This window comes from Serratia sp. Sp408, from assembly GCF_057180665.1.
The window spans coordinates 1,369,821-1,427,491 of record NZ_JBXUFT010000001.1; the positions used below are offsets into that span (position 1 = coordinate 1,369,821).

Here is a 57,671-nt window from a genome sequence, read left to right on the forward strand (position 1 = left end):
CAGGATGTCCGCCAACAGCAGCAGCACCAGATAGCAGACGGCAAACAGCATCACACACAGCTGTACCAGCGGCAGATCGCGGTTGCTGACCGCATCCACCAACTGGCTGGCCAGCCCCGGATAGCTGAAGATGCTTTCGATGATGATCACCCCGCCAAACAGATAGGACAGGCTCAGCGAGATGGCGTTGGCGATCGGCCCGACCGCGTTGGGCAACGCGTGACGCAGCATGGCGCGCAGCGGTGATACCCCCTTGAGGCGGGTCATTTCAAGATACGGACTGTCCATCTGATTGATCAGCGCCGAGCGGGTCATGCGCGCCATCTGCGCCACCAATACGCAACACAGCGTCAGCACCGGCAAGGCGTAGGCTTTCAGATAACTGACCAGATCTGGCGCCGGCGCGCCCAGCGACATGGCCGGCACCCAGTGCAGCTTCACCGCAAAGACGATCACCGCCACGGTAGCCACCAGAAACTCCGGCACGGCAACCACCGCCATGGTGGTCATCATCAGTCCGCGATCGAACAGCGAACCGCGTTTCATCGCCGCCGCCAGCCCAATCACCAGCGCCAGCGGTACCGACACCAGGGTGGTGATCCCCGCCAATTCGAAGGTGGCCGGAATACGCTGGGCAACCAGCTGGGATACTGGCAGATGACTGGCAAACGAGGTGCCGAAGTCGCCGCGCAGCATGCCGCTCAGCCAGTCCAGATAGCGAATCATCAGCGGCTGATCAAGCCCGAGCTGCTGGCGCAGCGCCGCCACCGTTTCCGGCGTGGCACTCTGGCCAAGCATCATCTGCGCCGCATCACCCGGCAGCATGCTGGTCACGAAAAACACCACCGCCGAGACAATCAGCAGAGTCAGGATGCCGGCACCGCAGCGCCGGGCAATCAGGAGGAGCATGTAGCGGTTCATCGCCGTTCTCCTTATCAAATATCAGGATGCCAACCAGGCAAATTCATGAAAGCGGTAGCCCATCATCATGCCGGACGGCCAGGCCTCCACCCCTTTCACCTTGTTGCTGTGCCCGTCCAGCGAGCTGATAAAGGTGGGGATTATGGTGCCGCAGTGGTCATGGATCAGCTGCTGCATATCGCCATACATCTGCTTGCGTCTGGCCTGGTCGCGCTCCCCGCGTGCCGCAGCCACCAGTTGGTCGAACTGGGGATTTTTCCAGCCGGACTCGTTGTTGGGCGCGTCGGACAGATAGAACTGCGAAAACAGCAGATCGAGGGTCGGCCGTGGGTTGATCGAACCGTAGCCCAGTGGATCCTTGGTCCAATGGGTTGACCAGTAGCCGTCATACGGCACGCGCCGCACCTGGAATTTGATACCCGCCGCACGACCGAACTGCTGGATCAACTGGCCACCTTCCACCGAGCCCTCAATATTCTGGGTCGTGATGATCTCCACGCTGGCGCCCGCCATACCGGCTTTTTTAAAGTGGTATCCGGCTTTTTCCACGTCCAGCGGCCGCTGCGGAATGTCCTGATTGAACATCGGATGCCACGGCGGTACCGGGGTATCGTTGGCCACCTGGCCAAAGCCCTGCATCACCGTTTTCACCATGATCTCGCGGGGTTGCAGATACTTCATGCCCAACACGAAATCCTCGTTGCTGCCGGGTTTCATGTCGGTGCGCAGGATCAGGTTGGTGTACATGCCGGATTTGCTTTCCAGCACGCCAAACTGCCCGGATTGACGCAGGCGCTTGACGTCGTTGGAGGTCAGCGTGGCCACCATATGCAGGTCGCCGGACATCAACGCATTGACGCGGGCGGCCTGATCGGTGACCCCCATCAGCTCGACCCGATCCAGATGCGGCAGACCCGGTTTCCAGTAGTTGGGGTTCTTTACGCCGACGGTGCTGACGCCGGGAGTAAACGACGTGCAGACGTACGGGCCGGTGCCGACGGCTTTACTGAAGTCTTTGGTGCCGTCCTGCAGGATCAGGAATGGGCTGGTCGCCAGCACGGTGGGAATGTCGAAGTTGGGTTGGGTCAGCACCAGCGTGACTTGCGTCGGGCTGGCGGCGGTGATGCTGGCGAACTGCTTCGCCTGTGAAATGGCGGTCGAGGCGACGGCCGGATCCTGATGACGGCTGAGTGAGAACACCACGTCCTGTGCGGTCAATGACTTGCCGTCGTGGAAAACCACTCCCGGACGCAGTTTGATGTGCCAGGTGATGCCGTCGCTGCTGTCGAGTGATTCCGCCAACGCCGGATGTGGCAGCAGTTTGCCGTCCAGTTCGGTCAGGCCGTTGTAAAACATAAACTGGCGCGTATAGTCGCCGCTGTTATTGCCCTTGGCCGGATCCAGCGTATCGGTGGCTGAGGCATTGGCCACGGCAGCGCGCAGCTTGCCGCCTTTGACCGGCGTTTCTGCCGCCATGCCAAGCGACGGGAAACCCACCAGACCGGTGCTCATCAGCGCGCCGGCCGACAGCAGCTTCATCATGCTGCGGCGTGATATCGCCACGTCGGCGATCGCCTGGGTTAACGATGGGGGAACACGGCTAAATTCTTTACGAAATTTACTCATCTGTACACCCTCAAAATGAAACGTTAGATAGTCAGGAGAGCCGGTCCTTAGCCTTGTAATACCAGCCCGCTACGGGCAAAAACCACGGTTTGCCAAAATAGCCGGGCAGCGCCGGCCAGCCGTCACGCAACCACGGGTTATCAGCCGGTTTTTCCGCCAGCAGGTCGGCCATCACGCGTCCCATCCACACCGACATCTGCGTACCGTGTCCGCTGTAGCCCAGCGAGTAGAACACCCCGTCCTGTTCGCCGGCGTGCGGCAGGCGATCGGCGGTCATATCCACCAGACCGCCCCAGCAGTAATCGATCTTCGCCGTGGCCAGTTGCGGGAACAGCCTGCTCATTCCCGCCTGCAACACGCTGCCGCTGCGGGCGTCCGAGGTCGGGTTGCTGATGGCAAAGCGTGCCCGCCCGCCAAACACCAGGCGGTGGTCGGCGGTAGTACGGAAATAGTTGCCAACGTTCAACGAGGTCACGCAGGTACGGTTGTTGGGTAGCAGCGACGCCAGTCGTTCCGCCGGCAGCGGTGCGGTAACGACGATAAAACTGCCTACCGGTACGATGCGTCGCTGGAACCAGCGAAATGGCCCCCTATTGGAGCAGCCGGTAGCCATCAGCACCTTTTCGGCGACAATCTCGCCCTGCGGCGTCGCTACGCGGTGGCGATAGCCCGTAAGGCGCGTCAGGCCGGTCACCGGGGTGTCTTGGTAAATCGCCGCCCCACTGCTGGCTGCCGCCTGCGCCAGACCGACGCCAAACTTGCCCATGTGCATCTGACCGCCGCGACGCTGGATCAGCCCACCGTGAAAGGCGGCAGAGTCAACTTCGTGGCGGATCCGATCGGCGCCCACCAGTTCTACCTCGCGATCGACGCTACTGCGCAGCGCCTGATACGTCGCTTGCAGTGCCGGAAAGTGAGACGCCTTGCTGGCCAGCTTGATCTTGCCGGTGCGCAGGAAGTCACAATCAATGTTTTCCTGTTGCACCAGTTGTTCCACATAGTCCACCGCATCGGCGAACGCCCGGTAGTAGCGACTGGCCTGCTCCATTCCACGGCTGGCGACCAGCGAGGCAAAATCCTGCGCTACGCCGGTATTGCAGTGCCCGCCGTTGCGCGCCGAAGCCTGACTCATCACCTTGGCGGCTTCCAGCACCACCACCTTCAGCCCGCTGCGAGCCAGATTCAGCGCCGCCGAGATGCCGGTAAACCCAGCGCCGATCACCACCACGTCGGCGGTAGCGGGCAGCTCACCTTGCGCCGCACCGGTAAACGCCGGTGCCGTTGCCTGCCAGAAAGATTCCAGTTTCATCACCCTGCTCCTGTGCGGGTTACAGACCCACCACGGCCGCAAGACCGCCAATGTCGCGGATTTCGCTATAGCCGTAGTACGGCGTGCCCGGTTCGTGACCACGGTTGACGAATACCTTGTGGACGATGCCCAGATCGTGCGCGGTCATCAGGTCGTAGCGCAGGCTGGATGAGACGTGCAGGATCTCGTCCGGGCCGCAGTTGAGCTTGTCCAGCATGTATTCGAAGCCCTTCATCTGCGGTTTATAGGCGCCGACCTCTTCGGCGGTGATGGTCATATGGATTGGCGCGCCGAGCCGTGGCACGTGATGGGCGATCAACCGGTCGGTGGAATTGGTCAGCAGTACCAGCGGGAACTCGCCGGCCACCCTGGCCAGGCCCGCCGGCACGTCCGGATGTGGTCCCCAGCTGGCGCAGGCGGTCATGATGGCCGCGCTATCTTCAGCGGTACAGGTCACGCGCCATTTGTCACAGGTGCGCTGCAATGCATTGCTCACCACCTGCGGGTAAAGCTTGAAGGCTCCCAGCACTTCATCCAGGCGGTAGCGGGCAAAGTCGGTGGTAAACGCGTGCAGGTTTTCCGCGCTGATGCGATCGGCAAACACGCTGGCCGCCGCACCGGCCATATCGAAGTTGATCAGGGTGCCGTAACAGTCAAAGGTGATAAATTTCGGTTTAAACACAGCCATGACGTTTCCTCTTCGGATGAGTTAAAAATCGATCAGGACACTCTTGTAACGCCGGCAGGCCTCGAACGCCTGGCGGCCCAGATCCTTGCCAATGCCGGAGCCGTGGAAGCCGCCGGTAGGAATGATAAAGTCGCCGGAACGGCCGTAGCGGTTGATCCACACCGTGCCCGCCGCGATGCCGCGCATGGCGCGTAACGCGCGCTCCAGACTCAGGGTGTGCACGCCGGCGCACAGCCCGTAGGTAGGATGAGCGGCCAGCGCCAGTCCTTCGGCTTCGTCATCGAAAATCTGTACGGTCAGCACCGGTCCGAAAATCTCTTCCTGTAGCGCCGGGCTGTCGGTGGTGACGTTGGCGATCAGCGTCGGCTGCCAAAAATAACCGTCGCCAGTAGCATCAAAGCGTTGACCACCGACCAGGATCTCCCCACCTTGCTGACGTGCGGCATTGACGATCTGCTGTACCTTGTCAGCCTGACGGGCGTCGATCATCGGCGCATAACGGCTGTTTTGATCCCAGGTCACGCCGGGGCGGAAACCCTGACACAGCGCTACCAGGCGGGCAATCAGCGCGTCGGCGATGCCACGCTGCACAATCAGCCGGGTGCCGGCGACACAGGCCTGGCCGCCATTGGCGGTAAATCCACGCACTATGCGTTCGGCGACGCGGTTCACCTCTCCGGCATCGTCAAACACCAATTGCGGGCTTTTACCGCCCAGCTCCAGCGTCACCGGTTTCATGCCGTTGAACGCCGCGTCGCTCATGATGCGCGCGCCGGTTTGCGTCGAGCCGGTAAACGACACTTTGCGCACCAGCGGATGTGCCACCAGGGCGCTGCCGGTCAGCGCGCCGCTGCCTTGTACAATGTTGAGCACTCCCGCGGGCAACCCAGCCTGCACCGCCAGTTCTGCCAGCCGAACGGTGGAATAAGGCGTCAGTTCGGACGGCTTGAGCACCACCGCATTGCCGGCAGCCAGCGCCGGGCCGCATTTCCAAGAGGCCATCGACAGTGGGAAGTTCCACGGCGTAATGGCACCAATCACGCCATAGGGCTCGGGAACCAGCATGCCAAGACTGGCATCTTGCGTGGGGAACACGTCACCGCTGTATTTGTCCGCGCACTCGGCATAAAAGCGGATGGCGTCGGCGGTAAACGGAATTTCGTGGTTGACCACGTCGTGGATCGGTCGGGTCGAACCCAAGGCTTCCAACTGCGCCAAGCGTTGGTCACGCTGGATCAGTTCGGCCCAGCGCATCAGTACCGCCGCGCGCTGGCGCGGTGAGCAATGCGACCAGCCGCTCTCCGTTACCGCCCGATCGGCGACGTTGACCGCTTCATCGACCAGTGCGGCATCCGCCTGCGCCAGTTCACCGGCCAGGCGTCCGTCGGAAGGACGCTTTACCGCCAAGCCGCTTCCTTTGCCGCTCAGTTGCCGGCCGTTAATGTAGTGGCCAGCGGGAAGATCAACGCTATCGGGATCGAAACTTAACATCGTTAAATCCTTAAATTTATCGGCTGGTGGAATAATCGTGTACGGCACTGGGGTAAATATCCGCCCTGACATTTTCACGCGCTTATTCACTTAATGCAGAAAGTATGCCAGCCAGTGAAAAAATAAAAATGCGTAAAAAGGGGCTGAAAAAAATTTTATGCCGTAATCCAGGGTGAAATTTCATCGATAAACCGCAATGGTAAATAGATGATTTACATCACAATATAAGCGCACCATCGCAGGGCAGAGTTGTTATAATGCTGCACCAAATAAGTCAGCGCGGCTGCCAACCGCCGGCGGTAGTAAATAGCATCACGCCCGTGGGAATTAATCCGCACGGGCGTGTTAAATGAATGACTGCGATTAATTTCAGCACAGACTGCCAAAATGAAACGCTTTAATTTCAAGATATTCATCAATGCCGTAATGGGAGCCTTCTCGCCCGACGCCAGACATTTTTATGCCACCAAAGGGCGCGACTTCCAACGAGATGGCGCCGGTGTTGTAACCCACCATGCCAAACTCCAGCGCTTCGCCAACCCGCCACGCGCGGCGCAGGTCTTCGGTAAAGAAATAGGCGCCCAGACCATAAGGCGTATCATTGGCCATGGCGATCGCCTGCTGTTCGTTGTCAAACACGAATAACGGCGCTACCGGGCCGAACGTCTCCTCGTGGGCAATGCGCATCGCGGCGGTAACTTCACCCAACACCGTGGGCGCCACAAAATTGCCCTCTCCCTGCATGATACCGCCGGCCAACAGCGTCGCCCCGTGGCTGAGCGCATCATCAATATGCCCATTGACCTTGGCCACTGCCGCCGCGTTGATCAGCGGGCCGAGGGTGCTGTCTGCACTGAAACCATCGCCAACGGTCAGTTTCGCTACGTCAGCCAGCAGCCGCTCGACAAAACGCGGATAGATGCCGCGCTGAACCAGAATGCGGTTGGCACACACGCAGGTTTGACCGGCATTGCGGAATTTGCTGGTCATCACGCCGGCAACGGCGATCTCCAGATCGGCATCGTCAAAGACAATCAGCGGCGCATTGCCGCCCAATTCCAGGCTGAGGCGTTTGATGCTGTCGGCACTTTGCTGCATCAGCAGTTGCCCCACGCGGGTGGAGCCGGTAAAGGAGATTTTGCGTACCGTGCGACTGGCGGTCAGGGTGGCGCCAATCTCCTGCGGCAGACCGGTGAGGATTTGCAGTACCCCGGGCGGGAAACCGGCGCGGGTGGCCAGTTCCATCAGTGCCAGCGCGCAGAGCGGCGTCAGCTCCGACGGTTTCACCACGATTGGGCAGCCGGCCGCTAGCGCCGGTGCTACTTTACGGGTGATCATCGCAATGGGGAAATTCCACGGCGTAATCGCCGCAGCCACTCCTACCGGCTGTTTCAGCACCATAATGCGCCGATCGCCACTCGGGGCGGGGATGGTTTCGCCATAGATGCGGCGTGCCTCTTCCGCAAACCATTTAACGAAGCCGGCGCCGTACAGCACTTCACCCTTGGCCTCGGCCAGTGGTTTGCCCTGCTCGGCGGTCATCAGCGTGGCCAGATCGTCGGCGTTGGCGAGGATCAGTTGATGCCAGTTCTCCAACAGCTGCGCGCGCTGGGCATTGCTGGTTTGCCCCCAGTGATGGCGGGCGGCTTCGGCAAAGGCAATGGCGCGGGTGGTTTCGGCGGCGCCGAGTGCCGGCACCGTGGCCAGTATCTCGCCGTTGGCAGGATTGGTTACCGACAGCGTTTCCCCACCGTCGGCGCTGGACCAGCTACCGGCAAAGAAAGCCTGTTGGCGCAGCAGTTGTCGATCGTTCAAGCGTTGAGCAAGCATAGTGTCCCCCTTTTTCAGCGTAGTTTTTACTCTAGCGAAGTACGGGTAACGATGACTGCGTAATGCCGGCTCGCGGTGAAATCGTGCAGCGGTTTTTCAGTAAGTAACAACATTTTATGCCGAGGACCACCGCAATGCCGGTCAGGCCGGTGCCAGGCTCGGGTCATTTTGATCGCGCTACGTAAAATCTGTTGGCGGTGACGTGGCATGATCCGCCAGATTTATTGCAGCGGCATCATCATTATGTCCAGTTGAATGTCATTTATTACATTTATGTTTCATGGTGACGCCGTCACCCCCACCAGACGCATGGCCAGCGGTTAAAACCTCCGCGAAAAGGGCAATTTTCAAACCAAATAACCCGTTGATTAACATGGGGAAAACAATTAATAAATCTAAATACAATTAATTATTGAGTACAACCTTAAAAAGCCATATATTGGCCGCGCTTTATGCATGGCCCATTTACTTTTTAACCTGTTTATTCAACTGCGGCGTGCTGATAACCCCGGTTGTAGGAGAGATATGATGACGGATAAAGTCCGTATTGATACTTTAGGTGCGAATACATTAAACGGAAACAACGAAACCTATTTGGCGCGACAAGCTGAATTTGAGTCGAACGTTAGGAGTTATCCACGTAAGTTGCCGTTGGCGATTGCCAAAGCACAAGGCGTTTGGATTACTGATGTTGAAAACAACCAATATCTTGATTGTCTGGCAGGTGCCGGTACGCTGGCGCTGGGTCATAACCACCCTGATGTTCTGCAAAGCATCCAAAATGTCATTACTAGCGGCTTGCCGTTACATACCCTCGATCTGACTACGCCGTTGAAAGACCAGTTCTCAGATTATCTGTTGTCTTTATTGCCGGGCGCTGGCGAAGAGTATTGCCTGCAATTCTGCGGCCCTTCCGGCGCTGACGCCGTTGAAGCCGCACTGAAGCTGGCCAAGAAGCATACCGGCCGTAGCGGCGTGATCAGCTTCTCCGGCGGCTATCACGGCATGACCCATGGCGCGCTGGCGGTAACCGGCAACCTGTCGCCGAAGGCGGCGATCAACGGCATGATGCCGGAAGTCCAGTTTATGCCTTACCCGCACCAGTACCGCTGCCCGCTGGGTATCGGCGGTGAAGCCGGTGAGAAAGCGCTGACCTATTACTTCGAAAACCTGATCAACGACGTTGAAAGCGGCGTGCGCAAACCGGCAGCGGTGATCCTGGAAGCGGTGCAAGGCGAAGGCGGCGTTAACCCGGCGCCGGTCGAATGGTTGCAACGCATTCGCAAGGTGACGCAGGAGCACGGCATTCTGCTGATCATCGATGAAGTTCAGGCTGGTTTCGCCCGTACCGGCAAGCTGTTTGCCTTTGAGCATGCTGGCATCGAGCCAGACATCATCGTCATGTCGAAAGCGGTTGGCGGCGGTCTGCCGTTGGCCGTGCTGGGTATCAAAAAGCAGTTCGACGCCTGGGAGCCTGGCCATCACACCGGTACCTTCCGCGGCAACCAGTTGGCGATGGCGACCGGTCTGACTACCCTGAAGTTCCTGAAGGAAAACCAGGTGGCGGCCAAAGTGGCCGAGCAAGGCGAGTGGCTGAAAGGCCAACTGGCCGAGCTGCAAAAACGTTATCCGGTGATTGGCCACGTACGCGGCCTGGGCCTGATGATCGGTATCGAGATCGTCAAGCCGGAGCAGCCGCAGGATCATATGGGGTGCTACCCTGCCGATGGCGAGCTGTCTGCCCTGTTGCAGAAAAAATGCTTCGAAGCCGGTCTGATCCTGGAGCGCGGCGGTCGCAACGGTTGCGTGCTGCGTCTGCTGCCTTCGCTGTTGATCACTAACGATGAACTGAACATTTTCCTGGACAAGTTCGAGAACGCCCTGCTGTCCGCTGGCGTCCGACCGGTTTGAGTGGAGTAAATTGGTAATGTCCGAGTCAAACCCGATTCTGGCGGCGTCTGCGCACAGCACCGAAGCCTACCAGCAAGCGATCGCGCAGACCAGCCAGGCGGTAGTGCAATGGCTGCAACAGCCCGAGATGTATCAGGGCAAAACCGTTGCCGAACTGCGCGAGCGTATCCGGCTTGATTTTAACCCTCAAGGCCTGGGTAACCAGGCCGCGATTGAGCGTGCGATTGAGTACTTTCTAAAAGACAGTCTGTCGGTGCATCACCCGCAGTGCGTTGCGCACCTGCACTGCCCGAGCCTGGTGGTCAGCCAGGCCGCCGAAGTGCTGATCAACGCCACCAACCAGAGCATGGACTCCTGGGATCAAAGCCCGTCGGCCACCATCATCGAGATGAAGCTGATCGAATGGCTGCGCACCCAGGTAGGTTATCAGGCTGGCGATGCCGGGGTGTTCACCAGCGGCGGTACCCAGAGCAATCTGATGGGGTTGATGCTGGCGCGTGACGCGTTCTTTGCGCGTCAGGGACATTCTGTCCAGCAAGATGGCCTGATCGGCGACCTGCGCAAGATTAAGGTATTCTGCTCGGAAAACGCCCATTTCTCGGTGCAGAAGAACATGGCGTTGCTCGGACTGGGCTATCAATCCGTTACGCTGGTTAAAACCGATCGCTTTGCCCGTATGGACGTCAACGATCTGGCCGACAAACTGGCGCAGGCGCAGGCCAACGGTGAGCAGGTGCTGGCGATTGTTGCCACCGCCGGTACCACCGACGCTGGCGCCATCGATCCGCTGCGGGCGATTGCCGGCTTGGCGGCCGAGCATCAGATCTGGCTGCACGTTGATGCGGCCTGGGGCGGCGCGCTGTTGCTGTCGGAAAAGTATCGCGACTATCTGGACGGTATTGAACTGGTGGATTCCATTACCCTGGATTTCCACAAGCAGTTCTTCCAGACCATCAGCTGTGGCGCCTTCCTGTTAAAAGAGGCGCGCCATTATGAACTGATGCGCTATCAGGCGGCCTATCTGAACTCCGAGTTTGACGAGGCTCAGGGCGTACCTAATCTGGTATCCAAGTCGTTGCAAACCACCCGCCGCTTTGATGCCTTGAAGCTGTGGATGGGACTGGAAGCGCTGGGGCAGAAGCAATACGCGGCGATCATCGATCACGGCGTGACCCTGGCACAACAGGTTGCACAGTATGTCAGCGAGCAGCCGGCGCTGGAACTGGTGATGCAGCCGCAGTTGGCCAGCGTGCTGTTCCGTTATCGCCCTGCCCAGCTGGCGGCGGCCGGCGATGCGGCGGTGGCGTTGCACAACCAGAAAATTGGTGATGTGCTGCTGGAGTCAGGGAGTGCCAACGTCGGCGTTACCGAGTTTGCCGGCGTAACCTGCCTGAAGCTGACGCTGTTGAACCCGACGGTGACGCTGGAAGACATCAAAGTGCTGTTGGCGCTGGTTGAACGCACCGCTCAGGAAATCCTGGCGGCGTAATCTGCCCGTTGTTCCGCATCACGAAAAAGCCACCCGTTCAACTGACGGGTGGCTTTTTGTTTTCAGCGTAGCTAGACGGGTATCAGCGTGGTTACAGGGTGAAATGATTGGCATTGATATCGAACGGGCTCGCGTCGACCACTTCCACATGAACCGCAAAGTCGACCGTGGCGTCACCGTCAACATCGGCGGCTGCAGGTGTGTAATACCAACTGTCGCAGCCAGCGGTGGGCAGGTTCCATCTCCATACGCGGGTGCCACATTTGCGACACGGTTATGCCGTGAGTTTTTACCGGCAGTTCAAACGCCTGTAGCAGCGCCATGCCTGGCTCTGCGTTGCGCAAATAGGACGCCGGCACCAGCGCCACCAGATCGGAGGCCTGTGCCACCGCCAGCGCCGCCGGAAAGCCCGGCACTACGGCGGCAATGTTGCGCGTCAGCCCCTGTTCAGCCAATGCCTCGTCGACCGGCCCATAAGGCTGGCCTCGTCGCGAGGCGACCACATGGTCGCATGCGGCGTAGTCTCTGGCGCTGAGGGTTGCTGCCACCGTCAACGGGTGCCCGCTTCTGACCACGGCAACAAAACGATCGTCGAACAGCCGCTGGATGCGGATTTCCGGCCCCATATTCCCCAGCACGCCAATTTCCAGGTCCACCAGCCCCTCGCGCAGGTAGCGCGCGGTTTTTTGCGGTTTAGGCGCAAAGCGCAGCCGCACCCGCGGCGCCGCCTTGGCCGCTGCGGCAATCAACGCAGGGCCAAGCGTCTCGACAAAGCCGTCATTGGCGCGAATGACGAAGGTGCGATCCAGTTGCGCCAGATCCAGCGCCGAGCTGGCCGGTCGCAGCAGTGCCAACGCCTCGCCGGCGGCATGTTGCGTACGGTCGCGGATCTGTTCGGCGTGCGGCGTCAGCACCATATTGCGCCCAGCCCGTACCAGTAACGGATCGCCGGTAACGCTGCGCAGGCGAGCCAAGGTTCGACTCATCGCCGAAGCGCTCAGGCCAAGACGCTGCGCCGCTCTGGCTACGCTGCCTTCAGCCAGCAACGCATTTAGCGCAATCAGCAAATTAAGATCGGGTTCAGCCATCGGTGGACGCTCGTGGTGGGTGGCAAGATAAGGCGTTTGGTGCAGGTTATAACTGCAAATGCTGCGCCTTCCGCCTCTTATCCTACAGGGTTATCTTGGCACTACCAACTATCACTACCACGGAGTGCTGCTGATGGAACTCTTCTCCAACCAGCCAAACGATGAAGGACTGCCGGGGCGCGAACGTGGCCTGGCAATGCTAGCGGTCATGACCACCACTACCATGGTGGTTTTTGACGGCACCATGGTTAATATCGCGTTGCCGCAAATGGCCCAGGCGCTGGGCGTTTCTGCCGCCGCTACGGTGTGGGTGGCCAACGGTTATTTGCTGTCGGCTGCCATGACGCTGGCAATCTTTGCCGCGCTCGCCAGCCGGATCGGTTTTCGCAGCCTGTTTCTGTTTGGTCTTGGCGTGTTCACCCTCGCGTCTTTGGGCTGCGCCCTGTCGAGTTCGTTGGAGATGCTGATTGCGATGCGTCTGTTGCAAGGCGTTGGCGGTGCCGCCACCTTGAGCATTGCGCCGGCGATCCTGCGCTCGATTTTCCCCAACCGCCTGCTGGGGCGCATATTGGGCATCAACGCGCTGCTGATCGCCAGCATTACCGCCATTGCACCGATTGTCGGTGGTACCCTGCTGTCGGCCTTGAGCTGGCAGTGGCTGTTCGCCCTCAATCTTCCACTGGGGATGGCGGCTCTGACGCTGGCCTGGCGCGCCATCCCCGGTACCGCGACCTCGCGAGAGCCGTTTGACGTGGCCGGCGCGCTGCTGTCCGCCGCGAGCCTGGGGGCGTTGATCATGTTGGCCAACAGCTTTTCTGATGCAGCAGCGTTTAGCGCCAATTCGCTGCTTTCCGCGCTGGCTTACGCATTGGTTGCGTCGATAGCCGGGGTGGCCTTTATCCGCCGTCAGCGCCGGGCGCCCAAGCCGCTGTTGCCACTGACGATATTCGCCTCGACACGCTTTTCATTAGCCGCATTAACCTCGTTGGCGTCGTTTGTCAGCCAGGGTATTACCTTCGTGGCCCTGCCGTTTTTATTTCAGCAGGTTTACGGCTATAGCGCGCTGTTTTCGGCACTGCTGTTCACCCCCTGGCCGTTGGGTATCATGCTGGCCGCGCCTCACGCCGGTCGCCTGGCCGACCGCCATTCGCCAGCGATGATTTCCACTCTGGGTTTGGGCGTGTTTGCCGTCGGTCTGAGTCTGTTGGCGTGGTTGCCCGAAGCGGCCTCTGCGTGGGATATCGGCATGCGCAGCCTGGTGTGCGGCATCGGTTTTGGCTGCTTTCAAAGCCCCAATAATCGCGAAATGTTGTCAAACGCGTCGCGGGAAAACAGCGGTTATGCTTCCGGCGTGCTGGCGATTGTGCGCACTTTCGGCCAGTGCCTTGGTGCGGCGTTGGTGGGGGTGATGCTGTCGGTTGCCGCGCATTCAGGCGCCACGGGCATGGGAATCGTCGCGGTTGAAGCCCAGGCGGTACGTTTGAGCCTGTGGCTGGCGGTGGCCACTACGCTGTTGGCGGGCGCATTCAGCGTCAGCCGTTTGCGCAGAATCGGCGCCCAACGGCAAAACCGGGCGTAGTACACGGCCCCAGAGGGATAGCGTGGCCTGGGTATGCGGCGCAGCAGTGTGTCCCGCCAGACGTCGCCGTCATCCGCCGTGATTGCGGCGCCTGGCGACAGCGCTTGCGGCTGGCGCAGCCGGAAATGAAGAAAACAGGCGTCGAACAAGAGCGTCATTCCCGCCCACCATACATTCTAAAGTGATTAACCCAGCTACCGCCGTGTGCGATGTTTTTATCTCGCTGGCGCTGGAAAAACCGGGACTAGAACGTATATTGCGCAATGTCAGTAGCGCAAGGCCAATGGTCCACAGGCAAAAACGGCGGATGCCTCGCAGTTTAGGGCCAGTGAATGAGAGTGCGTAGTCAAGCCCGTCGAGTAAAGAAGCGTGTGCCAAGTCTATCAACTCATTAATAACGGCTGCCAATACAGGATCATTTTGATCTCGACTCAGTGAGCTGCGATCAACGCCATGTCGAGCAAGAACGTCTTTTGGCAGCCAACAAATCCCGCGGTTATGGTCTTCCCACAGATCTTTAAGAATATTGGTCAATTGTAGCCCTTGACCAAACGAACGTGACTGGGCGTACAGGGTGTGACGATCGCAGGCTATAGCTGGCTCATATTCAAGGAATAAATCGGTGAGCATTTCGCCGACGACGCCTGCCGCGCAGTAGCAATAGTGCTGTAGTGATACCAGTGACGGCAAACCGTCCGCCCGGGCAATGGCGTGATACTGTGCCATGCCAGCCAGCATAATCTTGATGCAGCGAAAAACGGCATCCTGTTGAGGTTGGTTGAACTTGCCAGTGATATGCAGAATTTTTGGAAAATGAAGGAACAATTTTCTCTCGGCGTCTGGCGTGGCCTCAGATAGCCGCTGAAAGGTGTTGTCTGCGAAAGGCTGTATTGGCGTTTTCCCTTGCACTACATCTAAAAACGCCAGCCCGATGTTGTGGTTATCTTCAGCAGAAATGGTGGGTTCATCTTCGATGGTATCGGCCATTCGGCATAATAAATAGGCATTGATGACAACAGGTTGTAATTCGGACGGCAGTTGAGGAATGGTCAGCGCAAAGGTTCGCGACACTAGCGGTAACATGCCATTCTGAAATGCCATCGGTTCGGATGAGGGGGACGCGAAAAGTGTGGCGTATCTTGCTAACAAAGCACGTTTCATAACAGCGTCTCCAGGCCCAACTTGCTTAACACGACTGCTCCTTTCAAGATAAATTGATGCGTTAACCCCGGCATAAGCAAAAGAGTCTGTACCGTGCAGCCAAAGGTGAACGTCAGGAATAGAGAGCCGTTGCCAATTGATGATAGCAAGTGCGGATGTGCGACCCTTAACCTCAAGGCTCAACCAGCTGTTACTGCCAAAGGGGATTTAAATCTAGAATAAAACCCCGACTAACGCCAGCTTTGTAGCGCTTTTATTTCAATGGGTTAAGGTTTTATGGCGCAGCTATTATCGGATCTGCCGTGCAGAGGCACCCCCTTGATTTAACCACCAGCCCGACGATGCGGGCTGGCCTGCCGTTTAGCGATCGATGCCGTTGGCGTTTACTCGTATGCCCTTTGCCGTCCATGCAGGCGGTTTGCGATACAGCAGCGGATAGGCGATAGCGGTAACTACCAGGCTGATTACCCAGGAGATATCGGTGCCCGGCAGCAGATTGGCATACGGACCGGCAAAAAAGGCGTTATCGACAAACGGCAATTGCACCACGATGCCGCCAAAGTAAACCAGCAGAGCCCGGCGGTTGATCAGGCCGTAACGGCCGCCGTCGGCGCTAAAAATCGATTCGGTATCATAGCGTTGCCGGTTAATCAGGTAGAAGTCGATCAGGTTGATCATGCACCAGGGAATCAGCACCGAAATCAGGGCAAAAATCAGGTTGAGGAACACCTGGACAAAATTGGCCGAGGCCACCAGCGCTACCAGTACCGAGCTCACCAGCACCAGCAGTGAAAACAGAATGCGGATGCGCGCATTGGGCAACCATTGCGGCATAAAGGTCTGTACCGAGGTGATCAATGACAGCACCGCGCCATACAGATTCATCGAGTTGTGACAGATGATATTGACCAGAAACAATACCATCAAAATCGGCCCTAACCAGCCGGTGGCCTGGCGTACCGCCACCATGGCATCGTCAGTCCCCCCCACCAGATTGACGGCCACCATGCCGAAGACGAATGCCAGAATGGTGCCGCAGCAAGCCCCCAGATAGGTGTAGATAAAGGGTTGAAAAATACCCACGCTTTTGGGCAGATAACGCGAGTAGTCCGAGGTATACGGCGAGAAGCTCACCTGCCACACGGCGCAAATGCAAAAGGTGGCGAACCAGCCGGTGAGGCTAAAACTGCCCCGCTGCCAGAAGTCGGCCGGCAACGGTTGCGTCAGCATCAGCCACAGTCCGAGCAGCAAGGCACTGCCCATGATCCAGGCGCCAACCTTGTTGATCTTGTGAATGAAGTTATAGCCGATCACGCCAATCAGCGTCGCGACTATCGCGCCGATAATGGTTGCGCTACGGATCTCCAGCGCCGGGATCACGTTGTTGATCACCTTGCCCGACAGCGTGATGTTCGAAATGAAAAAGCCGAGATAAATCACCGTGGTGAAAACAATGACCAGCAGCGAACCGTAGCGGCCGAACTGTGCGCGGCTTTGTACCATCTGCGGGATGCCGACCTGTGGTCCCTGGGCAGAGGTGAGCGCTAGAAAAATCCCCCCAAACAGATGGCCGGCAATAATGGCCGTCAGTGCTGAAAGCACGTTCAGATGGAAAGTGTGAGTGGCAATCGCGCCGGTCACCACCGCCAGCGGCGCGATGTTGGTGCAAAACCACAGGGTAAACAGACTGCGGGCGTGGCCGTGGCGTTCGTTGGCGGGCACATAGTCAATTGATTTATCTTCAATAAGCGTTGTCTGGTCTGGCTGAGAATGCATATATCCTCCGCGTGGAGTGAATTATTATTTTTAACGGTTGTAGGGTTGTGGCTGGAAAAAATGCGCAGTTAACCGGACAACAGCGCGTGTTATCAGAGCCTGATTAGCCGAATGTGTATCTCCTGACGCCGGCGCGAGCGGGTGTCACAGCGGATTATTGCCCGCCATGGCGGGCATTTGACTGCCCGTCACGGCCAGCGGTTAGCGCATGATGAAAGGATCGTCGATAGGATCATCACTGGTGCGCAGCCACACCGTTTTGCTGGTGGTGTACTCCAACGCCGCATCGAATCCGCCTTCCCGACCAAAGCCGGATTGGCCGTAACCGCCGAACGGCGCCAGCGGTGATACCGCGCGGTAGGTGTTGAGCCACACCACGCCGGCACGCAATCGGCGTGTGACGCGGTGGGCGCGCGTCAGGTTGCGGGTAAAGATGCCTGCGGCCAGCCCGTACGCCGTTGCATTGGCCAGGCGCAGCGCATCGGCCTCATCCTTAAAGCTGAGTACCGACAACACCGGGCCGAACAACTCTTGTGTCACGCAGTCTGCTTGCGGATTTCGGCTGCAATCGATGATGGTTGGCGGGTAGTAAAACCCCGGCAGGTCGACTTCATGATGCCCGGTCACCAATTCTGCCCCCTGCGTTAGCGAACGGCTGACGATGGCATGAATGCGCGTTTTTTGCTGTAGCGTACACAAGGGGCCAAACTGCGTTTCCGGCTGCTGCGGCGCGCCAATAACGATACTGCGTGCCTTTTCGGTCAGCTTGGCCAAGAACGCCGATTTAATGCTTTCCGCTACCAGCAAGCGCGATCCGGCGACGCAGCTCTGCCCGGAGGCGGAGAAGATCGCCGCCACCTGCGCATTGGCTGCGCTGTCCAGATCGGCATCTTCAAATACCATAAACGGCGATTTGCCTCCCAGTTCCAGCGAGGTGCTGGCCAGGTTGTCGGCGCTGCTACGAACAATGTGCCTGGCGGTGTCGGCGCCGCCGGTAAAGGCGATATGATCGACCAACGGGTGCGCGGTCAGCACCGAGCCGCATTGTTCGGCAAAGCCGGTGATGATATTGCACACGCCGGGTGGAAAACCGGCCTGGTCGATCAGTTGCGCAAAGGCCAGCATCGGCGCCGGCGCGGATTCAGAGGCTTTAACCACCAGCGTACAGCCCGCCGCAATCGCCGGACCAATTTTTACCGCCGACAGAAACAGCTGGCTATTCCAGGGAATGATGGCGGCAACGACGCCAATCGGCTCGCGACGCACCCAGGTTTCCATATCCGCTTTGTCGATGGCCAACACGCTACCGGACATTTTATCGGCAATGCCGGCGTAATAGCGGTAATACTCGGCGACGTAGGCAATCTGCGCCTGCGTTTCGCGGATGATCTTGCCGGTGTCCAGGGTTTCAAGCCGCGCCAGCTCCGGCGCATGCTGTTCCAGCAGATCCGCCAGCCGCAGCAAGAGTTTGCCACGTGCGCTGGCGGTCATGTTGCGCCAGCGCTCGCTGTGGAAAGCCTGATGAGCAGCCTCCACCGCGCGGTTTACCTCGGCGCTGCGCGCTTCCGCAACCTCGGCCCACGGCGTGTTGGTCGCCGGGTTGAGCGAGGGAAAGCGTGCCGCCCCGGCGTCAAACTGACCGTTGATGTAGAGTTTGAAAAATTCCATGCCGTCCCCCTAGTGAAACTCAGGCATCACGCCGTTGATGAAGCGCTCAAGCGAGGCTTTCTTGCGCTCGAAGCTCATGCCGCTGTCAATCCACAGGGCAAACTCTTCGTAGCCCAGATCCTGGTATTTCTTCAGTCGGGCGATCACTTCATTGGCGGTGCCGATCGCCAGGTTCTGGCGCATCGCCTGTGGCGAATAGTAGCTATTGGCGGCTATCTCTTCATCACTCAGCGGTTGCAGCATGCCCTGCGAAACCGGGCGCTCATTCTTGAACCAGGCGCCGAAATAATTGTAGAAGCGGTTGAACTCCACAGCGGCCTGCTGGGCGTCGGCCTCGTCCTCGGCAACATAACCGTGCTGCAACAGCATGATTTTCAGCGGCTGCTCCGGTTTGATACGTTGGCAGGTTTCTTTGAAACAGGTGACCAGCCGCACGATCTCTTCTTCTCCCTGATGCAGCGGCGTCACCTGGACGTTACAGCCGTTTTTAACCGCAAATTCGTGGCTGTTTGGGTCACGCGCCGCCACCCAGATTGGCGGGTGCGGCTGCTGTTTTGGCAATGGCGACGAGGTGGTTGACGGGAACGACCAGTACTCGCCCTGATGGGCATAATCGCCCTGCCACAGTTGCTTGACCGCCGGGATCAGTTCGCGCATGCGCTGGCCGGCATCCCAGGCGGTCAGCCCCGGCATCAGGCGCTCATACTCGTAGGAATAGGCTCCGCGGGCAATACCCAGCTCCAAACGACCGTCGGTGATGATGTCGGTCATCGCCGCTTCGCCGGCCAGACGGATCGGGTGATTGAACGGCGCGATGATGGTGCCGGTGCCCAGCCGCACTCGCGAGGTTCGGTGGGCGATATCCACCAGGTTGATGAAAGGATTGGGCGCAATGGTAAAATTCATGCCGTGGTGCTCACCGGTCCAGATGGCATGCATGCCTCCGCGGTCGGCAATTTCACACAGTTGCAGCATCTCCTCATAAAGTTTTTGCTGGGATTCTTCGGGTAACGTCCTTTCCATATGAACGAATAAAGACAGTTTCATCACTCACTCCCGATTACGGTTAGCTGGCAAATTGTTTGATGGCGCCTTGGTTCTCATCGCCGTAATAAATGCTGTAATTACCCACTGCGTTTTCTCGCACAAAACGGTTCATCATCGATTGCAACGCGGTGTCTTTAATCGGCATTGCCGCCAGGCGGTCGAGCTTGAACCATTCGGCGTGGCGCATAGCGAGCGTCATGCTGCCGGACTCGGTCGGCAAGGCACACAGGAACACGATATGCTGTTTGTGCCGTAGACGATCGTCATAGATGGAATAGACAAAGCCGGGGTTGGCACCGATCTCCAACTGGTTCATCAGCAGATCCAGCGTTTCGCTGACGCTGCGCTCCCCCACCTCGCAACTCGGCAAGGCGTAGCCGCCGTCGGCCTGCTTGACCATCACCGCCTGGCCATCAAACTCAATCAACGCACTGACTACGACCGTTGGGCTGGTGATCAGCGATTCGGTATTCTGATATGGCGTGAAGTAGGCGCCGCGGTAATAGCCCAATCCGGCGGTGGCATTGGATTCGAACTGTTCGACCCTGCCGATCAAAATGGCGTGATCGCCGGCGTCCACCACCTGGTGCAGCGCGCAGTCAAACCACGCCGAACTGTGGTCAATCAGCGGCACCCCCGCGTCGCTCCAGCGCCAGTCAATCAGCGCAAAGCGATCGTCAATTCTCTGGGCAAAAATATTGGAGGTCTCTTTCTGCTGCTCAGACAGAATATTGATGGCGAAGTGGCTGCATTGCGTGAAGTTGTCCAGATTGGCCGAACGCTTGTCGATGCTCACCAGCAGCAACGCCGGATCCAGCGATACCGATGAAAACGAGTTGGCGGTAAAACCAATCGGCTTATTGTGCTTATCCACCGAGGTTACGACGGTGACTCCGGTCATAAACGCGCCAAAGGCGTCGCGCAGCTGTCTGCGTTTATCCGCGTCCATTGATCACTCCTTCAATATCGTTTTGGCTGGTCTGCCGCTGCGCCGTGGGTGATAAAAAACCGAGGATTTCGGCATTCACCCGCTGCGCATCTGTCAAACTGACCATATGTTTAGCGTTGTCGATAATCACCGCCCGCCCGTTGGGCGCGGCCAGTGCCATTTGTCTGGCCATCTCCGGACTGGAGTTGGCGTCGAATTCGCCGGTGATCACCAGCACCGGACAGCGCAGCGATGACCAGCGTGAGGCATAGACGCGATCGCCGGCGGCGAACGCCTGATAGGCACGTGCATAGCCCTGCAGATCTACCTGTTGCAGCCAATCGCCCACCTGTTCGCGCAGCCGTTGCTCGCCGGGGGTGGCGCTGAACCAGCGCGTCAGCGGCGAATCCAACTGGGCCTGGCCGCGCGACAGTTGTTCGGCACGATCTAAGACCGCCTGGCTGGCCTGCGGTGAACGCTGGAACACGCCGCTGATCACCACCGCATGGTTGGTGCGCTCGGGGTATTCAATGGCGAACCCGGCGGTAATCAACGCCCCCATCGAATGCCCAGCGACGGCAAAATCAGCCTCGGGCTGGGTGGCAAGAAAGTCCGCCAGCCAGTGGACGTAATCTTCAAGCGTTGCCGCCTGTCGAAAGCCGTCGCTCTGGCCATGGCCCGGCATATCGACGGCGATGACCCGGTAATCGCGGCTGAACGCTTCGAGCTGCGGATACCAGCACTCGGCGTTCATGCCGACGCCATGGATCAGTACCAGTGGCGCGCCTTCGCCCGCCTCCAGGTAGCTGACCTTCATGTTGTTAAACAGCTGCTGGGTTTTCCTGATCATGTCCTAACTCTTTCAAGTCCATATAACGGTTGCCGATACGATGATGAGGTCTGCCCCCCAGCGCCGCGCCCAAAGCAATCACGATTTCGTCGCTGAAAGGCGCGTCGTTGATGTTGAACTGGAACGTCAGGTAATGCTCGCGGCTCCCTTCGTCGTTTTTACCCATCATCGGGATCAGAATCGGCGCGTTGGCCGGACCGCGCGTATTGTTAAATGCCAGGTAGCTTTTGCCGTTCACCGCCGAGCGATAATGATTGCCAAAATGCAAGGTATGGATCAGCGCAGACGCATGTTCCAATTCGCCATCCAGGCCAACGACGGCGCTTTTGCCAAAGGCTTCGATACGATCGCCTGAACCGGCTTCATTGATGATAAGCCCGGTGAGCAATTCCCCTAACACCGGCGCCATTTCACGGATTTTTGGCGCCAAATCCTGTACGTAGCCCTGGCCGGCCCACGGGTTTTTGACGACGGCCACCGCGGCAATCATCACCAACGGCGTGCCAGCGGCCTTGCCGCCATCGCTGTAGGTCGTTTCGGTGATAACGAAGGTCTTACGAATATCTGGATGCATACAAACGCCTCGAAAGTAAATCAAATGTTAATGAGTTGTCTCGAGTTGAGGGTATATCATTCGATCGATTGGTATGTCAAAGTTTGGTATACCATAATACGGTATTCTTGTTTTTGTTGGCGCGCCTACCCTGTGATAGAGGATTTTAATGATGAATTTTAATCAGTTAGCGGATATTGGCGGTAAGAATAGTCGCCATTGGTTACCGGCTGTCAGCGTTGCTTTAACGCCGAAAGATGGCGTGACAAAGCGTGAAAAAACGCCGATTGGCAAGGCGTTGCGGCAGGCAAATGATTTTTTATTCGCTAGATTACGATTCTGTGAGCCATCGCAAATTTACCCCTGTCGGACAGGGAACAACGTTTGTCGCAGGGAAAACCGTCGTTGATTTGGCGGAGGAAAGGATGTTAATACTAAACTGAATGGGCGCAATTAATTGTTGTTATAAAGATAACTGATAATCCTAAAAAATAGAGACAATCATGGTTCAACAGGCATCGTTGAAAATAGAAAATACCCCGGTAACGTTGCGTGAACTGGCGCTGGAAAAAGTCAGGCAGGCGATTATTGCGGGATATTTCCAGGCGGGAGATCGCCTGGTGGAACGCAGTTTATGCGACAGCCTGGGCGTCAGCCGCAGCGTAGTGCGCGAAGTGATTCGTTACCTTGAAGCCGAAGGGCTAATTGAAATTTTGCCCAAGAAAGGCCCTATTGTGGCTATTTTGACCTGGGAGGTTGCGGAGCAAATTTATAATATTCGTTTGTTATTGGAACAAAGTGCCGCTCACGACTGTGCACTGAATGCCAGCAAACAGGATAAGAAAATACTGCACGATAAATTAATGGCGATTAATCAGGCGTCAGCTGAACAGGATGATATTAAGCGCGTTGCCGCGTCGCAGGCCTTTTATGAAACTATTTTCCAGGTTGCCAATCATGCCATCGCTTGGGAAATCGTCCAGCGTTTGAACAGCCGCATCAGCCGACTGCGTGCGCTGACGCTGAAAAGCCCGGAACGGCAACTGGCCGGTTTTGAACGGATGACGCGTATTTATCACGCCATTGAACAAGGTGATGGGCAATTGGCCAGACAGGAAGTGCTGGAACATTTGACCGAAGCCTCTGCCCTGGCAAAACGTATCTTGCAACAGGAGTCCTGAGATGCCCGCGTATTGGATTGCTCACGTCACGGTAAAAGATCCGCAACGCTATCAACATTACATGCACCTCGCCCCGCAGGCTTTTCAGCAGTATAACGCCCGTTTTCTGGCGCGCGGCGAGCAGGCAACCTCGTTGGAGGGCCCGGCGTATGTCAAACATGTCGTCATTGAATTTGACGATTATGCCACCGCGCTGGCCTGCTACCACTCCGACGCCTATCAGCGGGCGAAGCAGCAGCGCGACGGCGTGGCGGAGGCGATGATTACCATCGTCGATGGGGTAGCCTAATCCTCTGTATCTGTGCGCTTCGCCTGGGTCACTGGCGGCAACAGTCGGCAGATATGGCGTTTGGCAAAGTTGATGAATTCGGCCGTCGCGCCAACCTGAGCCGCCAGCGTGTCGGGCCCCAATCCCAGATAGGCCTGCTGCGCGGTGCGTAATACCGGCGCATAGCGGGCATCAATGCGTTCCAGCAACCAGGCGGCGGCCTGCTGTTTGGGGGCAATCTGCCCGGTTGCTGCGCTATACCAGATGCGAGCTAATGCGAGAACGATATTGCGCTCGTCCCCCTGCCAGTCCTCTGGCGTAACCCATTGCGTGACAGTGTCACTGAGGGCCTGGTAAAAATCCCGTTGCGGGACCGGGTCGAACAGCTCCTGCGCTACCGGCCCGCTCAGTGGCACACTGCATTGTCGGACTTTGCTCAGCAGAATCGCCAGATCGTGATCCTGCATCGGCAGCTCGAATCGCTGGTGCAAAATGTCCTGCCGTAACCATTCGCCGAACTGCAGTTCGCGTTTCGCCGGATAACGCCACGGCACGATATCTGCCAGACTGACGACCGTGACCTCCAGCGCACGTAGCGCGCTGTCTGCCGCCGGCGGAGCCGAAACCGCCAGCAGCGCGCGCTGCAACCCCTGACGCAGCTGTGGCGACGGTGGCGTGTGAACGGTGACCAGCAGATCAATATCGCTGTGCGCTTGCAGCCCGCCTTCGAGCGCCGAGCCAAAAAGATGAATCGCGCACAGCGTGTCGCCCAGATGGCGTTGCAGCACCGCCTCGGCGAGCGTCAACTGGCGCGTTATCGTTATGGGGATCTGCCGATCCATTGGATGTTCCTCTGCTGGGGAAACAGGGCTTGAAATTTTCCCGAACATCCCCAGATTGATCGTGGGTTGATAGCAGTGAGTATCGTCGTGAGCAATGATACTCGCCATTTTTATCGAGTGAAACCTGACATATAGGAGGTAATATTATGGCCTATCGTCCCTTCTCTCTGATACCAACTATCACTGACAATCTGTTCTCCGATCGCTTTGATCGTATGGATCGCTTATTCAGCCGCTTGACCGGCGATGCCCCGTTATCTGATACGCCAAGTTACAATCTGATTCAACGTGACGACACGCATTACGAACTGACGGTCAGCGTGCCTGGATTCAAGGAAAGCGAACTGGATATTGCGGTACAGAATACCCAGTTAACGATTTCTGGCAAACGTGAGACATCCGACGACGACGCGCAGATCAAATGGTTGCATCGCGGGATTGCGCAATCGGCCTTTACCCTGAGCTTCAGCCTGAGCAACCGTATTAAGGTTGGCAGTGCCAATCTGTCCAACGGCTTGCTACGGTTGAATCTGGAGTATGAAATTCCCGAAGAGGAAAAACCGCAGCGTATCGCCATCAGTAGCAGCGGCAGCGAGGGAAATGTCCTGGAGCATAAGCAACAATAAGCCACTGTCGGGCCCCGTTTGGGGCCCGTGCATATTGGCTGAGGTGCGGTTGGCGATCACTGTGCCGGCAATGAAACCCAGTAGCCCGGTTTATACGGCAGCGGCAGGAACTTTTGATGGAACTCGCGGAAAGTGGCGTCCGGATCCAGATCCTTGAACAGTTCCGGGTGCAGCCACTTGGCAATCGCCTGGATGGCGACAAACTGATATGGGCTGTCATAAAACTGATGCCAGATGGCATGGACGTTACCGTTGTGCGCCACCGGCAGCGTTTTAAATGCCGGCCGCATCATCAGCGCCTGCAGGCGTTTCTCTGCCTCGTCCACGTCGGCCCCCGGCCCCACGCCGACCCATTTGCCCACGGTATTGTAGTTCTTCCAGTTCGCGCCGGTGACGATCACGACTTCGGGGTTGCTGGCAATGATCTGTTCGGGATTGAGCGTGCCAAAGGTGCCGGGGATCAGCCCCTTGGCGATGTTCTGCCCGCCGGTCACTTCCACCATGCGACCAAAATTCTCATCGCCGAACGACATGCAGCATTCGTCGTCATAGCCCCCGGCGCGGTCGATCATCACCCGTGGGCGGTGGCCGGTGAAGTTCGCCAGTCGCGAGGTGACGATGTCAATCTGCTGCTGGCGGAAGCGAATAATCTCCTCGGCGCGCTGCGGCTTGCCCAGCACCTGTCCCATGATATGAATGCTTTTCTCGGCGTTTTCGAACGGTTTTTCACGAAAATCGATGAACACCACCGGAATATTGAGTTTTTCCAGCTTGGCGATCAAACCGCCTTCGTCGGTTGCCGCTTTCGACTCCAGATTCATCAGCAGCAGATCCGGCTTCAGCGTCAGCGCCTGTTCAACGTTGAAAGTACCGTCTTTGGCCCCGCCAAAAGTCGGCAATTTCTTGATCTGTGGGTATTTGTCTTCGTAGGCTTTATAGCCGTCATAATCCGCCTTATGGAAGTCGTCGCGCCAACCGACCACCCGTTTAAACGGCTCCTCTGTGTCAAACGCTGCGAGCAGATACATCTGCCGCCCTTCGCCTAAAATGATGCGCTGCGCCTCGCCGGGCAGCGTCACCTGCCGGCCGCTGACGTCAGTGACCACGATTGGTGCAGCAGTTGCCGAAAACAGCAGGCTGATACCAATCATCCCCAGAAATAGTTGCCATCTTTTCATTATTTGCACCCGTTAAATGATAATGATTTTTTTTCTCAAAAAGCGCAGATAATATGGCCTAACTCGCAGCGTTTGAAAAGACACAAAAATTAATACGATCGTCACCAGACGCGATAGACTTTTCCGCTGTCGATGCCTTCGATGCTGCGTCGATACGCCATGGCCACCCTGCTTACCGGCACGCTGTCAAAGCCGGGGAAGAAAGCGCCGTATTTTTCCAATGATTCGCTCAATACCGTTGGGCTGACCACGTTGATCCGCAGCCCCGGGAGTTCACAGGCTGCCGCCAGAACAAACCCTTCCAGCGCCGCGTTGACCGCGCTAGCATTGACACCGGTGCGGATCGGCTGTTGCGCCAGAATGCCGCTGGTCAGCGTGAACGATCCGCCTGGATTAAGATAGTCTTTGCCGATCAATACCAGCTGTACCTGCCCCATCAATTTGTCCTGCAGGCCGGAGACAAACTGCGTGCTGGTCATCTCCGCCAGCGGTGCAAAATGTACGCTGCCGGTCGCCGCCACGATCGCATCGACCTTGCCGCTGCGGGCAAACATTGCTCTGATGCTCTCTTCCTGCGTTAAATCAACCTGCAACTCCCCCTGCGTCTTGCCGACGCGAATAATTTCATGCTCGTGCTGCAAAGCGCTGACAATGCCACTGCCGAGCGTGCCGCTGGCACCAATCACCAATATCTTCATTTTTTATTCTCCACTAGCGTTAAACAGGATTACATAGTGATACAGTTGAATTGGCGGAAAAATGGCTAAAAAATTTACTCATTCCAAACTAAAAGTTAGCAATCATGAATAAATTACGTTGTATGGAAGTGTTTATCGCGGTGGTCGAGAGCGGCAACTTCAGCGAAGCGGCCAAGCGGCTGGACATCTCGTCGGTAATGGTCGGAAAAATGATCGCCCAGCTTGAAACATTGCTGGATACCCGTTTGCTGCAGCGTAATACGCGGCGACAGCATCTGACGGAAGCCGGCAAAACGTGGTATCAGGACAGCCTTGGCGTCATGGCCGCCCTGCGCAGCGCCGAAGGACGCATCGAAAGCCTGCGGCAATTTCCTGCTGGCAGTCTGCGCATTTCCGCCCCTACCACGCTGGGCAGTTGCGTGGTGGCATCGTTGTGCAGCGAGTTTCAGCTCCGCTATCCTGAGGTATATATCGAACTGGAATTGAGCGATCGTTTTGTCGACCCGATCGCCGAAGGGTTCGACTTTGCCATTCGTGTCGGTCAGTTGCCGGACGATAGCCCGTTTGTCGCCCAGCGCCTTGGCGACTATAAAATGGTGATTGCCGCCTCGGCGGACTACCTGTCCAGCCATCCGGCGCCGCAGAGTATGGCCGATCTGCCGGCACACCGCTGTTTGCGCAATACGTTGTGGAACAAGCGTAACGCCTGGCGTAGTGGCTCTCTGCCGCTGTGGCCGGAAAACACCGTTTTTAGCTGTAATGACGGCCACGCGTTGCGGCGTGCCGCATTGGCCGGCGCCGGACTGATTCTGCAACCGCAACTGTTGTTGGCCGACGACATTCGCCAAGGGCGGTTGATCAGCCTGCTGGAGCACGCCCTGCCTGCGCCACGGCCGATTCATCTGCTGTGGCGACAAGACGTGCGCGCCAGTGCCAAACACCGCAGCTTTATCGACTGGATGCGTGAGCAGGCACCGGCCGCGCTGGCATAATCGCCAGCGGCTGTTTATACTGCGGCTATTGATTCACCAACATTATTTAAGGAGGATTTCTATGCTGACCTGTGAATTGTTTTTACTTTCACTCGTCCTTAGCGATCGTTCTTGCTCAAGCGTTAGCGGCGTCGTGCTGCGATAACCTGCTTGAGCGAAGCTAACTGACACTCTGAGCCCTTCCCTCCGGCTTACCGGTTATCGTCAGCGATTTTTTTGACGAGCGGCATTTTTATGCCCGTAAAACTTGAGTAAGCAATGAGCACACTACTTTCCGCCCAATCTGTCGGCTACGATAACGCCTTCGGTCCTCTGCTGACCGAGATTACCTTCAGCCTGAAAAAAGGCGACCGCATTGGCCTGATAGGTCACAACGGCTGTGGCAAAAGCACCCTGCTGCGCATCCTTGGCGGCGTTCTGCCCGCCTCGCGCGGCAGCGTCATTCGCGCTAACCAATGCCTGATGGCGCGGGTTGAACAGCATTTACCGCCGCAGTTGAACGACAGCACGCTGTTGGAGGCGCTGCTTGAACAGTTGCCGTCTGGCGAACGGCAAACTCGGCGCTGGCAAGCGGAAACGTTACTGGCCAGTGTCGGGTTCGAGGAGCGCCAGTGGCCGCTTGCTGCCGGTACGCTGAGCGGCGGCCAGCATACCCGTCTGTTGCTGGCGCGCGCCGCGATAAAACGCTGAGCTTTATCCGCCTGCCCTGCAGCCTGGCGCGACAGGCGCTGGCAGAACGGGACAGCGCGGATGCCAATCGGCGCCAAAGCGAACAAAAGGAGATCGACCGACTGGCTGGCAGCGCCAAACGGCTGGCGCTGTGGGGTAGCGTATATGACAACGAAAAGCTGGCGCGCAAGGCCAAGCAAATGGAAAAACAGGTTACGCGGCTAAAGGAAGACCAAACACAGCTGACCGTCGGCAGTCAATGGCGGCTTGAGCTGCGCGGCGAAGCGTTGCCTGCTGACAGGCTGCTGGCGCTGTCAGCGTTGCAGGTACGACCAGCCGCGCAGGCGCCGGTGTTGTTCTCACTCGATCGGCTATGGGTAAAAAGTGGCGATCGTATTGCACTGGTTGGCCGCAACGGCGGGGGTAAATCGTCGCTGTTACAACTGCTCTGGCAGATCTATCAGCGGCCAGAAGCGGCCACTGAGGGGGTGATTTTCCACCCTCGCGTGCGGGTGGGTTACTATGACCAGCGCCTGCAACAGTTGCGTGATGATGACAGTTTAATCGACGCGCTGGCACCGTTTGCGCCATTAAGCGACGAACAGCGTAAAAAAGCGCTGATCGACGCTGGGTTCCCTTACCTACGCCATCGGCAGACGGTGGGCACCCTGAGCGGCGGTGAACGTTCGCGTCTGCTGTTCATCGGTTTAACCCTGGCCAACTACTCGCTGCTGTTATTGGATGAACCCACTAACCATCTGGATATCGAGGGCAAGGAGCAATTGGCGCAAACGTTGCAGAACTTCTGCGGTGCGGTGATTATGGTGTCGCATGATCGCGACCTGATCGAACAGAGCTGCAATCGCTTTTGGTTGATTGACCGGCAACGGTTGGAGCAGTGGCATGATTTGCCGGCGATCTATGCCCGCTTGGCGGAGACACCGCCGCGCTGCCAGCCAGCGCATGCGGCGCTCAACGTACAGCAAGCGCAGGATGAACCAGACCAGCAGGATCGGTTACTGGCCGAACTTGTCGCGCTGGAAAGCAAGCTGGCAGATGACTTGGCCAGGCGGCCAAAACACCAGAAACCGGCATTGCAACGCCAATGGCGGCAGCAGATTGCCCGGCTGTCTGCGCTGCTGGGATTGGCATGATTGACCGGCCGCAGGGAGGCGGCCGTATCATCGATTAATAGGCAGCCACCTGGCGCGCCATATCGCGCGTGTACCTCTGGCTGGCGTTGATCAGCATTTGCGCATAGGCGGTGGTTGCCGCGCCGCCTACCAGCGCGTCGGTGGTGAGCGTTTCAACGATTTTGCCGTGCTGCATCACCGCCACCCGATGGCACAGATGGGCGATCACCGCCAAGTCATGGGTTACCATCAAATAGGTCAGGTTGGACTCGCGCTGCAAATCCGCCAGCAGGTTGAGGATTTCCGCCTGCACCGACACATCCAGCGCCGAGGTAGGCTCATCCAGCAACAGCACCTGAGGTTGCAGAATCAATGCGCGGGCAATCGCCACCCGCTGGCGCTGCCCGCCGGACAGCTGGTGTGGATAACGATGGCGAAACGCGCGATTCAAGCCGACCTTATCCAGCAACGTGTTGATGCGGGCATCGCGCTGACCGATGCGGTGAATCTGTAGCGGTTCCTCCAGGATATCGCCGATGGTATGTCGCGGATGCAGGGAACCGTAAGGATCCTGAAACACCATCTGTACCCGGCGGCAGCGTTGCGCTTCGATACGCCGCGTCAGCGGTTGTCCGTCGATGGTCAATTCGCCGTCCCAGTGGGTGAACAGCCCGGCCAGGCATTTGAGTACCGTGGTTTTCCCCGAACCGGATTCCCCCACCAGGCCGTATATCTCACCGGCCCTGACGCCGAAGCTGACGTCATGCAAGACCTGGGTTCGTTGGTCGCCGGAGCCAAACAGCAGGTTCAACTGGCTGACATCTATCATATGTTTCATCGGCCTCTCCTATTCAGCCAGCCAACCGGCCTGACGCTGCAATACCGGCAACCGTGCGCGGCGGCGTTGCATGTCCGGCAATGCGTCGATCAACCCTTGGGTATAGGGGTGTTGTGCACGGTGCAGCTCTGCGGCGGCAAGCGACTCGACGATGCGCCCGGCATACATCACCAGCACCCGGTCACAGAAACTGCGTACCAGATTGATGTCATGGCTGATAAAAATCAGCCCCAGCCCGCGAGACTGTACCAGGTCGTCGAGTAATCCCAGCACCTGCAAACGCACCGATACGTCCAGCGCCGAAGTGGGTTCGTCGGCAATCACCAGTTCGGGTTCGGTGATCAGCATCATGGCGATCATGATTCGCTGCCCTTGCCCCCCTGAAATTTCATGCGGATACAGCCGGTAGACCCGCTCCGGCTCGCGAATACGCACCACATCCAGCATTTCCAGCACCTTGGTTCTGGCCTGTGCGCGTTGGCCAGGGTGGTGCGTCAGCCAGGCTTCGGCAATCTGTTCGCCGACGCAGGTAACCGGGTTAAGCGAATACTTTGGATCCTGCATGATCATCGACATGCGTTTGCCGCGGATCTGGCGCATGCCAGCCTCGGAAAGATGGCGTAAATCCAGGTCGCCGAACTGCATTCGGTCGGCGCTGACGCGCGCCTTGCTGGGATGCAGGCGTAACAGCGCGCGGCCCACGGTGGACTTGCCGGAACCGGACTCACCGACGATCGCCAGCTTTTCCCGGCCAAGCTGGAAGGAAACGCCGCGTACCGCCTGGGTGACCAGGCTGCCGTTGATAAAATCGACGTGCAGATTGCGCACGTCCAGCAGCGGCAGATTATTCGCTGCGAGGGTCGAGGATGTCACGTAAGCCGTCTCCTAAAAAGTTGAATGCCAGGCTGTTGATCAGGATCGCCAACCCCGGAATGGTCACCACCCACCAGCACTCCATCATGTAGCTGCGACCGCTGGAAATCATCGCCCCCCATTCCGGTTCCGGTGGCTGCGCACCAAGACCGAGAAACCCCAGCCCGGCAGCGGTGAGAATGATGCCGGCCATATTCATGGTAATGCGGATGATCACCGACGGCAGGCACAGCGGTACGATGTGGCGCCACAGCACCCGCAGCGGCGACGCTCCTTGCAGGCGTACCGCGGAGACAAAATCGGCCTGTCGCAGCGAGAGCGTTTCCGCTCGCGCCAGTCGTGCTATCGGCGGCCAGGCGGTGAGCGTAATGGCGATCACCACATGTTCCAACCCCGGCCCTAGCGCGGCGACGAAGGCCAACGCCAGCACCAGGCTGGGAAAGGAGATGAAAATATCGGTTACCCGCATCAACACGGTGTCAACCTTGCCGCCAAAGTAGCCGGCGCTGACGCCCAGCAGCAGGCCCAGCGGACCTACGGTTAACGACACCAGCAGCACAATGTAAATCGTAATCCTCGATCCGTAGACCAAACGACTGAAGATGTCGCGGCCGAACTCGTCGGTACCGAACCAGTGACGGGCGCTGGGGGGACGGAGGGCCTGGTCGAGGTTTTGTATCAGCGGATGGTACGGTGCAATCCACGGCGCAAACAGTGCGACGATCAGCAGCAGCAGTACAATACCGCCGCCGATGGCGGTCAGCGGGTTGCGCGCCATCTGGCTGATAAACCCGCCGCAGCGCAGCAGACGGCGCTTCAGGCGTTGGCGTGATTCGCGGCCTGCGCCGCCGAGCGGCGATTCCAGTGAAATCGTCATGATTTGGTCCTCGGATCGAACAGTTGATACAGCATGTCGGACAATAGATTGATCAGGACAAAAATCACCCCGACCAGCAACACGCAGCCCATCACCGCATTCATATCCCCCAACAGCAAACTGCCGGTGAGATACGAGCCGAAACCGGGCCAGGAAAATACCGTTTCAATCAGCACCGCCCCTTCCAATAGCGAGCCGTAGGCCAGTGCCACCACGGTCAGCAACTGCACCAGGATATTGCGAAACGCGTGGTTCCAAATCACCTGCCATTCGCTTAACCCCTTGACGCGAGCGGTGATGACAAACTCCTGTGACAGCTGCGCCAGCATAAAGCTGCGGGTCATGCGGCTAATGTAGGCCAGAGAATGGAACCCCAGCAGGCTGGCTGGCAGCACCAGATGGTTGAGTGCGTTGAACAGCACCGTGCCGTTACCCGCCAGCAGTGCATCGACGGTGATCATGCCGGTGCGATGCGGTACCTGGCCTTCCAGCCCCAGATCGAGCCGCCCTGCGCCGCCAACCCAGCCGAGCGCAGCATAGAACAGCAGCAGCCCCATCATGCCGACCCAGAAAATCGGCGTGGAATAGCCCGCCAGACTGATAACGCGCACAATGTAATCCGCTGGGCGATTGCGGCGTGCCGCCGCCAATACGCCAAGTGGAATGCCCAGTCCGGCGCCGATGACGATCGCCACCGTGGCCAATTCCAGCGTCGCCGGGAACACCCGCAAAATATCGTCGGCGACCGGTTTACCGGTCAGCAGCGCATTGCCCAGATCGCCGTGCAGCAGATTGCCGAGGTAGACGCCAAACTGGGTCAACAGCGAGCGATCGAACCCTAATTGCCGATAGACCTGCTCATAGGTGCCTTGGTCGGCGTCCGGGCCGACGATCGCCAGCACCGGATCGACCGGCATGACGCGGCCGATAAAAAAGGTCAGCACCAACAGTCCGAACAGGGTGATCAATACTTGCAGCAGCCGTTTTGAAAAACGCCGCGTGCGCGAACCCGGTGCCAGCAAAGTGAGCATCATCCGTTGCCTCCTCCGGCGGATGCCGGCGTTTTGTAAACTTCACGCAGTAAGGTGGTGGCGGAAGGATGCGGCTGATAGCCGTGTACCTCGTTACGCACCACCACCGAGTCCACCATTTGCGACAGCGGGATCAGCGCCGGCATCAACTGGTCGTAGCGCAGCTGGATGGCCTGGTAGGCTGCCTGTTGCCGCTGGGCGTCGCGTTCCAGCAGCGCCTGGTCGATCATCTGGTTTAACTGCGGGTCATAGAAACCGGTGCGCCAGCCCTGAAAATTGGTCAGTTTTGCCGCATCGCGATTATCGGGGTTATAGACCAGCGCCCGCAGGCTAGAGTGTGGATGCGGCTCCATGCCGCTGCCGCCGCGACCAACCAGCATGTCGAAACGGCGTTCGCGCATTGCGCCGTAAATCTGATTGCCGGTGCCGGTGATGATGCGCGCGTTGATGCCCGCTTGCATCAGCGTGGACTGAACGGCGATGGCGATGTTGAGGAACGGTTGATCGGCCAGTACCCGTAGCGTGGTGGAAAACCCGTCTGGATAGCCTGCTTCCGCCAACAGTTTTTTGGCGCGCGCCACGTCCAGGCGATAGCCGGGATCGGGTAGCGTGGCCGGCATACCCGCCTTGATCGGCCGTTGGTGCAGTACACCGTAGCCTGGCATCAGCGCCTTATTGATCCCCTGGTAATCAATCAGATAACGCACCGCTTCGCGCACCTTGGCATTAGCGAAATGCCCTTCTTTCATGCTCATCGCCACGTAGTACATGGTGCCGCGCTGTACCGAGTCGACGGTTACCGCCGGATCCTTGCGCAGCGCGTTGATGTCGGCCACCGCCATATTATTGGCGATATCCAGATCGCCCTTGGCCAGCATCAGGCGCAAGGTCTGCGATTCCTGGAAATGCCGCAGCACCACGCGCGTCAGCTTTGCCTCGGGGCGCCAGTAATGCGGGTTGCGCTTCATGCGCAGTACATCTTTGGCTTGCCAGGTTTCCAGGATAAACGGGCCCGAGCCGGCTTCGTTGGTGGTCAACCAGCGATTGCCCCAGTCATCCTGCCGTGCATGCTGCTGCACCAGCTTGCTGTCCAGCACCCCCAGATTGCCCAATGCCGCCAACGAATAGATCACCAGCAGAGGATCGTTGGCCTTGGGCAACCTGATATGCACGGTACGATCGTCGGGTGCGCTGACCAGGCGGTCGATGTTCTGCCGGCTAAAGCCGTAGGATTTCCACACCGAAGCCTGCGCCAGATTGAGGTGCAGCAGGCGGCGCATCGACCACACCACGTCGTGCGCGGTCAAGGGGTTACCCGAATGAAAAGTGACGCCGTCACGCAGATGAAACGTCAGTGCCTGGCCGTCGGCGCTGATATCCCACGAACTGGCCAGTGCCGGCCGCACCTGGGTCAGTTGCTGTGGATCCAGCTCGACCAGCGAATCGTAAAGATTGACCAGGATGCCCGGCGCTTCATTACCGGTCATTGCCGCCGGATCGAGCGTCAGCAGGTTATTCATGTTCATGCCGACGATCAGCTGATCGTCGGGGGTTTTCGCCCACGCCGTGACGCTGCCCAGCATGAGAGAGAGCGCAAGCAGGTACGCTCCCGCCAGAGAGACTCTTTGCATCGCTATATCGCCTGTAGGGTACGTTATTATGCGTCAGTCGTGGCTGACGGTATTGGCTTCGATATACGCAAAATTAATGTCTTCGCCCAACCCCGGGCGATTTGGCAAATGCACAAAGCCCTGCGAGTCCATCGGATCGATCAGCCTATTCAGATAGGCCGCCGGTTGGTCATAGTCGAGGAACGGGTGCAACAGGCCGCGCTCATACCAGCGGCAGTTGCGGATCGCGCCGACCACCGCCAGGCTGGCGGCGCCGTTGCCATGCACTTCGCAATCCATGCCGAAGGCCTCCGCCAGATTGGCCACTTTCAGGCACGGGGCGATGCCGCCGACGCCATTGGCACCGGCGCGTAAAATATCGCAGGCGCCGGCCTTTACCCAGTCGGCGCGGCTGTGATGTTTGCCGCCGAGGCTTTCCGGGCCGATAACGTCGATCGACAGGTTTTGCGCCAACCAGGCGTAGGAAGACATGCTCTCTTCCTGCATCGGTTCTTCAAACCAGGCAAAATCGAGTTTTTCCAATGCCTTGCCGATCAGTAGCGCCTCGCTGCGGCTGTACCAATGGTAGCCGTCCAGCATCAGCGCGATGTCTGGCCCCACCGCTTCACGCACCGCGGCACAGGCTTTGATGTCCATCTTCGGATCCGGCGCGAACGCCACCGGCGGCATCCAGGTGTGCAATTTGATGGCCTGATAGCCGCGCGCCACCAGCTTTTCGGCAAATTGCGCATATTCGTCAGGGGTCGATAGCCCGCCGGCCAGCTCATCGCCGCACATGGTGCTGCCATACGCCGGCACTTTGTCGCGATATCCCCCCAGCAGTTGCCAGACCGGGGTGTGCAAGGCATTGCCGATCAGATCCCACAACGCCTGTTCGACAAACGACAGCGCGCGTTCGGTCAACTGATGGGCGCTGCCGCGTTGCCACTGCGCCAGCGCCTGCCAGATACGTTCCCGATGGAACGGATCCTGACCGACCATCACCTTACGGAAAAAGCTGTTCACGACGTAAGGCCGCACCACTTCTGGCGGGGCAAAGGCGTGGCCGACGCTGCCGTCATCGGCGGTGATGGTGAGCATCGCCATTTTTGCCAGGCTTTCGTCGCCGGGGTGCGAATGCCCTGCGCTGTCAGCCACGCGGCGGGTGGGATAGTGGAAAACGGTGACGTTTACAGATTCAATTTTCATCAAAGGCCCTTTGAACGGATAATTCATGGCGCGCTGAGAGGCGCTCTGCATCGCTGCGTTGCTGCGTCTGTCGCCATGACAGGTAAATGCGATTTTCTTTTTTTTAAAAATGCGTTTCATTTATTAATGTAGGCGTAATTACCCACTCCGGCCTTAGACAAACTCTGCGAAACGTCGGTGATTTTTAGTGCATCTGCCCATTGGCCTGTGACTGTTTTCACAAACCGGGTGCAACCTTGGCGGGTATGACAGGAAAGGAACAACGAAGGTGAGCGGCAACTCACGGTCACGGTATATCGAGGATGGCGAATGACAGCAACAGTGAAATCGGCTCCCCGCACCAACAGGGAGCCGGGTTACTGCGTGATTATTGCGCCGCGCTGATGCGCCAGATGGTGTTGCCGGCGTCGTCGGCAATCAGTACGCCGCCCTGCTTATCCATCGCCAGCCCAACTGGCAGACCGCGTACCTGTTTCTGGTCGTCAGTCAGGAAGCCGGTAACCACCGGTTTTGGCGTACCGACCGGTTGGCCATTTTCGAACTTGACCCACATCACCTGATAGCCGTTCAGCGGCTTGCGGTTCCAACTGCCGTGTTCGCTGACAAACGCCCCGCCGCGATACTGCGGCATATTATCGCCGCCGTAGAACAGCAGACCAAGCGGTGCGACGTGCGAACTGAGCGCATAGTCCGGCTTGATGGCCTTTGCCACCAGATCGGGCCGCGGCGGTTTGGCGCGCTCATCCACGTGTTGGCCAAAATAGCTGTACGGCCAGCCGTAAAAGCCGTTTTCCTGCACCGATGTCATGTAATCCGGCACCAGATCGGAGCCGATTTCGTCACGTTCGTTGACGATTGCCCATAACTTGCCGCTTTGCGGTTCCCACTGCAGCCCGGTTGGATTGCGCAGGCCGCTGGCGTAGATGCGGCTGGCGCCGTTGGCGGCGTCGACCTCCAGTACCGCCGCGCGGCGGTATTCCGCGCCGATGCCGTTTTCGGTGATGTTGCTGTTCGAGCCGACGCCGACGTACAGTTTGCTGCCATCAGGGCTGGCCAGCAGCGCTTTGGTCCAATGGTGATTGAGCGGCCCGCCCGGCAGTTCGGTGACCACCTCGCCGGCAGTGCGGATTTCGGTTTGCCCTTCCTGATAAGGGAACTTCACCAGGCTATCGGCATTGGCGACCCACAGGGTGTTGCCGATCAGCTGCATGCCAAACGGCGAATGCAGATGCTCGATGAACAGGTGCTTTTCCCAGCTGCCGTTGACGTTGCGCAGCAGCGTGATACGGTTGCCGCCCGGTCCTCCCTTGCCGGAAGATTGCTGCACCATGCCCATGATCAACTGCTTCGGTCGGGTGGTCGGTTTAGCCGGCCCGTTGGCTTCCGCCACCAGAACATCATTATTCGGCAACACATAAACCTGGCGTGGATGCATTAATCCGTCGGCGATTTTTTCAATCTTCAGCCCCTCGGCGACCTTCGGCATTTCCCCTGCTTTCCACGGCACCCCTTCGGGAACCTGCATCGGCGGCATCAAAAAGTTCTTCGCCTGCGGCAGTTCAGGATTTGGGCCAATCTGCTTTTGCGGATCGAGCGTGGCGCCATCATCACAACCCGCCAACAGCACGGCGAGCGAAACGGCAATCAAGGTGTGGTTACGGTATTTCATAGTGGCTGCTCCTTGGCGGTGCGCTGGCGTAGCGCAAGTTGCAGGTTGGCCAGCAGCAGCAAAACCACCACCAGGGTAGAGAGGATCGCGCCCATCGGCACCACGGCATAGGCATCACGGCTATGAATAAAGGCGTTAAAGATGGCCAGCAGAATGGCCAACAGGTTCAGCCAGAAATGCAATTTCACCGGCGCCCCCTGCGGATCGCGGCGTCCAACCCATACCTGAACCAAATTTATCAGTCGTGGGATGATGGCGATCACCAAACCGATGGCGATAAGCCAACTGGCGGCGTGGGTCCACATCAGCACAAAGCTGTTGAGATAGATAATGTCAAACACCCAGGCCGCAACAAAAAAGCCAAGCGGAATGGGGTTCAACAGCTCATACAACCCGACGGCCAGCGTCGAGTATCCTGAGGTATTGTGCGTATTCATGTCCGTCTCCATAAGTCATCCAAAAGTAGGTTGCGGCCGGCATGCTGCGCACCCGCCGTTTGCCCTGCCTGTAATAGATTAGTAAATATGAAGAAATATGCTGAAAGTAATTAGCAAGCTGGGTTTTTCCGAACCAACGGAATATAAGCAATAACGGCATGGTTATGGCGGTGGAATAGCCCTATGGCAGGCGCGTTAATTGGCGATAAATAAGCCATGTGATACGTCTGTTAAAAAAAATAGCATTAAAAGTTCATGGTCGGTTATTTGCGTAAATACGCCTGTATTACTGGCCTCGCCGGCAGATAAGCGGCCTCACCAACGCTTCAACGCCGGTGCCTATACCACTAAAGCCACTACCATAACTGTGAAATAAGTCTCATACTTGCGCACCTTTGTGGGCGACAAGGCTCATAAAGCCGATGCACGGGCGGCAATCTGAGCCCGTGGTTGAAAAAAGTTTGGTAAAAACAGAGTGCTTTTTGGGATTTGGCTTATTCTCAAAATTGAAGGTTTTTTATTCAGGGTGGATTGATTCTATGCAGAAAAACAGAACTTCATCGTTCCTCATCCTTATAACAGCGCTATTTGCCGTAGTGAGCGGCTTATATCTGTTAGTGGGGGGGATTTGGTTGGCAAAACTGGGCGGTTCGATTTACTACATCGTAGCCGGTCTGGTGATGCTGATTACCGCGTGGTTGCTTTATCGTCGTCGTGCAACCGCCTTATTGCTGTATGCCGTATTCCTGTTGGCGACCGTCATCTGGGCGCTGTGGGAAGTCGGCACCGACTTCTGGGCACTGACGCCGCGTCTCGACGTCACTTTCTTCTTCGGCCTATGGCTGGTGCTGCCGTTCATTTACCGCAAGCTGGTTGCCAACGGCAAGCTGGCGTATGGCGCACTCAGTGCAGTGCTGGTGTTTACCGTAGCGGTACTGGCGTATTCGGTGTTTAACGATCCGCAGGAAATCCACGGCACGCTCGACGCCGCGCAAACCCAGGCGGTGGTCGATCAGGCGGCTGATGGCGCAGACTGGCCGGCCTACGGTCGTACACAGGAAGGCACCCGTTATTCGCCGTTGAAGCAGATCAACGACAAGAACGTTTCGCAGTTGAAAGAAGCCTGGACCTTCCGCACCGGCGACGTGAAAACCGCCAACGATCCGGCGGAAATCACCAACGAAGTCACGCCGATCAAAATCCGCGATACGCTGTATCTGTGCACCGCGCACCAGAAACTGTTTGCACTGGATGCCGCGACCGGCAAAGAGAAGTGGCAGTTTGATCCCGAGCTGAAGTCCGACTCGTCGTTCCAGCACATCACCTGCCGTGGCGTGTCTTACCATGAAACCCCAGCAGCGGCGCAAGCCGATGCCGCAGGTACCCCACCGGCCCAGTGCGCACGTCGCATTATCCTGCCGGTGAACGATGGTCGCCTGTTCGCGGTGGATGCGGAAACCGGCAAGCGCTGTGCAGACTTTGCCAACAACGGCGAACTGAATCTGCAAAGCAACATGCCTTACCCTACTCCGGGCCACTACGAGCCGACTTCGCCGCCAGTGATTACCGACAGCGTGATCGTGATTGCCGGGGCGGTAATGGATAACTACTCCAACCGTGAGCCTTCTGGCGTTATCCGCGGTTTTGACATCAATAGCGGCAAACTGCTGTGGGCGTTCGATCCAGGCAGCGCCGAGCCGAACAAGATCCCGGCCGACGAACACCATTTCGTGCCGAACTCACCAAACTCATGGGCACCGGCAGCGTATGACGCCAAGCTGGACATGGTATATCTGCCAATGGGCGTGGCGACGCCGGACATCTGGGGCGGCAACCGTACGCCGGAAATGGAGCGTTATGCCAGCGGCCTGTTGGCGCTGCACGCCAGCACCGGTAAGCTGGCCTGGTTCTACCAGACCGTGCACCATGACCTGTGGGATATGGACATTCCGGCTCAGCCAACGCTGGCGGACATCACCGACAAAGATGGCAAAAAAGTGCCGGTCATTTACGTTCCGACCAAAACCGGCAACATCTTTGTACTGAACCGTACCAACGGTGAACTGGTGGTGCCTGCGCCGGAACGCCCGGTGCCACAAGGCCCGGCAAAAGGCGATTTCCTGTCACCTACCCAGCCGTTCTCCGAGCTGACCTTCCGTCCAGAAAAGAAACTGACCGGTGCGGATACCTGGGGCGCAACCATCTACGATCAGCTGGTTTGCCGCGTGATGTTCCACAGCCTGCGCTATGAAGGCACCTTTACCCCGCCTTCCGAGCAGGGCACGCTGGTGTTCCCGGGTAACCTGGGGATGTTCGAATGGGGCGGTCTGGCGGTAGATACCGATCGTCAGGTGGCAATTGCCAACCCGATGGCGCTGCCGTTCGTTTCCAAGCTGATCCCTCGCGGTCCGGGCAACCCGATCGAGCCGGACGAAAATGCCAAGGGCAGCGGTTCGGAAGTGGGCATTCAACCGCAGTACGGTATTCCTTACGGCGTGACGTTGAACCCGTTCCTGTCACCGTTGGGCTTCCCGTGCAAACAGCCGGCATGGGGCTACATCTCTGCGGTCGACTTGAAAACCAATCAGATCGTGTGGAAAAAACGCATCGGTACCGTACGTGACAGCTCACCGATTCCACTGCCGTTCAAAATGGGCATGCCAATGCTCGGCGGTCCGGTGACCACCGCAGGTAACATCTTCTTCATCGGTGCTACCGCCGACAACTACCTGCGCGCGTTCAACGTCAGCAACGGTGACAAACTGTGGGAAGCCCGTCTGCCGGCCGGTGGCCAGGCAACGCCAATGACCTATGAGGTCAACGGCAAACAGTATGTGGTGATTTCCGCAGGTGGCCACGGTTCGTTTGGTACCAAGCTGGGTGACTATATCGTCGCCTATGCGCTGCCGGACGAAGCGACCAAATAACCCGCGCGATCAACCGTCGCACTCAACTCGATGGCCGCCTCAGGGCGGCCATTTTTAATCGTGAAAGCGTATGACAGATTTAGCTCCCCTAGCTGTTTTTGACGGCCACAACGACCTGCTGCTCACGCTGTGGCTCAAGCATGCCGATGACCCCGCCGCGGCGTTCTTTTCCTCGGTGGAACAGGGTCATCTGGACTTTGCACGCATGAAGCGCGGCGGTTTCTGCGGCGGGCTGTTTGCGGTGTTCATCCCGCCGGTAAGCCATGTTGCCCAGATGCGTAACCAGAGTGAAGCCGAGGTGCTGGCCAGTTACGATCCGCAGGCAATTACCGAAGCGCAAATCGCCATCCTGTTTCAGTTGGAGCAGGCGTCCAACGGCCAGCTGAAGATCTGCCGCAGCGTGGCGGACATTGAACAATGCCGACGCAATCAGCAGATCGCGGCGGTATTGCATATTGAAGGCGCCGGCGCGCTGGACGCCGAACTGACGCAGCTGGATCGCTATTATGCGCTGGGTGTGCGTAGTATCGGGCCGTTCTGGAATCGGCCAAACGTGTTTGGTGAAGGCATCCGCGGCGCCTTCCCGGGTTCACCAGACAGCGGACCCGGCATGACGCCGGCCGGCAAGGCGCTGATCGCGGCCTGTAACCGTCGCCGCATGATGATTGACGTTTCGCACATGAACGAAAAAGCGTTCTGGGAAACGGCGGCGTTGAGTAGCGCACCGTTGGTAGCAACGCATTCCAACGCGCACGCGCTGTGCCCGCAGCCGCGCAACCTGACCAATGCGCAACTGTCGGCCATCGCCGCCAGCGGCGGTTTTGTCGGGGTGAATTTTGGCACCGCGTTCCTGCGTGCCGACGGTAAACGCGACAGCGCCACTACCGATTTAACAGAAATTGTTAAACATATTGAATTTTTAGTCGCTAAACTTGGAGAAGATCACGTGGGATTCGGCTCCGATTTTGACGGCGTTAATGTCCCACAGTCGCTGGGGGATGTGAGCGGACTGCCTTCATTGCTACAGGCATTGGCGCAGGCCGGCTTTACCCCGGCGCAGGTGGAAAAGCTGGCATGGCGCAATTGGCTGGCGGTGTTATCCACCACCTGGGGCGCATAGCTAAAAAACTTTTACCCTTTTGAGGTTGCGATCTCCGTCACATTTCTTCAACATCGTCGCCGCCGAATGTGAATGATTTTTTATTTGGCACTTAATAACTAGAGGAGAACTACCTATGACTACCTGGACTAAACCCGAGTTCGTCGATCTGCGTCTGGGCCTGGAAGTGACGCTGTACATTTCCAACCGCTAATCGCTCATGCCCGCTTGCCGCGGGCATCCTGGCTTGCTGACAACGCCAGGCAGCGAGAGCGCCCCACGGTTATCTCGCTGTCACGGACGGCGTTGCCAGCAACCTTTTTCTCTGTTGTTTTCTCTTTTCTGGTTCACACATGCAGATAAAAGTTCTCGGCTCTGCGGCTGGCGGCGGTTTTCCTCAATGGAATTGCAACTGCAAAAACTGTCAGGGCGTGCGTAACAACACCATCAAAACCTCCGCGCGTACCCAATCGTCGATTGCCATCAGCGATGACGGAAAAAATTGGGTGCTGTGCAACGCATCGCCGGACATTTGCCATCAGCTGCGCGCCTCGCCTGAATTGAATAACCCCGAAGTACTGCGTGGTACCGGCATCGGCGCGATCATTCTCACCGATAGCCAGATTGACCACAGCGCGGGTTTACTCAATTTGCGTGAAGGGTGTCCGCATCAGGTGTGGTGCACCCGCGAAGTCCATGACGACCTGAGTACCGGCTTCCCGGTGTTCCCGATGCTGTCCCATTGGAACGGCGGCCTGATCCACCGGCCGATTGAGCCGTTGGAGGCCTTTCAGGTTGCGGTGTGCGCGACGCTGCGCTTTACCGCCATCCCGCTGTTGAGCAATGCGCCACCCTATTCTCTCTACCGCCATCGCCCGCTGCCGGGGCACAACGTGGCGCTGTTCATCGAAGACATCGCACGCGGCAGCAGCCTGCTGTATGCGCCAGGTCTCGGCGAGCCGGACGAGCAGCTACTGCCCTGGCTGAAACGGGCGGACTGCCTGCTGATTGACGGTACGCTGTGGCGCGATAACGAGCTGGCGAATACCGGCGTCGGCCGCAATACCGGTAAAGACATGGGGCATCTGGCACTGGGCGAGGATCAGGGATTGGCCGCGCTGCTCACCACCTTGCCGGCAAAGCGCAAGATCCTGATTCACATCAATAATACCAATCCTATCCTGGACGAAGACTCTGCGGAGCGTCACAGCCTGACGCAAGCCGGCATTGAAGTGAGCTGGGATGGGATGAACATCGAACTGTAGGCGAACACCATGACAATACAACACCCGCTGTCCCCGCAGGAGTTTGAAGCGGCGCTGCGTGCCAAAGGCGCGTATTACCATATCCATCATCCGTATCACATTGCCATGCATAACGGCGAGGCGACGCGCGAACAGATCCAGGGCTGGGTCGCCAACCGTTTCTATTACCAGACCAGCATCCCGATCAAGGACGCGGCGATCATGGCCAACTGCCCACAGCCGGAAACCCGGCGCAAATGGGTGCAGCGCATTCTTGACCATGACGGTTACAACGACAGCGAGGGCGGTATCGAAGCCTGGCTGCGTCTTGGCGAAGCCGTAGGCCTGCCGCGAGAAACCGTGCTTTCCGAAGAGCTGGTGTTGCCAGGCGTGCGCTTCGCGGTTGACGCTTACGTCAACTTTGCCCGTCGCGCCTGCTGGCAGGAGGCGGCATGCAGCTCGCTGACCGAACTGTTCGCGCCGCAAATCCACCAATCGCGTCTCGACAGCTGGCCACAGCATTATCCGTGGATCGATGCCGAAGGTTATGACTACTTCCGCAGCCGTCTCGGCCAGGCCAACCGCGACGTGGAGCACGGGCTGGCGCTGGCGCTGGAATATTGCGATACGGTCGAAAAGCAGCAGCGCATGTTGGAGATCCTGCAGTTCAAACTGGACATTCTGTGGAGCCTGCTCGATGCCATGAGCATGGCCTATACCCTGCACCGCCCGCCTTATCATAGCGTGACCGCCGCGCGGGTGTGGCATAACCAGAGGCTGGTGTGATGAGTCTACGCCGAGAGCAAACGCCGATTTTCCGTCGCGGGTACCGCCTGCAATGGGAAGAGGTGCAAAACAGCCACGTTATTCTCTATCCTGAAGGTATGGCCAAACTGAACGAGAGTGCCGCCATGATCCTGCAACTGGTCAACGGCACATCGACGTTGAATCAGATTATCGACCAATTGAATGCGCGTTTCCCGGGCGTACCGGGACTGGCGGACGATGTGCTGGAATTCTTCCAACGCGCCTATGAACAAAAATGGGTGATGTTCCGTGACTGATACCACCACCACACCGGCGGTCAATCCGCCGCTCTGGCTGCTGGCGGAGCTGACGTACCGCTGTCCGCTGCAATGCCCCTATTGCTCCAACCCGCTCGACTTCGCCGCGCAGGAAAAAGAGCTGACCACCGAACAGTGGATCAACGTTTTTCGTCAGGCGCGGGCGATGGGCAGCGTTCAGCTCGGTTTTTCCGGCGGCGAGCCGCTGGTGCGCAAGGATCTGCCTGAGCTGATCGCTGCCGCTCGCGATCTTGGTTTTTACACCAACCTGATCACCTCGGGCATTGGTTTGACCGAGAAGAAGCTGCAAACCTTTGCCGACGCCGGCCTGGATCATATCCAAATCAGTTTCCAGGCCAGCGATGAAACGCTGAACGCCGCGCTGGCAGGCTCAGCCAAAGCCTTCCAGCAGAAACTGGCGATGGCCAAGGCGGTCAAGGCGCTGGGCTATCCGATGGTGCTCAACTTTGTGCTGCATCGGCACAATATCGATCAGATCGACCGGATTATCGAACTGGCTATTCAGTTGGAGGCTGACGACGTCGAGTTGGCCACCTGCCAGTTTTATGGCTGGGCGCATCTCAACCGTGAGGGACTGCTGCCAACCCGCGAGCAAATCGCCCGGGCGGAACAGGTGGTGCAGCGCTACCGCGAAAAAATGGCCGACAGCGGCAATCTGGCCAACCTGTTGTTCGTCACCCCCGACTATTACGAAGAGCGCCCCAAGGGCTGCATGGGTGGCTGGGGGGCGATTTTCCTCAGCGTTACCCCGGAAGGCATGGCGTTACCCTGTCACAGCGCCCGGCAGTTACCGGTCAAGTTCCCGTCGGTGCTGGAACAGGATCTGGCGCATATCTGGTATCACTCTTTCGGTTTTAACCGCTATCGCGGCTATGACTGGATGCCTGAGCCGTGCCGCTCCTGTCCCGAAAAAGAGCAAGATTACGGTGGCTGCCGCTGTCAGGCGTTTATGCTGACCGGCGACGCCGACAACGCCGATCCGGTTTGTTCCAAGTCAGCGCACCATGGCACCATCCTGGCTGCGCGCGAAGAAGCCAACCGCAGTCAGATCGGCATCGATGGGCTGCGCTTTCGCAACCGTGTCAACTCCCAGCTGATTTTCAAAGGCTGACATGCAGCGCCAGACCGCCTCGCTACGGCTTGCCAACGGGCTGCGTGTCAACCTGGTCAGCGATCCGGGCGACAGCCGTGCCGCAGCGCTGATGCGCATCGACGCGGGCAGTTACCACGCCGCGGAGGACTGGCCCGGTCTGGCTCACCTGCTGGAACACATGCTGTTTCGCGGTAGCGCGCGCTTCCCCGATCGGCAACGGCTGATGAGCTGGATACCGGCGCAGGGCGGCCGGCTGAACGCCACCACGCTCGCCACGCAAACCGCCTACTTTTTTGAAATTGATGCCCCCCGCCTGGCGGACGGGCTCGAGCGACTGATGGATATGCTGTCTGCCCCGCTGCTGGCGATCGACGCGTTGGCGCAGGAGATCGGGGTGATCGACGCCGAGTATCGCTTACTGTGCTCGGATGCCGCCAGCCTGTGCCTGGCGGCGCAGCAGCACGCGTTCAGCGGCATCGAGGCGATGCACCGTTTTCACGTTGGCCATCGTGAGGCATTTGGCGACGATATGGCGGCGCTGCGCCGCGCATTGCGCCAGTTCCATACGCGTTATTATCAGGCCGGCAATATGACGTTGTGGCTACAGGGGCCACAGCCGTTGGCAGCGTTGCGCGCCATCGCCGAACGGCTGAGTGCCAACCCGGTTGGCCAGACCGTCCCACCCCCGCTGCCCAGCATGGCATTAACCGCCGATGGCGACCGGCGACTTATCCTGCCGGGAACGCCGCAGCTGCGTTTTAGCTTCGCCCTCACTCACCCGCAGGCAAGTCGACGTGCGTGGTTACGGCTGTTGGAATGCCTATTGACCGACGAAGCGCCGGGCAGTTTGCTGGCCTGGTTACGCGCGCAAGAATACTGCGACGATGTGCAATTACTGCATCAACGCTGTGGCAGCGACTGCCTGTTGCTGACGCTGGCATTTGTCATCAACCCCGATAACGCAGCGGGTGCAGAGCGGCTGGAAGCGGCGCTGTTTGCCTGGTTGCAACAGCTGCCGACGTTGCGCCGGGCACAGCGTGAACACTACTGCCAACTGGCCAATCAGGCGTTGTTGCAACAGCCGCCGCTCGAACAGCTGCGTGCCGCCGCCTGTGGTTTGCCGTTGATAAGCGACGTTGACGACTGGCCGCACTGCATCGCCGCACTGTTGGCCGCCCCATTCAGCCGCCTGACGGTTGCTGCAGACGGTGAGGCGCCGACCTGCTCGGTACAGGGATTTACGTTGCGTCTGGCAACGGTGGCGACACAGCAGCCCTCTACGTCGACCGAGCGCTTTGGCTTTTTTAACGGTGACCTCGCGATACCCAGCCCAACGTTGCCGTCACGCCGCGTTGCGTTACGACACATTCAGCCTGGCGATGTCGAACCGGTGCTGCTGCTGCGCCCGGCGCCGCAAACGCCGCTCGACGATCTGACCGCCTACCGGCTACAGTCGGCATTACGTCCGCTGGCTGCCGAGCTGGCGCATCGCCAGGGGCATTTGGCGCTGGAGCGAATCGATGGCGTTTGGTTGTTGCAACTTGCCGGCGATCCCCCCTTGATCTGCCATGGGGTACAGGCATTGAATCAGGCGTTACATGCCATCAGCGCCGCCAGCGAACGCGATGCGCTGCGCCGTTGGCAGCGAGCGCAGCACCTGCATGGCGAACTGGCAATACGACGCCTGCTGGCGCAACTGCCGGCGGCGCTGGCCAATGCTGTCAGCGCTGAACAACCGCGCTGCTGGCAGGCGACGCTCAGTGGCGGTAACCAGGCATTGCATCATGCGCTGGCGCATTTACTGAGCGATTTCCCGGCGCCGATTGTTGCCGCAGCACCTTATCAGACAAACCAGCAGGGTCGCGTGATGCTGACGGAAAGCGGCGATGAGAACGCCCTGCTGCTGTTTTACCCGCTGTCAGCGGTCGGCGCAACGCCACGGTTGGCGCTGCGTCTGTTGGCACAGTTTTATGCGCCGCGTTATTTTCAGCAGTTGCGCGTCGATCGCAATATTGGCTATGTGGTGCAATGCGCGTTTCACCGTTGCGCCGATCGCGAAGGTCTGCTGTTTGCCTTGCAATCCCCGCGTTTTAGCGTTGACGAACTGGCGCAATTGACCGACCAGTTTTTGCTGCAGATGCAAACAGAGCTGGCGCAGTTGAGCCCGAGCCAGCTGGCACAGGCAAAAGCCGCATTGATGCCGACTCTGCAGCACCGCAGTGAACAACCGTTGCAACGTGCGCGTGCCATGCTACTGGAAGATCCCCCAGCGGCCAGCGAACTGACGCTGGTAGATGGCGCCACGCTACTCGACTGGCAGCGGCGGCTATTGTCCACCGCGCCGTAACATCCGATCTAAATATTCACAACCTTAGGGTCAAAAGATACATTTTGTTAACCACAAAATGTATCAGATGGTACAATCTGCACATCACATTGTTCAATGTCTCGCCTGTTGCCGTTGGTTTCGGTATCAACAGGCCGGCATGGCGTTGTGCATAAAAGGATGAATATTATTTCTTCGGAGACTGTCTGATGTCTGAAACGCATGCCCACACGGGCATAAAACGTAAATTATGCTGCTATCTGCTGGGGATAATCCTGGCGGTTACCGGCCTGTTCTTCACCATTGCCGGCGGTAAATTGGCCGCGCTTGGCGGCAGTTGGTACTTTATCATCGCCGGCGTGGTTACCCTGCTCGCGGCGATCCAGTTCTTCCGTGGCAAATCCTCGGCGGTTGTGCTGTTCCTGCTGGTGTTTGTCGGCACCTTGATCTGGTCGTTGTTCGATGCGGGCCTCGATTTCTGGCCGTTGGTTTCGCGACTGATGGTGCCAACCGGCCTGACGCTGCTGGCGCTGCTTAGCTGGCCGTCGCTGCGCAAGGCGGAAGGCAAAACCCCATTGGCAAAAGCGTCATACCTGCTGTCGGCGGTATTGGCCGTCGGCATGGTGGGGACTTTTATCCAGATGTTCCAGCCGCACCCGACCGTTCCCTTCAGCGGCGCACAGTTGCCGCTGATCCCGGTGGATAAGGCCAAACAACAGAAAGATTGGGACAACTACGGCAATACGCCGGGCGGCAGCCGCTTCGTGGCGCTCGATCAGATCACCCGCGATAACGTCAAGGAACTGAAAGTTGCCTGGACGTTCCACACTGGCGATACGCCACTGAGCCCGGACGGCAACGGCGCGGAAGACCAGCAAACCCCATTGCAGGTCGGCAACCGCGTATTCCTCTGTACGCCGCACAACAATGTGATTGCGGTGGATGCCGACAGCGGCAAGGAAATCTGGAAGCGTGAAATCAACGCCAAGTCCCAGGTGTGGAACCGCTGCCGTGGACTGGCCTACTTTGACGCCACTAAACCACTGCCGCAGCCTACGGTGCCCGGTTCAACGCCGGCGGCGCCCGTCGAACTGGCCGCCGGCGACAGCTGCCAGCGTCGTATTCTGATGAATACCATCGACGCACGTCTGGTAGCGATTAACGCCGATAACGGCGAATTCTGTGCCAACTTCGGTCATCATGGCGTGGTCGATCTGAAAGCCGGCATGGGTGATGCCGCCGATCCAAAATACCAGCTGACCTCGGCGCCGACCCTGGCTGGCAGCACCGTGGTGGTGGGCGGCCGGGTTGCCGACAACGTGCAGACCGACATGCCAGGCGGCGTACTGCGCGGCTTTAACGTCATTACCGGTGAAATGCGCTGGGCATTCGATCCGGGCAATGAAAACCCGAACTCGACGCTGAAACCTGGCCAGACCTTTGTACGCAGCACCCCTAACTCGTGGGCGCCAATGTCCTACGATCCGGCGATGAACACCGTATTCCTGCCAATGGGCAGTTCATCGGTCGATCTGTGGGGCGCCAACCGTACTGCGCTCGATCACAAGTATGGCGCGTCGATTCTGGCGCTGGATGCCACCACCGGCAAGGAGAAATGGGTCTATCAGACCGTGCATAACGATCTGTGGGACTTTGATGTGCCGATGCAGCCTAGCCTGGTCGATTTCCCAATGAAGGATGGCAGTAGCAAACCGGCGGTGGTATTTGGCGGTAAAACCGGCCAGATCTTTGTGCTGGATCGCCATACCGGCAAACCGTTGACCGAAGTGAAAGAACTGCCGGTGAAAACCCGTACCATCCCGGGTGAACAGTATTCGGCAACCCAGCCGTTTTCGGTTGGCATGCCGCAGATCGGCGCAGAAAAACTGAGTGAATCGGATATGTGGGGCGCGACGCCGTTCGACCAGTTAATGTGTCGTATCAGTTTCAAATCAATGCGCTACGACGGTCTGTTCACCGCACCGGACACCGACGTTTCCCTTAGCTTCCCGGGTTCGCTGGGCGGCATGAACTGGGGGGGCTTGTCTACCGATCCGAACAATCATTACATCTTTGTCAATGATATGCGTCTGGGCCTGTGGGTGCAGATGATCCCGCAGAAGATTGACGCCGATACCCCAGCCAGCAACGGTGGCGAGTCGGTCAATGCCGGTATGGGCGCGGTGCCGTTGAAAGGTACGCCGTACGGCGTCAATAAAAACCGCTTTATGTCACCGCTGGGCATTCCATGCCAGAAGCCGCCGTTTGGCACCCTGTCGGCCATCGATCTGAAAACGCAGAAAGTGGTGTGGCAGGTACCGGCGGGTACGGTGCAGGATACCGGACCATTCGGTATCAAGATGCGCGCGCAAATGCCGGTCGGCATGCCGACGCTGGGCGGTACGCTGGCAACCCAGGGGGGCCTGGTGTTCATTGCCGGCACCCAGGATTACTATCTGCGTGCCTTTGACTCCTCCACCGGTAAGGAGCTGTGGAAAGCGCGCCTACCGGTTGGCAGCGGCGGCAGCCCGATGAGTTATATTTCGCCAACCACCGGCAAGCAGTACATCCTGATTTCCGCCGGCGGCGCGCGACAGTCACCCGATCGTGGTGATTACGTGATTGCCTATGCGCTAGACCAGTAAGCCCTGGCGTTCAACACGGCCAAAGCCCGCTGCCAACCAGCGGGCTTTTTTGCGCCGGTTATCTCATCGCCGTTGTCGGCCAGCAAAGCGTCATGCCATTGGCGCGCCGCCTGTTAGCCTGGTCGCTCAATCATGCGTTTCCAGTAAAAAACCGGCCAAGGCGGCAAAAACCTGACGGCGGTTTTTTTCCAGCACCATCATGTGCGTCGCCTCGCCGATTTCCAGCCAGCGCTTCCACGGCGCGCCGGTAGCATGTAAAAACCAGTCCTGCGCTACCGACAACGGCACATCCACATCCCACTCGCCATGCACCAGCAGCAACGGTACGCTAATGTCCGCCGGCTGATAGAAAGGCCTGTCGGCACGCCAGTAGTCGCGGATGTCCTGCACCGGCCCGTTGGCAACGCGTATGGTGCCGCTGGCACGTAACGCCTCGTCAGGCTCTTCACTCAGGGTATTGGCTACCCAGGCGTCGAACACGCCGTCAGGAATAATGTCGTCACGCTTGTGTTGCGGCACGCCGGCCAGCCAGCGCTGTTGAACTTGCGCCAAGGTCACCAGCCGCCAGGCGCCCAACTCGCCGCCACTGTCCAGCCGGCTGGGGCCGTTGTTTAGCCACTGCGGTGCTATCAGCCCCAGACGCCGGACCTTGTCGGCGTTACGGGTAGTAAAACTGCCGGTCACGCTGCCGCCCCATGACATGCCGATGATATTGACCTGCGTCAGCTGGTTATGCTGCAAAACGTAGGTGACAGCGTCACTAAAGTCACGCACCCCCTGTTCGGTGGTGACCTGCGGCGGGTTCAATGCGGCGGGTTGCTGCATTGCCGGCGGCCGCGTTGAACCACCGCTGCCGCTGACATCCACTGCCCAGACGTCAAACCCCGCCCGCGCCAGATAATCCAGGAAGGATTCACCGTCGACTGGCGTATCAAACAGGCTGCCTGATGAGTAAGTGGCACCATGCATCAGCACCACGGTATGGGCCGCATCAAAACGCGTCTGCGATGCCAGGCGTTTGTGTCGCAGATGCAAGGTCACCGCCGGATTGGCGCTGGGAATGGTGCGCTGTTCGCTAAACAGCATCGAATCAGTGGTCATGATTTCTCCCGAGATTAACATTCTTGCCAGCTGAAGCCGTGGTGTTGACGTGCAATACGTCCGACCGAGGCTCCGGCGAAATGGCTGCTGAAGTAATAGGCGTTATGGTCAGCGGCAAACTCCAACGCCCAACGGCGTGAGGCCAAAGCCTGCTCGGGAAATTCGCAGTACACCGAATTCCACTGCGGGAAATAAACCTGCATCGGATGGTGCATCACATCGCCGGCAAACAGCGCCATGCCCTGGTCGGTTTGCAGCGAAAAGGACAGATGGTCGTAGCTGTGCCCCGGCGTGCGGTGAAAGTGGAATCCGGCGATCGGTTGTTGGTCACCATGCTGCCAGCGCCAATCCTGCCCGGCGTCGACCAGCGGCTGCACGCTGTCGTCAAATAAGCCGCGGTTGGGGGCGGTCACATTGTCCGGATGGGCATACCAATCGTATTCCGCAGCAGAAAATACGTAACGTGCATTGGGGAACGTCGGCCGCCACTGCCCCTCTACCAGTTGGGTATTCCAACCCACATGATCGACATGCAAATGCGTCAACAGAACATAATCCACCTGATGCGGTTCAACGCCGGCCTGGCGCAACTGCTGTAGCCAATGGGTCTGCAAGCGGTCAAACAGCGGGTTGTCGGGGCGGAGTTTGTCGTTGCCGCAGGCGGTATCTATCAAAACGGTATGCTCTGGCGTTTGCACCAGCCAGCTGTGGCAGCTGACGGTCAGCCGTTGCCTGTCGTGGCTGAGGTGTGCCTGGCTGAATACGGTATCGGTCTGGTTGACCGCGTCTTGCTGCCATTGCGGAAAAAGCAATGAAGCTGGGCGATCGTCAATCGTCAGCTCGGTTAAGCGCGTGATGCGAGTACGACCCAGATTCCAGCTCGTAGAGGATGACATAGTAACTCCGTGGTTGTTTGTCGATAACAATGGCACCATATTGTTACCCTGTCGGCGAATGAACAAGCCGCTAATCTGCAAACTATGATTGCTATAATTGCAATGATTGACCCATTAAGAGGATGCGAAATGGACAAGCTGGCGGCAATGCAGACATTTATTCGCGTGGTCGAAAGCGGCGCGTTCAGCCGTGCGGCAACGCTGCTGGATTTACCTAAATCTACCGTTACCCGGCAGATCCAGGCATTGGAACAGCAGTTGAACATTACCTTGCTGCACCGCACCTCGCGCCGTTTGACGCTGACCGAACAAGGCCGCGCCTATTATCAGGGCGCGGTACAATGGCTTGAACAGCTACGCCAGTTTGAAGGCGGCGTGATCGGTGCCGGGCAAGCGCCGAGCGGCGTAATCCATGTCAGCATGCCGCACACCCTCGCCTACCATAAAGTGATCCCCCACTTAACCGATTTTTACCGGCGCTACCCGGATATTCAGTTAACGCTGAATCTGGCTAATCATGCCATCGATCCCATCGAGGCCCAGGTAGATTGCGTGGTGCGGATTGGCGCGCTGATGAACGATACGCTGATTGCCCGTTCGTTAGGTACGCTGGAGCGTATCACCTGCGCCTCACCAGACTATTTGCAACGTCATGGCACGCCCACGCATCCCAATGCGCTGCGCCGCGATCACCAGATGATCCACGTGGTGTCACCGCAGAGCGGTAAACCGTTCATTCACCAACTGCTGCGGCAGGATGAGCGCGTTACGCTTGACGGCGATTGGCGGTTTGCCGTCAACGACGCCAATGCGGCATTGCATGCCGCACGCGCCGGTCTGGGGGTGGTGACGACCTACCACTTTTTGGCCGAGGAGGCATTACGCCGTGGCGAGCTGGTGCCGATCTTGCCCGACTGGCAATGCGAACCGGCGGCGGTACATATCGCCTGGCCGGAGAACCGCCATCTGGCATCAAAAGTGCGTTATTTTATTGATTGGATCAGGGAACTGTTTAATCGTTGACAGGATCGCCGGCTCAACCTGCCGCCCCACTGCGTTTCCGCTGCAGTTGCCGGTACAGCGTGCTGCGCGCAATGCCCAAACGCCTGGCCGCCAGGCTGATGTTGCCGTTGGCCTGTTTGACGGCGTCATACAGGTCTGGTGTGGTCGGTGTCTGCGCGACTGGCAGCTCAGCGTTGCGGTGCGTTGGATGAAACTGCTCCGGCAGGTGATGAAGCATAACGGCCTGGTTGTCGTCCGCCAGAGCCAGTAATACCTTCAACGTACTGAGTAATTGACGCACGTTACCCGGCCACGGATGGTCAGCCAGCGTGGTCACCACCTCCTGCGTCAAGGTGATACCACGTTGTTCGGCCCCCAACCGGTGCCACAACTGCTGAATAAAAGCCTTGCGCTGCGGACGTTCCCTCAGCGGTGGCACGCGCACGCTGAACTCCTGAATGCGGTAGAGCAAATCGTCACGAAATGCCCCTGTCGCAACCCGCTGTTCCAGCGACCGATGTGTGGCGCAAATCAGCGCAAAATCCACTTTATGCATCTGACGGCTGCCCAACGGCGTGACGGTTTTCTCCTGGAGAACCCGCAGCAGTCGAGTCTGAACGCTGAGAGGCATATCACCAATTTCATCCAGAAACAGCACGCCGCCATCGGCTTCTCGAATCTTACCCATGTAACCCTTGGCGCTTGCGCCAGTAAAGGCGCCCGGTGCATAGCCAAACAGTTCGGATTCAATCAACGGCTCGGGTAACGCTGCGCAGTTGATGGCGACAAAACGCCCACTTCGCCACTTGCTGTCTTGATACAGCTGGCGGCTGAAGTGCTCTTTGCCGCAGCCGGTTTCCCCGGTAACGCACAGCGCAAGACCGGCGTTCAGGATGCGCAGCGCCTTTTGGCGGTCAGCCGCCTGTGGATCCGGTGATGGCGGCAGTGAGCGCACCGCCCATGCTTGCCGGGTCGGCGCGTCCAGCAACGCGTAGTAGCGTCGGTTATTGACTGCCAGAGTCTGACGCGGGATATCCAGCGCCTGGCAGGCCAGCGCCGGGAACAGGTCGGCGAAGCGGCAATGGCCGACTGCCGCCGGCGTTAGCCGAAATTCCTGCATCGCCAGTCGATTGGCGCCGCTGAGCAGATCGTCGCAAAATACCAGCACCAGTTCGTGTTCGCTGCCGAGAATACGCGCATCCTTATGCAATCGCAGCACCCAATGAGCGGCGGTAATGGTGCTTTTTAGCCATTGATGTTCAATGTGACGTGCCGCCTGAATAAGGATGCTACCGGCCTTGCCGTAAGGTGCTTGCGCCGGGGTCGAAATGTCCAGCACGCCGGCAATCTGGCCATCAGGTTGAAAGATCGGTACGGCGGAGCAGCGCAGTGCCGCGTTGGATTGCAGGTAGTGTTCGCCGCCGTTGACTTCACACAGCCCACCCAGCGCCAGCGCCGTGCCAATGGCATTGGTGCCGGGTTCACGTTCGCCCCACAGATTGCCGGGAGACAGCGACAACTGCGATGCCTGATGCAAAAAACCGCCGTTACCACAGGTTTCCAGCACCAGGCCACTGGCGTCGGAAATCACCATCACCGACGGTTGCTGATTAATGGCATCGGCAAAGCGCGCCAATAGTGGCTGGGCCAGTTGCGACACCCAACCGTTGCGATCGCGGATCTCATTGAGCGCGCGCGGACGAACAAATGGGATGCGCTCGTCACTGCGTGCCAAACCGTACAGCTGGCTGCGCCGCCATGAATCTGACAGCGGTCTGGTGAGGGAACGATTATCACGATCGGCGACTAAGCCTGCATCGACCGGCGGTAGCTTTGGCAACATGCGGTTCTCCGTCAGACGGTGTGTTGCATTTTTGTATCATGACTGTGTCCCATGTGTTGCGATGCGCGACACAAAAAATCAGTTTAAGCAATGATAAGCCCGCTATTTTTACCGTTTCGAAAGTATTTATAAATCCAACTGATTGATATTCAAAATATCTCAACCGTTCCTCGCCATGATTGAGCTATTTGGCATAGGCAATGCTTATCTCTGCTGCGACCTGGTGTCGTGCGCTCAAGCGCCAACCCTACTTTTGCAGCGAGGTATTGATGATGAAATATGTTCACCCCGGCCTGGCGGGCTCGTCCGTTTGTTTCAAACAGCGGTATGGCAATTATATCGGTGGCAAATTTGTTGAGCCGGTAGACGGCCGTTATTTTACCAATACGTCACCGGTCAGCGGGCAGACGATCGGCGAATTCCCCCGTTCGACTGGGCAGGATATCGAATTGGCGCTCGATGCGGCACACGCTGCCGCAGCCGATTGGGGCAACAGTAGCGTTCAGACGCGCGCCAATACGTTATTGGCGATTGCCGACCGCATGGAGTCACAACTCGAGTTGCTGGCGCTGACTGAAACCTGGGATAACGGCAAGCCGATCCGCGAAACGTTAAACGCCGATATTCCACTGGCAATCGATCATTTCCGTTACTTTGCCGGCTGCTTGCGCGCGCAGGAAGGCAGCATGGCAGAAATCGACAGCACCACCGTGGCTTATCATCTGTATGAACCGTTGGGGGTGGTTGGGCAGATCATTCCATGGAACTTTCCACTGCTGATGGCCGCCTGGAAGCTGGCTCCGGCATTGGCGGCCGGTAACTGCATTGTGCTCAAGCCTGCCGAGCAAACTCCGCTTGGGATCTGCGTGCTGCTTGAGCAGATTGGCGATCTGTTGCCAGCCGGCGTGCTGAACGTGGTACACGGCTTTGGCGCAGAGGCCGGTGAAGCGCTGGCACGCAGCAAGCGCATAGCAAAAATTGCCTTTACCGGCTCAACGCCGGTCGGCCGCCATATCCTGTCGTGTGCGGCAGAAAATATCATTCCGAGCACGGTAGAGCTGGGTGGAAAATCGCCAAACATCTACTTTGCCGATATCATGCAGGCGGAGCCGGAATTCATCGATAAAGCGGTTGAAGGGCTGATCCTCGGCTTCTTCAACCAGGGCGAAGTTTGCACCTGTCCGTCTCGTGCACTAATTCAGCGGGCGATCTATCCAGAATTTATTGAGCGCGTGCTGGCGCGCATGAAAACCATTCGCCATGGTGACCCGTTTGATACCGACACCATGATCGGCGCGCAGGCATCGAAGGAGCAGTTCGATAAAATCCTGTCCTATATCGACATTGCCAAAGACGAAGGCGGCAAGATTATCGCCGGGGGCCAACGCGCCAGCCAGCCAGCAGATCTGCAACAGGGATTCTATTTGCAGCCGACATTAATCACCGGCAACAACAGCATGCGTTTCTTCCGCGAAGAGATTTTTGGCCCGGTGATCGGCGTTACCACCTTTGAGGATGAAGCCGAAGCGCTGGCACTGGCCAACGACACCGAATTCGGGCTGGGTGCCGGCCTATGGACGCGTGACGTCAACCTCGCTTACCGGATGGGGCGTGCCATCAAGGCCGGACGCGTCTGGACCAACTGCTACCATCTGTACCCTGCCCATGCCGCCTTTGGCGGTTATAAAAATTCCGGCATCGGCCGCGAAACGCATAAGGCAGCGCTGTCGCATTACCAGCAAGTGAAGAATCTGCTGGTGAGTTACGATGTGAAACCACTCGGGCTATTTTAACGCCGTTTCGATCGCGCTATCGCCCCCTCTTTCTCGCGAGGGGGCATTGGCTGCTGCACTGATGGCCCGCCTGCTCTCCCCGTGCGCGCTGACGCCAACCTGGTCCCCCTTCCTTGATCAAATTCGTGAATGACTTCGCATATTGGTGAATAAATCGGCCGCCGCTATTGCGGCAGTCGATGTGCAATGATACTAGTAAACAACTTTACTAATATATGTAAAGTTGGAAAGTACATTACAACACTATCGAAGGACCTCTCATGTCAGAACTGAAATTCGCCACCCGGTTAAATTCATTCGCCTCAGGCGCCTGGCGCTATTGGCCTGAATTAACAGGTAAACCCTCTGTATTACAGATGATCGAGCGTGCCGGCACGGTGAACGGCCTTACCCACCTGGATTTGAATTATCCACAGCACATGTCTGCCAACATCAGTACCATGCGGCAAAAAATTGCCGACGTCGGCCTGGCGGTTAATGGCATGCAAATGCGTTGGGATGCCCCTGAGTTTAAAATCGGCGCGTTCACCAATCCCGATCCGGCGATCCGCCGTCAGGCGATTGAACTGAC

The 57,671-nt window shown here is 58.1% G+C and carries 48 protein-coding genes and 1 pseudogene (2 of these 49 cut by a window edge); 21 read left to right on the plus strand and 28 right to left on the minus strand.

Features of this window, described 5'->3' with window-relative positions; all coding sequences use genetic code 11:
* The 6 genes from AC2AXP_RS06480 to AC2AXP_RS06505 form a co-directional block, all read right to left on the minus strand.
* Positions 1 to 921, minus strand: partial view of an ABC transporter permease gene (locus AC2AXP_RS06480; protein ID WP_088499691.1) — the 5' portion only. 33 nt of this gene lie to the left of the window's left edge; only the first 921 of its 954 coding nucleotides appear in the window; it begins with the start codon at positions 919 to 921; its stop codon lies beyond the left edge, outside the window.
* A 21-nt stretch (positions 922 to 942) separates the two neighbouring features.
* Entirely contained in the window at positions 943 to 2,547 is a 1,605-nt protein-coding gene (locus tag AC2AXP_RS06485; protein WP_004963081.1) for an ABC transporter substrate-binding protein, read from the minus strand.
* A 31-nt stretch (positions 2,548 to 2,578) separates the two neighbouring features.
* Positions 2,579 to 3,856 carry an NAD(P)/FAD-dependent oxidoreductase gene (locus AC2AXP_RS06490; RefSeq protein WP_004963076.1) on the minus strand — a complete coding sequence of 426 codons (1,278 nt, stop codon included), beginning with the start codon at positions 3,854 to 3,856 and terminating at the stop codon, positions 2,579 to 2,581.
* 19 nt (positions 3,857 to 3,875) lie between these two features.
* Entirely contained in the window at positions 3,876 to 4,544 is a 669-nt protein-coding gene (locus AC2AXP_RS06495) for a haloacid dehalogenase type II (protein WP_484381503.1), read from the minus strand.
* A 21-nt stretch (positions 4,545 to 4,565) separates the two neighbouring features.
* Positions 4,566 to 6,035: an aldehyde dehydrogenase family protein gene (locus AC2AXP_RS06500; protein ID WP_198773097.1), complete on the minus strand. Its 1,470-nt coding sequence runs from the start codon at positions 6,033 to 6,035 to the stop codon at positions 4,566 to 4,568.
* Positions 6,036 to 6,404: 369 nt separating this feature from the next.
* The gene (locus AC2AXP_RS06505) at positions 6,405 to 7,865 is read right to left on the minus strand and encodes an NAD-dependent succinate-semialdehyde dehydrogenase (protein ID WP_004963067.1); all 1,461 of its coding nucleotides are present in this window, start codon (positions 7,863 to 7,865) and stop codon (positions 6,405 to 6,407) included.
* Between the two features lie 528 nt (positions 7,866 to 8,393).
* Between AC2AXP_RS06505 and AC2AXP_RS06510 the strand changes: the two genes are divergently transcribed.
* Together AC2AXP_RS06510 and AC2AXP_RS06515 are read left to right on the plus strand one after the other, a co-directional pair.
* Positions 8,394 to 9,776 (plus strand): diaminobutyrate--2-oxoglutarate transaminase, encoded by a 1,383-nt coding sequence (locus tag AC2AXP_RS06510; protein WP_039992110.1) that lies wholly within the window; start codon positions 8,394 to 8,396, stop codon positions 9,774 to 9,776.
* Positions 9,777 to 9,792: 16 nt separating this feature from the next.
* Positions 9,793 to 11,265 (plus strand): pyridoxal phosphate-dependent decarboxylase family protein, encoded by a 1,473-nt coding sequence (locus AC2AXP_RS06515; protein WP_484381504.1) that lies wholly within the window; start codon positions 9,793 to 9,795, stop codon positions 11,263 to 11,265.
* Between the two features lie 179 nt (positions 11,266 to 11,444).
* Here the strand turns inward: AC2AXP_RS06515 and AC2AXP_RS06520 are convergent, their stop codons facing one another.
* The gene (locus tag AC2AXP_RS06520) at positions 11,445 to 12,353 is read right to left on the minus strand and encodes a LysR family transcriptional regulator (RefSeq protein WP_449145557.1); all 909 of its coding nucleotides are present in this window, start codon (positions 12,351 to 12,353) and stop codon (positions 11,445 to 11,447) included.
* Positions 12,354 to 12,486: 133 nt separating this feature from the next.
* Between AC2AXP_RS06520 and AC2AXP_RS06525 the strand changes: the two genes are divergently transcribed.
* Positions 12,487 to 13,932, plus strand: a complete 1,446-nt coding sequence (locus AC2AXP_RS06525; RefSeq protein ID WP_039992734.1) for an MFS transporter — start codon at positions 12,487 to 12,489, stop codon at positions 13,930 to 13,932.
* Between the two features lie 69 nt (positions 13,933 to 14,001).
* On the opposite strand, the gene AC2AXP_RS06530 is transcribed toward AC2AXP_RS06525, so the two are convergent.
* The 7 genes from AC2AXP_RS06530 to AC2AXP_RS06560 all read right to left on the minus strand — a co-directional run bounded on the left by AC2AXP_RS06530 (position 14,002) and on the right by AC2AXP_RS06560 (position 21,936).
* Entirely contained in the window at positions 14,002 to 15,093 is a 1,092-nt protein-coding gene (locus AC2AXP_RS06530) for a phytoene/squalene synthase family protein (protein ID WP_484381505.1), read from the minus strand.
* A 360-nt stretch (positions 15,094 to 15,453) separates the two neighbouring features.
* Entirely contained in the window at positions 15,454 to 16,869 is a 1,416-nt protein-coding gene (locus AC2AXP_RS06535; RefSeq protein ID WP_484381506.1) for a purine-cytosine permease family protein, read from the minus strand.
* Positions 16,870 to 17,070: 201 nt separating this feature from the next.
* Positions 17,071 to 18,537 carry an aldehyde dehydrogenase gene (locus tag AC2AXP_RS06540; protein ID WP_198773095.1) on the minus strand — a complete coding sequence of 489 codons (1,467 nt, stop codon included), beginning with the start codon at positions 18,535 to 18,537 and terminating at the stop codon, positions 17,071 to 17,073.
* 9 nt (positions 18,538 to 18,546) lie between these two features.
* Entirely contained in the window at positions 18,547 to 19,584 is a 1,038-nt protein-coding gene (locus AC2AXP_RS06545) for an LLM class flavin-dependent oxidoreductase (protein WP_004963040.1), read from the minus strand.
* A 19-nt stretch (positions 19,585 to 19,603) separates the two neighbouring features.
* Positions 19,604 to 20,533, minus strand: coding sequence for a flavin reductase (locus AC2AXP_RS06550; RefSeq protein ID WP_088499692.1), 930 nt, complete (start codon positions 20,531 to 20,533; stop codon positions 19,604 to 19,606).
* Entirely contained in the window at positions 20,520 to 21,362 is an 843-nt protein-coding gene (locus AC2AXP_RS06555; protein WP_004963030.1) for an alpha/beta fold hydrolase, read from the minus strand. The genes AC2AXP_RS06550 and AC2AXP_RS06555 overlap by 14 nt, the downstream gene beginning before the upstream one ends.
* Entirely contained in the window at positions 21,334 to 21,936 is a 603-nt protein-coding gene (locus AC2AXP_RS06560) for an amino acid synthesis family protein (RefSeq protein ID WP_198773094.1), read from the minus strand. The genes AC2AXP_RS06555 and AC2AXP_RS06560 overlap by 29 nt, the downstream gene beginning before the upstream one ends.
* Positions 21,937 to 22,084: 148 nt before the next feature.
* Between AC2AXP_RS06560 and AC2AXP_RS06565 the strand changes: the two genes are divergently transcribed.
* The 3 genes from AC2AXP_RS06565 to AC2AXP_RS06575 all read left to right on the plus strand — a co-directional run bounded on the left by AC2AXP_RS06565 (position 22,085) and on the right by AC2AXP_RS06575 (position 23,385).
* Entirely contained in the window at positions 22,085 to 22,324 is a 240-nt protein-coding gene (locus tag AC2AXP_RS06565) for a hypothetical protein (protein ID WP_449145554.1), read from the plus strand.
* A 94-nt stretch (positions 22,325 to 22,418) separates the two neighbouring features.
* Complete coding sequence (locus AC2AXP_RS06570) at positions 22,419 to 23,096, plus strand: GntR family transcriptional regulator (protein WP_004963020.1); 678 nt, start codon at positions 22,419 to 22,421, stop codon at positions 23,094 to 23,096.
* Position 23,097: 1 nt separating this feature from the next.
* Positions 23,098 to 23,385: a DUF1330 domain-containing protein gene (locus AC2AXP_RS06575; protein WP_004963017.1), complete on the plus strand. Its 288-nt coding sequence runs from the start codon at positions 23,098 to 23,100 to the stop codon at positions 23,383 to 23,385.
* Here the strand turns inward: AC2AXP_RS06575 and AC2AXP_RS06580 are convergent.
* Positions 23,382 to 24,206, minus strand: coding sequence for an aminoglycoside adenylyltransferase family protein (locus tag AC2AXP_RS06580; RefSeq protein ID WP_484381507.1), 825 nt, complete (start codon positions 24,204 to 24,206; stop codon positions 23,382 to 23,384). The two genes, AC2AXP_RS06575 and AC2AXP_RS06580, sit on opposite strands and share 4 nt — an antisense overlap.
* A 146-nt stretch (positions 24,207 to 24,352) precedes the next feature.
* Between AC2AXP_RS06580 and AC2AXP_RS06585 the strand changes: the two genes are divergently transcribed.
* Entirely contained in the window at positions 24,353 to 24,832 is a 480-nt protein-coding gene (locus tag AC2AXP_RS06585) for an Hsp20 family protein (RefSeq protein WP_004963009.1), read from the plus strand.
* A gap of 56 nt (positions 24,833 to 24,888) precedes the next feature.
* On the opposite strand, the gene AC2AXP_RS06590 is transcribed toward AC2AXP_RS06585, so the two are convergent.
* Complete coding sequence (locus tag AC2AXP_RS06590; protein WP_004963007.1) at positions 24,889 to 26,010, minus strand: ABC transporter substrate-binding protein; 1,122 nt, start codon at positions 26,008 to 26,010, stop codon at positions 24,889 to 24,891.
* Positions 26,011 to 26,111: 101 nt separating this feature from the next.
* Complete coding sequence (locus AC2AXP_RS06595; RefSeq protein ID WP_004963005.1) at positions 26,112 to 26,708, minus strand: short chain dehydrogenase; 597 nt, start codon at positions 26,706 to 26,708, stop codon at positions 26,112 to 26,114.
* A 104-nt stretch (positions 26,709 to 26,812) separates the two neighbouring features.
* Here AC2AXP_RS06595 and AC2AXP_RS06600 point away from each other — a divergent pair, with 104 nt between their 5' ends.
* Together AC2AXP_RS06600 and AC2AXP_RS06605 are read left to right on the plus strand one after the other, a co-directional pair.
* Positions 26,813 to 27,700, plus strand: coding sequence for a LysR family transcriptional regulator (locus tag AC2AXP_RS06600; protein ID WP_039992109.1), 888 nt, complete (start codon positions 26,813 to 26,815; stop codon positions 27,698 to 27,700).
* Positions 27,701 to 27,958: 258 nt separating this feature from the next.
* A pseudogene (locus tag AC2AXP_RS06605) lies at positions 27,959 to 29,523 on the plus strand (ATP-binding cassette domain-containing protein).
* A 34-nt stretch (positions 29,524 to 29,557) separates the two neighbouring features.
* Here the strand turns inward: AC2AXP_RS06605 and AC2AXP_RS06610 are convergent.
* The 8 genes from AC2AXP_RS06610 to AC2AXP_RS06645 form a co-directional block, all read right to left on the minus strand.
* Positions 29,558 to 30,331 carry an ABC transporter ATP-binding protein gene (locus AC2AXP_RS06610; protein WP_039992730.1) on the minus strand — a complete coding sequence of 258 codons (774 nt, stop codon included), beginning with the start codon at positions 30,329 to 30,331 and terminating at the stop codon, positions 29,558 to 29,560.
* Between the two features lie 18 nt (positions 30,332 to 30,349).
* Complete coding sequence (locus tag AC2AXP_RS06615) at positions 30,350 to 31,213, minus strand: ABC transporter ATP-binding protein (RefSeq protein ID WP_004962984.1); 864 nt, start codon at positions 31,211 to 31,213, stop codon at positions 30,350 to 30,352.
* A complete protein-coding gene (locus AC2AXP_RS06620; RefSeq protein WP_484381508.1) occupies positions 31,185 to 32,090 on the minus strand; it encodes an ABC transporter permease in 906 nt (301 codons plus the stop codon). Before AC2AXP_RS06620 ends, AC2AXP_RS06615 begins: the two co-directional genes overlap by 29 nt.
* Complete coding sequence (locus AC2AXP_RS06625) at positions 32,087 to 33,124, minus strand: ABC transporter permease (protein ID WP_004962979.1); 1,038 nt, start codon at positions 33,122 to 33,124, stop codon at positions 32,087 to 32,089. Before AC2AXP_RS06625 ends, AC2AXP_RS06620 begins: the two co-directional genes overlap by 4 nt.
* Positions 33,121 to 34,752 (minus strand): ABC transporter substrate-binding protein, encoded by a 1,632-nt coding sequence (locus AC2AXP_RS06630; RefSeq protein WP_273868221.1) that lies wholly within the window; start codon positions 34,750 to 34,752, stop codon positions 33,121 to 33,123. Before AC2AXP_RS06630 ends, AC2AXP_RS06625 begins: the two co-directional genes overlap by 4 nt.
* 33 nt (positions 34,753 to 34,785) lie before the next feature.
* Positions 34,786 to 35,940 (minus strand): mandelate racemase family protein, encoded by a 1,155-nt coding sequence (locus AC2AXP_RS06635; protein ID WP_039992728.1) that lies wholly within the window; start codon positions 35,938 to 35,940, stop codon positions 34,786 to 34,788.
* A 367-nt stretch (positions 35,941 to 36,307) separates the two neighbouring features.
* Entirely contained in the window at positions 36,308 to 37,609 is a 1,302-nt protein-coding gene (locus tag AC2AXP_RS06640; RefSeq protein WP_198773086.1) for a PQQ-dependent sugar dehydrogenase, read from the minus strand.
* Positions 37,606 to 38,046, minus strand: a complete 441-nt coding sequence (locus AC2AXP_RS06645; protein ID WP_273868229.1) for a DUF2231 domain-containing protein — start codon at positions 38,044 to 38,046, stop codon at positions 37,606 to 37,608. The genes AC2AXP_RS06640 and AC2AXP_RS06645 overlap by 4 nt, the downstream gene beginning before the upstream one ends.
* 539 nt (positions 38,047 to 38,585) lie before the next feature.
* On the opposite strand from AC2AXP_RS06645, the gene AC2AXP_RS06650 reads away from it, so the two are divergent.
* The 9 genes from AC2AXP_RS06650 to AC2AXP_RS06690 all read left to right on the plus strand — a co-directional run bounded on the left by AC2AXP_RS06650 (position 38,586) and on the right by AC2AXP_RS06690 (position 50,465).
* Positions 38,586 to 40,973, plus strand: a complete 2,388-nt coding sequence (locus AC2AXP_RS06650; RefSeq protein ID WP_039992106.1) for a glucose/quinate/shikimate family membrane-bound PQQ-dependent dehydrogenase — start codon at positions 38,586 to 38,588, stop codon at positions 40,971 to 40,973.
* Between the two features lie 70 nt (positions 40,974 to 41,043).
* A complete protein-coding gene (locus AC2AXP_RS06655; protein ID WP_273868232.1) occupies positions 41,044 to 42,093 on the plus strand; it encodes a dipeptidase in 1,050 nt (349 codons plus the stop codon).
* A 115-nt stretch (positions 42,094 to 42,208) separates the two neighbouring features.
* Positions 42,209 to 42,286: a pyrroloquinoline quinone precursor peptide PqqA gene (gene pqqA, locus AC2AXP_RS06660; protein ID WP_004937827.1), complete on the plus strand. Its 78-nt coding sequence runs from the start codon at positions 42,209 to 42,211 to the stop codon at positions 42,284 to 42,286.
* A gap of 139 nt (positions 42,287 to 42,425) precedes the next feature.
* Positions 42,426 to 43,337, plus strand: a complete 912-nt coding sequence (gene pqqB, locus AC2AXP_RS06665; protein WP_004962958.1) for a pyrroloquinoline quinone biosynthesis protein PqqB — start codon at positions 42,426 to 42,428, stop codon at positions 43,335 to 43,337.
* 9 nt (positions 43,338 to 43,346) lie between these two features.
* Positions 43,347 to 44,102, plus strand: a complete 756-nt coding sequence (gene pqqC / locus AC2AXP_RS06670) for a pyrroloquinoline-quinone synthase PqqC (protein ID WP_484381509.1) — start codon at positions 43,347 to 43,349, stop codon at positions 44,100 to 44,102.
* A complete protein-coding gene (gene pqqD / locus AC2AXP_RS06675) occupies positions 44,102 to 44,380 on the plus strand; it encodes a pyrroloquinoline quinone biosynthesis peptide chaperone PqqD (protein ID WP_004962951.1) in 279 nt (92 codons plus the stop codon). Before pqqC ends, pqqD begins: the two co-directional genes overlap by 1 nt.
* A complete protein-coding gene (pqqE, locus tag AC2AXP_RS06680) occupies positions 44,373 to 45,512 on the plus strand; it encodes a pyrroloquinoline quinone biosynthesis protein PqqE (protein ID WP_198773084.1) in 1,140 nt (379 codons plus the stop codon). The genes pqqD and pqqE overlap by 8 nt, the downstream gene beginning before the upstream one ends.
* A 1-nt stretch (position 45,513) precedes the next feature.
* Entirely contained in the window at positions 45,514 to 47,841 is a 2,328-nt protein-coding gene (gene pqqF / locus AC2AXP_RS06685; RefSeq protein WP_484381510.1) for a pyrroloquinoline quinone biosynthesis protein PqqF, read from the plus strand.
* A gap of 188 nt (positions 47,842 to 48,029) precedes the next feature.
* Positions 48,030 to 50,465 (plus strand): glucose/quinate/shikimate family membrane-bound PQQ-dependent dehydrogenase, encoded by a 2,436-nt coding sequence (locus tag AC2AXP_RS06690; RefSeq protein ID WP_198773082.1) that lies wholly within the window; start codon positions 48,030 to 48,032, stop codon positions 50,463 to 50,465.
* Positions 50,466 to 50,591: 126 nt separating this feature from the next.
* On the opposite strand, the gene AC2AXP_RS06695 is transcribed toward AC2AXP_RS06690, so the two are convergent.
* Together AC2AXP_RS06695 and AC2AXP_RS06700 are read right to left on the minus strand one after the other, a co-directional pair.
* Complete coding sequence (locus AC2AXP_RS06695; RefSeq protein ID WP_039992105.1) at positions 50,592 to 51,566, minus strand: alpha/beta hydrolase; 975 nt, start codon at positions 51,564 to 51,566, stop codon at positions 50,592 to 50,594.
* Between the two features lie 14 nt (positions 51,567 to 51,580).
* The gene (locus tag AC2AXP_RS06700) at positions 51,581 to 52,462 is read right to left on the minus strand and encodes an MBL fold metallo-hydrolase (protein WP_004962932.1); all 882 of its coding nucleotides are present in this window, start codon (positions 52,460 to 52,462) and stop codon (positions 51,581 to 51,583) included.
* Positions 52,463 to 52,591: 129 nt separating this feature from the next.
* Here AC2AXP_RS06700 and AC2AXP_RS06705 point away from each other — a divergent pair, with 129 nt between their 5' ends.
* Positions 52,592 to 53,485 (plus strand): LysR family transcriptional regulator, encoded by an 894-nt coding sequence (locus AC2AXP_RS06705; protein ID WP_039992104.1) that lies wholly within the window; start codon positions 52,592 to 52,594, stop codon positions 53,483 to 53,485.
* A 13-nt stretch (positions 53,486 to 53,498) separates the two neighbouring features.
* Here AC2AXP_RS06705 and AC2AXP_RS06710 read toward each other — a convergent pair whose 3' ends face one another.
* Entirely contained in the window at positions 53,499 to 55,307 is a 1,809-nt protein-coding gene (locus tag AC2AXP_RS06710) for a sigma-54-dependent Fis family transcriptional regulator (RefSeq protein ID WP_484381511.1), read from the minus strand.
* A gap of 272 nt (positions 55,308 to 55,579) precedes the next feature.
* Between AC2AXP_RS06710 and AC2AXP_RS06715 the strand changes: the two genes are divergently transcribed.
* Together AC2AXP_RS06715 and AC2AXP_RS06720 are read left to right on the plus strand one after the other, a co-directional pair.
* Positions 55,580 to 57,100 carry an aldehyde dehydrogenase family protein gene (locus AC2AXP_RS06715; RefSeq protein ID WP_039992726.1) on the plus strand — a complete coding sequence of 507 codons (1,521 nt, stop codon included), beginning with the start codon at positions 55,580 to 55,582 and terminating at the stop codon, positions 57,098 to 57,100.
* Positions 57,101 to 57,360: 260 nt separating this feature from the next.
* Positions 57,361 to 57,671 carry the start of a TIM barrel protein gene (locus AC2AXP_RS06720; protein ID WP_484381512.1) on the plus strand. Its footprint extends 670 nt past the window's final position, so only the first 311 of its 981 coding nucleotides appear in the window; the start codon lies at positions 57,361 to 57,363; its stop codon lies beyond the right edge, outside the window.

Excerpts from the sequence above, each read along its gene's own strand:
- AC2AXP_RS06485 (WP_004963081.1), bottom strand. The coding sequence starts at position 2,547 with ATGAGTAAATTTCGTAAAGAATTTAGCCGTGTTCCCCCATCGTTAACC.
- AC2AXP_RS06490 (WP_004963076.1), bottom strand. The coding sequence starts at position 3,856 with ATGAAACTGGAATCTTTCTGGCAGGCAACGGCACCGGCGTTTACCGGT.
- AC2AXP_RS06495 (WP_484381503.1), bottom strand. The coding sequence starts at position 4,544 with ATGGCTGTGTTTAAACCGAAATTTATCACCTTTGACTGTTACGGCACC.
- AC2AXP_RS06500 (WP_198773097.1), bottom strand. The coding sequence starts at position 6,035 with ATGTTAAGTTTCGATCCCGATAGCGTTGATCTTCCCGCTGGCCACTAC.
- AC2AXP_RS06505 (WP_004963067.1), bottom strand. The coding sequence starts at position 7,865 with ATGCTTGCTCAACGCTTGAACGATCGACAACTGCTGCGCCAACAGGCT.
- AC2AXP_RS06510 (WP_039992110.1), top strand. The coding sequence starts at position 8,394 with ATGACGGATAAAGTCCGTATTGATACTTTAGGTGCGAATACATTAAAC.
- AC2AXP_RS06515 (WP_484381504.1), top strand. The coding sequence starts at position 9,793 with ATGTCCGAGTCAAACCCGATTCTGGCGGCGTCTGCGCACAGCACCGAA.
- AC2AXP_RS06520 (WP_449145557.1), bottom strand. The coding sequence starts at position 12,353 with ATGGCTGAACCCGATCTTAATTTGCTGATTGCGCTAAATGCGTTGCTG.
- AC2AXP_RS06525 (WP_039992734.1), top strand. The coding sequence starts at position 12,487 with ATGGAACTCTTCTCCAACCAGCCAAACGATGAAGGACTGCCGGGGCGC.
- AC2AXP_RS06530 (WP_484381505.1), bottom strand. The coding sequence starts at position 15,093 with ATGAAACGTGCTTTGTTAGCAAGATACGCCACACTTTTCGCGTCCCCC.
- AC2AXP_RS06535 (WP_484381506.1), bottom strand. The coding sequence starts at position 16,869 with ATGCATTCTCAGCCAGACCAGACAACGCTTATTGAAGATAAATCAATT.
- AC2AXP_RS06540 (WP_198773095.1), bottom strand. The coding sequence starts at position 18,537 with ATGGAATTTTTCAAACTCTACATCAACGGTCAGTTTGACGCCGGGGCG.
- AC2AXP_RS06545 (WP_004963040.1), bottom strand. The coding sequence starts at position 19,584 with ATGAAACTGTCTTTATTCGTTCATATGGAAAGGACGTTACCCGAAGAA.
- AC2AXP_RS06550 (WP_088499692.1), bottom strand. The coding sequence starts at position 20,533 with ATGGACGCGGATAAACGCAGACAGCTGCGCGACGCCTTTGGCGCGTTT.
- AC2AXP_RS06555 (WP_004963030.1), bottom strand. The coding sequence starts at position 21,362 with ATGATCAGGAAAACCCAGCAGCTGTTTAACAACATGAAGGTCAGCTAC.
- AC2AXP_RS06560 (WP_198773094.1), bottom strand. The coding sequence starts at position 21,936 with ATGCATCCAGATATTCGTAAGACCTTCGTTATCACCGAAACGACCTAC.
- AC2AXP_RS06565 (WP_449145554.1), top strand. The coding sequence starts at position 22,085 with ATGATGAATTTTAATCAGTTAGCGGATATTGGCGGTAAGAATAGTCGC.
- AC2AXP_RS06570 (WP_004963020.1), top strand. The coding sequence starts at position 22,419 with ATGGTTCAACAGGCATCGTTGAAAATAGAAAATACCCCGGTAACGTTG.
- AC2AXP_RS06575 (WP_004963017.1), top strand. The coding sequence starts at position 23,098 with ATGCCCGCGTATTGGATTGCTCACGTCACGGTAAAAGATCCGCAACGC.
- AC2AXP_RS06580 (WP_484381507.1), bottom strand. The coding sequence starts at position 24,206 with ATGGATCGGCAGATCCCCATAACGATAACGCGCCAGTTGACGCTCGCC.
- AC2AXP_RS06585 (WP_004963009.1), top strand. The coding sequence starts at position 24,353 with ATGGCCTATCGTCCCTTCTCTCTGATACCAACTATCACTGACAATCTG.
- AC2AXP_RS06590 (WP_004963007.1), bottom strand. The coding sequence starts at position 26,010 with ATGAAAAGATGGCAACTATTTCTGGGGATGATTGGTATCAGCCTGCTG.
- AC2AXP_RS06595 (WP_004963005.1), bottom strand. The coding sequence starts at position 26,708 with ATGAAGATATTGGTGATTGGTGCCAGCGGCACGCTCGGCAGTGGCATT.
- AC2AXP_RS06600 (WP_039992109.1), top strand. The coding sequence starts at position 26,813 with ATGAATAAATTACGTTGTATGGAAGTGTTTATCGCGGTGGTCGAGAGC.
- AC2AXP_RS06610 (WP_039992730.1), bottom strand. The coding sequence starts at position 30,331 with ATGATAGATGTCAGCCAGTTGAACCTGCTGTTTGGCTCCGGCGACCAA.
- AC2AXP_RS06620 (WP_484381508.1), bottom strand. The coding sequence starts at position 32,090 with ATGACGATTTCACTGGAATCGCCGCTCGGCGGCGCAGGCCGCGAATCA.
- AC2AXP_RS06625 (WP_004962979.1), bottom strand. The coding sequence starts at position 33,124 with ATGATGCTCACTTTGCTGGCACCGGGTTCGCGCACGCGGCGTTTTTCA.
- AC2AXP_RS06630 (WP_273868221.1), bottom strand. The coding sequence starts at position 34,752 with ATGCAAAGAGTCTCTCTGGCGGGAGCGTACCTGCTTGCGCTCTCTCTC.
- AC2AXP_RS06635 (WP_039992728.1), bottom strand. The coding sequence starts at position 35,940 with ATGAAAATTGAATCTGTAAACGTCACCGTTTTCCACTATCCCACCCGC.
- AC2AXP_RS06640 (WP_198773086.1), bottom strand. The coding sequence starts at position 37,609 with ATGAAATACCGTAACCACACCTTGATTGCCGTTTCGCTCGCCGTGCTG.
- AC2AXP_RS06645 (WP_273868229.1), bottom strand. The coding sequence starts at position 38,046 with ATGAATACGCACAATACCTCAGGATACTCGACGCTGGCCGTCGGGTTG.
- AC2AXP_RS06650 (WP_039992106.1), top strand. The coding sequence starts at position 38,586 with ATGCAGAAAAACAGAACTTCATCGTTCCTCATCCTTATAACAGCGCTA.
- AC2AXP_RS06655 (WP_273868232.1), top strand. The coding sequence starts at position 41,044 with ATGACAGATTTAGCTCCCCTAGCTGTTTTTGACGGCCACAACGACCTG.
- pqqA (WP_004937827.1), top strand. The coding sequence starts at position 42,209 with ATGACTACCTGGACTAAACCCGAGTTCGTCGATCTGCGTCTGGGCCTG.
- pqqB (WP_004962958.1), top strand. The coding sequence starts at position 42,426 with ATGCAGATAAAAGTTCTCGGCTCTGCGGCTGGCGGCGGTTTTCCTCAA.
- pqqC (WP_484381509.1), top strand. The coding sequence starts at position 43,347 with ATGACAATACAACACCCGCTGTCCCCGCAGGAGTTTGAAGCGGCGCTG.
- pqqD (WP_004962951.1), top strand. The coding sequence starts at position 44,102 with ATGAGTCTACGCCGAGAGCAAACGCCGATTTTCCGTCGCGGGTACCGC.
- pqqF (WP_484381510.1), top strand. The coding sequence starts at position 45,514 with ATGCAGCGCCAGACCGCCTCGCTACGGCTTGCCAACGGGCTGCGTGTC.
- AC2AXP_RS06690 (WP_198773082.1), top strand. The coding sequence starts at position 48,030 with ATGTCTGAAACGCATGCCCACACGGGCATAAAACGTAAATTATGCTGC.
- AC2AXP_RS06695 (WP_039992105.1), bottom strand. The coding sequence starts at position 51,566 with ATGACCACTGATTCGATGCTGTTTAGCGAACAGCGCACCATTCCCAGC.
- AC2AXP_RS06700 (WP_004962932.1), bottom strand. The coding sequence starts at position 52,462 with ATGTCATCCTCTACGAGCTGGAATCTGGGTCGTACTCGCATCACGCGC.
- AC2AXP_RS06705 (WP_039992104.1), top strand. The coding sequence starts at position 52,592 with ATGGACAAGCTGGCGGCAATGCAGACATTTATTCGCGTGGTCGAAAGC.
- AC2AXP_RS06710 (WP_484381511.1), bottom strand. The coding sequence starts at position 55,307 with ATGTTGCCAAAGCTACCGCCGGTCGATGCAGGCTTAGTCGCCGATCGT.
- AC2AXP_RS06715 (WP_039992726.1), top strand. The coding sequence starts at position 55,580 with ATGAAATATGTTCACCCCGGCCTGGCGGGCTCGTCCGTTTGTTTCAAA.